This window comes from Streptomyces sp. NPDC059866 (genome assembly GCF_042731325.1).
In the GTDB taxonomy this organism is placed as follows: domain Bacteria; phylum Actinomycetota; class Actinomycetes; order Streptomycetales; family Streptomycetaceae; genus Streptomyces; species Streptomyces flavusporus.
Genome location: NZ_JBHWJT010000033.1, coordinates 1 through 54,661 on the forward strand (window position 1 = coordinate 1; position 54,661 = coordinate 54,661).

The 54,661-nt window shown below is 69.1% G+C and carries 51 protein-coding genes and 7 pseudogenes (1 of these 58 cut by a window edge); 22 read left to right on the forward strand and 36 right to left on the reverse strand.

Annotation, left to right across the window (positions count from 1 at the left end):
• The first annotated feature begins 199 nt into the window (after nt 1–199).
• A complete protein-coding gene (locus ACFV7R_RS36880) occupies nt 200–919 on the forward strand; it encodes an SDR family oxidoreductase (RefSeq protein WP_385271828.1) in 720 nt (239 codons plus the stop codon).
• Nucleotides 920–1,202: 283 nt separating this feature from the next.
• Here ACFV7R_RS36880 and ACFV7R_RS36885 read toward each other — a convergent pair whose 3' ends face one another.
• Together ACFV7R_RS36885 and ACFV7R_RS36890 are read right to left on the reverse strand one after the other, a co-directional pair.
• Nucleotides 1,203–1,793 (reverse strand): hypothetical protein, encoded by a 591-nt coding sequence (locus tag ACFV7R_RS36885; protein WP_385271831.1) that lies wholly within the window; start codon nt 1,791–1,793, stop codon nt 1,203–1,205.
• A gap of 278 nt (nt 1,794–2,071) precedes the next feature.
• Complete coding sequence (locus ACFV7R_RS36890; protein WP_385272027.1) at nt 2,072–2,629, reverse strand: TetR/AcrR family transcriptional regulator; 558 nt, start codon at nt 2,627–2,629, stop codon at nt 2,072–2,074.
• Between the two features lie 161 nt (nt 2,630–2,790).
• Between ACFV7R_RS36890 and ACFV7R_RS36895 the strand changes: the two genes are divergently transcribed.
• Both ACFV7R_RS36895 and ACFV7R_RS36900 read left to right on the forward strand, forming a co-directional pair.
• Complete coding sequence (locus ACFV7R_RS36895) at nt 2,791–3,819, forward strand: aldo/keto reductase (protein ID WP_385271834.1); 1,029 nt, start codon at nt 2,791–2,793, stop codon at nt 3,817–3,819.
• 182 nt (nt 3,820–4,001) lie between these two features.
• Nucleotides 4,002–4,265, forward strand: coding sequence for a WhiB family transcriptional regulator (locus tag ACFV7R_RS36900; protein WP_385271837.1), 264 nt, complete (start codon nt 4,002–4,004; stop codon nt 4,263–4,265).
• A 108-nt stretch (nt 4,266–4,373) separates the two neighbouring features.
• Here ACFV7R_RS36900 and ACFV7R_RS36905 read toward each other — a convergent pair whose 3' ends face one another.
• The 7 genes from ACFV7R_RS36905 to aceE all read right to left on the reverse strand — a co-directional run bounded on the left by ACFV7R_RS36905 (nt 4,374) and on the right by aceE (nt 12,904).
• Entirely contained in the window at nt 4,374–4,544 is a 171-nt protein-coding gene (locus tag ACFV7R_RS36905) for a hypothetical protein (protein ID WP_385271840.1), read from the reverse strand.
• Nucleotides 4,541–5,128: a YceI family protein gene (locus tag ACFV7R_RS36910; protein ID WP_385271842.1), complete on the reverse strand. Its 588-nt coding sequence runs from the start codon at nt 5,126–5,128 to the stop codon at nt 4,541–4,543. Before ACFV7R_RS36910 ends, ACFV7R_RS36905 begins: the two co-directional genes overlap by 4 nt.
• Nucleotides 5,129–5,292: 164 nt before the next feature.
• Nucleotides 5,293–6,039 carry an SDR family oxidoreductase gene (locus tag ACFV7R_RS36915; protein ID WP_385271845.1) on the reverse strand — a complete coding sequence of 249 codons (747 nt, stop codon included), beginning with the start codon at nt 6,037–6,039 and terminating at the stop codon, nt 5,293–5,295.
• A 119-nt stretch (nt 6,040–6,158) separates the two neighbouring features.
• Nucleotides 6,159–7,859 (reverse strand): L-aspartate oxidase, encoded by a 1,701-nt coding sequence (locus ACFV7R_RS36920; protein ID WP_385272030.1) that lies wholly within the window; start codon nt 7,857–7,859, stop codon nt 6,159–6,161.
• 126 nt (nt 7,860–7,985) lie between these two features.
• Complete coding sequence (locus ACFV7R_RS36925) at nt 7,986–9,221, reverse strand: NAD(P)/FAD-dependent oxidoreductase (RefSeq protein ID WP_385271848.1); 1,236 nt, start codon at nt 9,219–9,221, stop codon at nt 7,986–7,988.
• A 97-nt stretch (nt 9,222–9,318) separates the two neighbouring features.
• On the reverse strand, nt 9,319–10,092 hold the full coding sequence (locus ACFV7R_RS36930) for a sigma-70 family RNA polymerase sigma factor (protein ID WP_385271851.1): 774 nt from the start codon (nt 10,090–10,092) through the stop codon (nt 9,319–9,321).
• A 124-nt stretch (nt 10,093–10,216) separates the two neighbouring features.
• Nucleotides 10,217–12,904 carry a pyruvate dehydrogenase (acetyl-transferring), homodimeric type gene (gene aceE / locus ACFV7R_RS36935; RefSeq protein WP_385271854.1) on the reverse strand — a complete coding sequence of 896 codons (2,688 nt, stop codon included), beginning with the start codon at nt 12,902–12,904 and terminating at the stop codon, nt 10,217–10,219.
• A gap of 448 nt (nt 12,905–13,352) precedes the next feature.
• Here aceE and ACFV7R_RS36940 point away from each other — a divergent pair.
• Nucleotides 13,353–13,582 (forward strand): annotated as a pseudogene (locus tag ACFV7R_RS36940) (cupin domain-containing protein); the annotation flags it as partial.
• Between the two features lie 22 nt (nt 13,583–13,604).
• Here ACFV7R_RS36940 and ACFV7R_RS36945 read toward each other — a convergent pair.
• Together ACFV7R_RS36945 and ACFV7R_RS36950 are read right to left on the reverse strand one after the other, a co-directional pair.
• Entirely contained in the window at nt 13,605–14,369 is a 765-nt protein-coding gene (locus tag ACFV7R_RS36945; protein ID WP_385271857.1) for an SDR family NAD(P)-dependent oxidoreductase, read from the reverse strand.
• Nucleotides 14,370–14,508: 139 nt separating this feature from the next.
• Nucleotides 14,509–14,628, reverse strand: a pseudogene (locus tag ACFV7R_RS36950) (carboxymuconolactone decarboxylase family protein); the annotation flags it as partial.
• A 230-nt stretch (nt 14,629–14,858) separates the two neighbouring features.
• Between ACFV7R_RS36950 and ACFV7R_RS36955 the strand changes: the two are divergent.
• The gene (locus ACFV7R_RS36955; RefSeq protein WP_385271860.1) at nt 14,859–15,227 is read left to right on the forward strand and encodes an ArsR/SmtB family transcription factor; all 369 of its coding nucleotides are present in this window, start codon (nt 14,859–14,861) and stop codon (nt 15,225–15,227) included.
• Here the strand turns inward: ACFV7R_RS36955 and ACFV7R_RS36960 are convergent, their stop codons facing one another.
• Entirely contained in the window at nt 15,228–16,052 is an 825-nt protein-coding gene (locus tag ACFV7R_RS36960; RefSeq protein ID WP_385271862.1) for a helix-turn-helix transcriptional regulator, read from the reverse strand.
• Nucleotides 16,053–16,108: 56 nt separating this feature from the next.
• Nucleotides 16,109–16,570, reverse strand: a complete 462-nt coding sequence (locus tag ACFV7R_RS36965) for an RrF2 family transcriptional regulator (protein WP_385271865.1) — start codon at nt 16,568–16,570, stop codon at nt 16,109–16,111.
• A gap of 231 nt (nt 16,571–16,801) precedes the next feature.
• Here ACFV7R_RS36965 and ACFV7R_RS36970 point away from each other — a divergent pair, with 231 nt between their 5' ends.
• Nucleotides 16,802–18,007, forward strand: coding sequence for an NAD(P)/FAD-dependent oxidoreductase (locus ACFV7R_RS36970; RefSeq protein WP_385271868.1), 1,206 nt, complete (start codon nt 16,802–16,804; stop codon nt 18,005–18,007).
• 192 nt (nt 18,008–18,199) lie between these two features.
• Entirely contained in the window at nt 18,200–18,616 is a 417-nt protein-coding gene (locus ACFV7R_RS36975) for a hypothetical protein (RefSeq protein ID WP_385271871.1), read from the forward strand.
• Here ACFV7R_RS36975 and ACFV7R_RS36980 read toward each other — a convergent pair.
• Nucleotides 18,544–19,440, reverse strand: coding sequence for a hypothetical protein (locus tag ACFV7R_RS36980; protein WP_385271874.1), 897 nt, complete (start codon nt 19,438–19,440; stop codon nt 18,544–18,546). The genes ACFV7R_RS36975 and ACFV7R_RS36980 overlap by 73 nt on opposite strands.
• A 210-nt stretch (nt 19,441–19,650) precedes the next feature.
• Here ACFV7R_RS36980 and ACFV7R_RS36985 point away from each other — a divergent pair, with 210 nt between their 5' ends.
• Nucleotides 19,651–20,313, forward strand: a complete 663-nt coding sequence (locus ACFV7R_RS36985) for a dienelactone hydrolase family protein (protein WP_385271877.1) — start codon at nt 19,651–19,653, stop codon at nt 20,311–20,313.
• A gap of 83 nt (nt 20,314–20,396) precedes the next feature.
• Here the strand turns inward: ACFV7R_RS36985 and ACFV7R_RS36990 are convergent, their stop codons facing one another.
• Both ACFV7R_RS36990 and ACFV7R_RS36995 read right to left on the reverse strand, forming a co-directional pair.
• Nucleotides 20,397–21,983, reverse strand: a complete 1,587-nt coding sequence (locus tag ACFV7R_RS36990; protein WP_385271880.1) for a S8 family serine peptidase — start codon at nt 21,981–21,983, stop codon at nt 20,397–20,399.
• A 290-nt stretch (nt 21,984–22,273) separates the two neighbouring features.
• Entirely contained in the window at nt 22,274–22,747 is a 474-nt protein-coding gene (locus ACFV7R_RS36995; RefSeq protein ID WP_385271882.1) for a hypothetical protein, read from the reverse strand.
• A 297-nt stretch (nt 22,748–23,044) separates the two neighbouring features.
• Between ACFV7R_RS36995 and arsM the strand changes: the two genes are divergently transcribed.
• Nucleotides 23,045–23,851 (forward strand): arsenite methyltransferase, encoded by an 807-nt coding sequence (gene arsM, locus ACFV7R_RS37000; RefSeq protein WP_385271885.1) that lies wholly within the window; start codon nt 23,045–23,047, stop codon nt 23,849–23,851.
• Here arsM and ACFV7R_RS37005 read toward each other — a convergent pair.
• The gene (locus ACFV7R_RS37005) at nt 23,824–24,315 is read right to left on the reverse strand and encodes a cupin domain-containing protein (protein ID WP_385271888.1); all 492 of its coding nucleotides are present in this window, start codon (nt 24,313–24,315) and stop codon (nt 23,824–23,826) included. The genes arsM and ACFV7R_RS37005 overlap by 28 nt on opposite strands.
• A 151-nt stretch (nt 24,316–24,466) precedes the next feature.
• On the opposite strand from ACFV7R_RS37005, the gene ACFV7R_RS37010 reads away from it, so the two are divergent.
• Entirely contained in the window at nt 24,467–24,763 is a 297-nt protein-coding gene (locus ACFV7R_RS37010) for an antibiotic biosynthesis monooxygenase (RefSeq protein ID WP_129803006.1), read from the forward strand.
• Here ACFV7R_RS37010 and ACFV7R_RS37015 read toward each other — a convergent pair.
• A complete protein-coding gene (locus ACFV7R_RS37015) occupies nt 24,727–25,281 on the reverse strand; it encodes a hypothetical protein (RefSeq protein ID WP_206307106.1) in 555 nt (184 codons plus the stop codon). The genes ACFV7R_RS37010 and ACFV7R_RS37015 overlap by 37 nt on opposite strands.
• A gap of 355 nt (nt 25,282–25,636) precedes the next feature.
• Nucleotides 25,637–26,371, reverse strand: a pseudogene (locus ACFV7R_RS37020) (sugar phosphate isomerase/epimerase family protein); the annotation flags it as partial.
• 71 nt (nt 26,372–26,442) lie between these two features.
• Between ACFV7R_RS37020 and ACFV7R_RS37025 the strand changes: the two are divergent.
• Both ACFV7R_RS37025 and ACFV7R_RS37030 read left to right on the forward strand, forming a co-directional pair.
• Nucleotides 26,443–27,018 carry an IS607 family transposase gene (locus ACFV7R_RS37025; protein ID WP_385271893.1) on the forward strand — a complete coding sequence of 192 codons (576 nt, stop codon included), beginning with the start codon at nt 26,443–26,445 and terminating at the stop codon, nt 27,016–27,018.
• Nucleotides 27,011–28,654, forward strand: coding sequence for an IS200/IS605 family accessory protein TnpB-related protein (locus ACFV7R_RS37030; RefSeq protein ID WP_385271896.1), 1,644 nt, complete (start codon nt 27,011–27,013; stop codon nt 28,652–28,654). The genes ACFV7R_RS37025 and ACFV7R_RS37030 overlap by 8 nt, the downstream gene beginning before the upstream one ends.
• A 29-nt stretch (nt 28,655–28,683) precedes the next feature.
• On the opposite strand, the pseudogene ACFV7R_RS37035 reads toward ACFV7R_RS37030, so the two are convergent.
• Both ACFV7R_RS37035 and ACFV7R_RS37040 read right to left on the reverse strand, forming a co-directional pair.
• Nucleotides 28,684–28,815 (reverse strand): annotated as a pseudogene (locus ACFV7R_RS37035) (sugar phosphate isomerase/epimerase); the annotation flags it as partial.
• Nucleotides 28,812–29,090, reverse strand: a pseudogene (locus ACFV7R_RS37040) (Gfo/Idh/MocA family oxidoreductase); the annotation flags it as partial. The pseudogenes ACFV7R_RS37035 and ACFV7R_RS37040, both read right to left, overlap by 4 nt.
• On the opposite strand from ACFV7R_RS37040, the pseudogene ACFV7R_RS37045 reads away from it, so the two are divergent.
• Nucleotides 29,065–29,373, forward strand: a pseudogene (locus ACFV7R_RS37045) (substrate-binding domain-containing protein); the annotation flags it as partial. The pseudogenes ACFV7R_RS37040 and ACFV7R_RS37045 overlap by 26 nt on opposite strands.
• 76 nt (nt 29,374–29,449) lie before the next feature.
• Here ACFV7R_RS37045 and ACFV7R_RS37050 read toward each other — a convergent pair.
• Nucleotides 29,450–30,457 (reverse strand): FkbM family methyltransferase, encoded by a 1,008-nt coding sequence (locus ACFV7R_RS37050; RefSeq protein WP_385271899.1) that lies wholly within the window; start codon nt 30,455–30,457, stop codon nt 29,450–29,452.
• 175 nt (nt 30,458–30,632) lie between these two features.
• Entirely contained in the window at nt 30,633–31,196 is a 564-nt protein-coding gene (locus ACFV7R_RS37055) for an NAD(P)H-dependent oxidoreductase (RefSeq protein ID WP_385271902.1), read from the reverse strand.
• Between the two features lie 113 nt (nt 31,197–31,309).
• Between ACFV7R_RS37055 and ACFV7R_RS37060 the strand changes: the two genes are divergently transcribed.
• The 3 genes from ACFV7R_RS37060 (at nt 31,310) to ACFV7R_RS37070 (ending at nt 34,677) form a co-directional block, all read left to right on the forward strand.
• Nucleotides 31,310–31,972 (forward strand): TetR/AcrR family transcriptional regulator, encoded by a 663-nt coding sequence (locus tag ACFV7R_RS37060; RefSeq protein WP_385271905.1) that lies wholly within the window; start codon nt 31,310–31,312, stop codon nt 31,970–31,972.
• Between the two features lie 140 nt (nt 31,973–32,112).
• On the forward strand, nt 32,113–33,147 hold the full coding sequence (locus ACFV7R_RS37065) for a LacI family DNA-binding transcriptional regulator (protein WP_385271908.1): 1,035 nt from the start codon (nt 32,113–32,115) through the stop codon (nt 33,145–33,147).
• Between the two features lie 93 nt (nt 33,148–33,240).
• A complete protein-coding gene (locus ACFV7R_RS37070) occupies nt 33,241–34,677 on the forward strand; it encodes a benzaldehyde dehydrogenase (RefSeq protein ID WP_385271911.1) in 1,437 nt (478 codons plus the stop codon).
• A gap of 19 nt (nt 34,678–34,696) precedes the next feature.
• On the opposite strand, the gene trxA is transcribed toward ACFV7R_RS37070, so the two are convergent.
• A complete protein-coding gene (gene trxA / locus ACFV7R_RS37075) occupies nt 34,697–35,080 on the reverse strand; it encodes a thioredoxin (protein ID WP_385271914.1) in 384 nt (127 codons plus the stop codon).
• A gap of 146 nt (nt 35,081–35,226) precedes the next feature.
• Between trxA and ACFV7R_RS37080 the strand changes: the two genes are divergently transcribed.
• Entirely contained in the window at nt 35,227–36,660 is a 1,434-nt protein-coding gene (locus ACFV7R_RS37080; protein WP_385271916.1) for a dihydrolipoyl dehydrogenase family protein, read from the forward strand.
• Between the two features lie 39 nt (nt 36,661–36,699).
• On the opposite strand, the gene ACFV7R_RS37085 is transcribed toward ACFV7R_RS37080, so the two are convergent.
• Complete coding sequence (locus tag ACFV7R_RS37085; protein WP_385271918.1) at nt 36,700–37,347, reverse strand: peptide deformylase; 648 nt, start codon at nt 37,345–37,347, stop codon at nt 36,700–36,702.
• A gap of 132 nt (nt 37,348–37,479) precedes the next feature.
• Here ACFV7R_RS37085 and ACFV7R_RS37090 point away from each other — a divergent pair, with 132 nt between their 5' ends.
• On the forward strand, nt 37,480–38,898 hold the full coding sequence (locus ACFV7R_RS37090; RefSeq protein WP_385271920.1) for a PepSY-associated TM helix domain-containing protein: 1,419 nt from the start codon (nt 37,480–37,482) through the stop codon (nt 38,896–38,898).
• 179 nt (nt 38,899–39,077) lie between these two features.
• Here ACFV7R_RS37090 and ACFV7R_RS37095 read toward each other — a convergent pair whose 3' ends face one another.
• Nucleotides 39,078–39,518, reverse strand: a complete 441-nt coding sequence (locus tag ACFV7R_RS37095; protein ID WP_385271922.1) for a MarR family winged helix-turn-helix transcriptional regulator — start codon at nt 39,516–39,518, stop codon at nt 39,078–39,080.
• Nucleotides 39,515–40,009, reverse strand: a complete 495-nt coding sequence (locus ACFV7R_RS37100) for a MarR family winged helix-turn-helix transcriptional regulator (RefSeq protein ID WP_385271924.1) — start codon at nt 40,007–40,009, stop codon at nt 39,515–39,517. The genes ACFV7R_RS37095 and ACFV7R_RS37100 overlap by 4 nt, the downstream gene beginning before the upstream one ends.
• 132 nt (nt 40,010–40,141) lie before the next feature.
• Here ACFV7R_RS37100 and ACFV7R_RS37105 point away from each other — a divergent pair, with 132 nt between their 5' ends.
• Nucleotides 40,142–41,107: a pirin family protein gene (locus ACFV7R_RS37105; RefSeq protein WP_385271926.1), complete on the forward strand. Its 966-nt coding sequence runs from the start codon at nt 40,142–40,144 to the stop codon at nt 41,105–41,107.
• Nucleotides 41,108–41,544: 437 nt separating this feature from the next.
• Here the strand turns inward: ACFV7R_RS37105 and ACFV7R_RS37110 are convergent, their stop codons facing one another.
• Nucleotides 41,545–43,728 carry an MMPL family transporter gene (locus tag ACFV7R_RS37110; RefSeq protein ID WP_385271928.1) on the reverse strand — a complete coding sequence of 728 codons (2,184 nt, stop codon included), beginning with the start codon at nt 43,726–43,728 and terminating at the stop codon, nt 41,545–41,547.
• Nucleotides 43,729–43,858: 130 nt separating this feature from the next.
• The gene (locus ACFV7R_RS37115) at nt 43,859–44,470 is read right to left on the reverse strand and encodes a TetR/AcrR family transcriptional regulator (RefSeq protein WP_385271931.1); all 612 of its coding nucleotides are present in this window, start codon (nt 44,468–44,470) and stop codon (nt 43,859–43,861) included.
• 147 nt (nt 44,471–44,617) lie between these two features.
• On the opposite strand from ACFV7R_RS37115, the gene ACFV7R_RS37120 reads away from it, so the two are divergent.
• The gene (locus ACFV7R_RS37120; protein WP_385271934.1) at nt 44,618–45,253 is read left to right on the forward strand and encodes a TetR/AcrR family transcriptional regulator C-terminal ligand-binding domain-containing protein; all 636 of its coding nucleotides are present in this window, start codon (nt 44,618–44,620) and stop codon (nt 45,251–45,253) included.
• Nucleotides 45,254–45,568: 315 nt separating this feature from the next.
• Nucleotides 45,569–46,426 carry a peptidase dimerization domain-containing protein gene (locus tag ACFV7R_RS37125; protein ID WP_385271937.1) on the forward strand — a complete coding sequence of 286 codons (858 nt, stop codon included), beginning with the start codon at nt 45,569–45,571 and terminating at the stop codon, nt 46,424–46,426.
• Nucleotides 46,427–46,962: 536 nt separating this feature from the next.
• On the opposite strand, the gene ACFV7R_RS37130 is transcribed toward ACFV7R_RS37125, so the two are convergent.
• Both ACFV7R_RS37130 and ACFV7R_RS37135 read right to left on the reverse strand, forming a co-directional pair.
• Nucleotides 46,963–47,796, reverse strand: a complete 834-nt coding sequence (locus ACFV7R_RS37130; protein WP_385271940.1) for a PIG-L family deacetylase — start codon at nt 47,794–47,796, stop codon at nt 46,963–46,965.
• 413 nt (nt 47,797–48,209) lie between these two features.
• Nucleotides 48,210–48,566, reverse strand: a complete 357-nt coding sequence (locus ACFV7R_RS37135) for a hypothetical protein (protein WP_385271943.1) — start codon at nt 48,564–48,566, stop codon at nt 48,210–48,212.
• A 259-nt stretch (nt 48,567–48,825) separates the two neighbouring features.
• Between ACFV7R_RS37135 and ACFV7R_RS37140 the strand changes: the two genes are divergently transcribed.
• Nucleotides 48,826–49,536 (forward strand): hypothetical protein, encoded by a 711-nt coding sequence (locus ACFV7R_RS37140; protein WP_385271946.1) that lies wholly within the window; start codon nt 48,826–48,828, stop codon nt 49,534–49,536.
• Nucleotides 49,537–49,698: 162 nt separating this feature from the next.
• Here ACFV7R_RS37140 and ACFV7R_RS37145 read toward each other — a convergent pair.
• From ACFV7R_RS37145 to ACFV7R_RS37165, 5 genes and pseudogenes are all read right to left on the reverse strand, one after another.
• Nucleotides 49,699–49,990, reverse strand: a pseudogene (locus ACFV7R_RS37145) (PfkB family carbohydrate kinase); the annotation flags it as partial.
• Between the two features lie 264 nt (nt 49,991–50,254).
• On the reverse strand, nt 50,255–51,679 hold the full coding sequence (locus ACFV7R_RS37150) for a glycoside hydrolase family 32 protein (protein WP_385271949.1): 1,425 nt from the start codon (nt 51,677–51,679) through the stop codon (nt 50,255–50,257).
• Between the two features lie 107 nt (nt 51,680–51,786).
• Nucleotides 51,787–52,659 carry a carbohydrate ABC transporter permease gene (locus tag ACFV7R_RS37155; RefSeq protein ID WP_385271952.1) on the reverse strand — a complete coding sequence of 291 codons (873 nt, stop codon included), beginning with the start codon at nt 52,657–52,659 and terminating at the stop codon, nt 51,787–51,789.
• Between the two features lies 1 nt (nt 52,660).
• The gene (locus ACFV7R_RS37160) at nt 52,661–53,587 is read right to left on the reverse strand and encodes a carbohydrate ABC transporter permease (protein WP_385271955.1); all 927 of its coding nucleotides are present in this window, start codon (nt 53,585–53,587) and stop codon (nt 52,661–52,663) included.
• 85 nt (nt 53,588–53,672) lie between these two features.
• On the reverse strand, nt 53,673–54,661 hold the 3' portion of the coding sequence (locus ACFV7R_RS37165; RefSeq protein ID WP_385271958.1) for an extracellular solute-binding protein. Its footprint extends 316 nt past the window's final position; only the last 989 of its 1,305 coding nucleotides appear in the window; its start codon lies beyond the right edge, outside the window — the gene reads right to left on this strand; it ends in the stop codon at nt 53,673–53,675.

The window sequence follows — 54,661 nt, forward strand, 5'->3', positions numbered from 1 at the left end:
GGCAGAGCCGGTTTCGCCCTCCTCCGCAAACGCGTCCTCCTGGCCCAACGAAGTGACGTCCGGTCACCCCATCACGAAAATCTTGACTGAGCCTCAACACCGGCCACATCCGCTTCGAAGGAACTCCCGAGCGCGGACGAACGACCATCGAGGAGTTCGCCAAGGCCGGCCTCGCCCATACGGAGGCACCGCAGCGACCATGACCGTGAACGGCAAGAACGCACTCATCACCGGGGCAACCAGCGGTATCGGCGCCCTTACCGCGCGCCTGCTCCTCGAACGAGGCCACCGGGTTGCCGTCACCGGCCGCAACTCCGACAAACTGCAAGTCTTCCTGACGGAGGTGGGACGGCCCAAGGAACTGATGGGTGTGGTCGCCGACGCGGCCGACTGGGAGGCCACCCAGGCGGCCGTCGCCCGGACCGTGGAGCACTTCGGGGGCCTGGATGCCGCCATCGCCAACGCGGGCTTCACCTCCGCCGACTACTTCCGCACCGGTGGCGCGACGATCAGCCACGGTGACGGTGATCCCACCCTGTGGCCGGCGATGGTCCTCACCAATGTCCTGGGCCCTGCCCTGCTGGCCAGGGCGGCACTGCCCCATCTGCGGGAGAGCCAGGGGCGGTTGGTGCTCATCGGCAGCGTCGCCGGACTGAAGAACGCCCCGTCGAACCTGTACTCGGCCACCAAATGGGCCGTCACCGGGCTGGCGGAGAACATCCGCATGTACGCCACCACCGTCGGTGTGGGCGTCACCCTCATCGCGCCCGGCATGATCGACACCCCCTTCTGGACCGAGGGAGCCACGCCCGCCGCCGCCCTGCCGGCCCAGCCGGTGGCCGAGGCCATCGCCCTCGACCAGCCCTTCGGCGTCGACCTCAACACCCTCACCATCCGACCGATCGGACAGCCCGTCTGACCACCAGTCGTCGCATGTGCCGGAGGCCGCCCGGCCCGGTGATGACCGGGCCGGGCAGAGATAGCATGTCACACAGTGGCAAAGCTTTGATATGCTGATCACAGCGTTCTCGGGTGCCGTGGACACAACCCCCGTGACAGGTGTCCGGAACGCAACACCTGCGACTAGAGCCCGCAGGTGCAGCGCCCGGGCGCCACGCAATCCCCCGATGGGTGGCGCCCGGGCGCCCTCATGGCCCCGCTGCGGCATGCCGATGCGCCCCCGCGCCGGCCAGGGGGTACGCCTAGGAACGCTTGGCGCGGTACAGACCCCGGCCGGTGCGCTCGATGCGGGAGGCACCGACAAGACGGTCGAGTGTGCTGCGGACGCCGTTGATGCTTCCGCTGTCGGAGTCACGGTCGAGAGCCGAGGCAACATCACGGGCCCGGACGTCGACATCACCGACGTTGGCGAAGTACTCCATGATCTGTTCGGTGAGCTTGCCGTACTTCTTCTGCCCGACCGTGGCGGTGCCGGCGGCGACAGGACGTTCCGCAGCCTTGCCGCTCTCCGGCTTCCGAGGCTGGGGCGCGGACTTCGGTGTGGCGTCTGCGGACTCGGCGGAGGCACGGTCGGTCTGCGGTTCGCCGGGCGTCGCAGCCTGGCCCCGTTGCGCAGCTGCAGCGTCCGCCGTGCCCGTCGGGGCCGCAGCAGCCCGGTCGAGCATCAGGGTCTCGAGGGCGCTGAGGGCCCGCTGCACCGAGCCGAGATGCGCCACGACCGCAGCCAGCTCCCTTTCCAGCGCCTGCTTCTGGACCTGCAGGCGGGCCAGTTCCTCCTGCAGGCTCTCAGCGGTGACCTCAATGTTGTGCGCCGCGTGAGTTACAGAGACCATGTGTTCCTCTCATCTCAACCCCTCGTGCCGCGCCCGGCTCACGTGCGGTGCCGCTCGGACTGAACGCGGGAACGGGTCCCCCACCGACATCATATGCAGTGCCCCATTCCTGATGTAGGTGCACCGGACGGGCCTCGCGGGTCCCCAAAGGACTCACCCCACTGACGACAGGGCACGAAACAGGGCAGTCACCGTGGAGCCGGAGGGCATGGTTGCCACTGTTCGCGGAGAAGCTTTTTCGCTGACTGCACCTTGGGTGGAGAGTGTCGGGCCGTTACTCACCCGGACCCGTGGGTGCCGTAGCGGAGTCCGTCGACGAGCAGGGCGATCATGCGCTGCGTGTGGCCGCTGTCGTCCTCCTGGGCGGGCAGGGTCAGATTGCCCACGGCGCGCAGCAGGTCCTCGGGATCGATGTCGGAGCGGATCTGGCCGGCTTTCGCCGCGGTGTCGAGGAGCGCGCCGAGGACAGGCACGAAGCGCTGCTGGAAGTAGCAGGGCAGGCTGTCGTAGGCCGGGTCTCCCGAGTGCAGAGCGGCGCTGAGGCCGCGCTTCGTGGCGATGAAGGCCGCGAAACGCTGCAGCCACCGGGCGAGCGCGTCGACCGGCTCGTGCTGTGCCACAAGGGAGGCGGCGGCGTCGGCGCAGGCGTCGACTTCATGACGGAAGACCGCGGCGATGAGGTCCGAGCGCTGCGGGAAGTGCCGGTAGAGGGTGCCTGCTCCCACGCCCGCCTTGGCGGTGATCTGTCGCACGGGGGCGTCCACGCCGGAGGTGGTGAACACCTCGGCAGCCGCGGTGAGCAGCGTGTCGATGCTGCGCTGCGCGTCGGCGCGCATGCGCTGGCGGGGCCGCCCCCCGTCCGCCGGGCCGTCGCTCACGGTGTACTCCTCTTGCTAACCGGAACATCGTTCCGTATTGTCGCAGCGGAACGGAACACCGTTCCGCTTACGCAAGCGTATCGCGCTGCAGCGCACCGGCCAACGCACGAGGAGAACCAATGAGGTACCGCACGCTGGGCCGAACCGGCATCAAGGTCAGCCCGTACTGCCTGGGCGCGATGATGTTCGGCGCCATCGGCAACCCCGACCACGACGACTCCGTACGCATCATCCACAAGGCGCTGGACGCGGGCATCAACTTCGTCGACACCGCCGACGCCTACTCACGCGGCGAGTCCGAGGAGATCGTCGGAAAAGCCCTCAAGGGCCGCCGGGACAATGTCGTGCTGGCCACCAAGGCCCACCTCCCGATGGGGGACGACCCCAACCAGCAGGGCAACTCGCGGCGCTGGCTGGTCCGCGCGCTGGAGGACTCCCTGCGCCGCCTGGGCACCGACCACGTCGATCTGTTCCAGATCCACCGGCCCGCACCGGACACCGATGTGGAAGAGACCCTCTCAGCCCTCACCGACCTCGTGCGCGCGGGCAAGGTCCGGGCCGTCGGCAGCTCGACCTTTCCCGCCTCGGACATCGTCGAGGCGCAGTGGGTCGCCGAGCGGCGGGGCCTGGTGCGGTTCCGCACCGAGCAGCCGCCGTACTCGATCCTCAACCGCAGCATCGAGCGCGAGGTACTGCCCGTCTGCGAGCGGTACGGCATGGGCGCCATGGTCTGGAGCCCCCTCGCCGGGGGCCTGCTCACCGGCCGCTACCGCAAGGGCCGACAGGCCGACAGTCACCGGGCCCGCTTCGGTTTCCAGCACATGAGCGACGAGCGCCGGCTCGACGCCGTCGAACAGCTCATCCCCCTCGCCCAGAAGGCCGGGATGTCGCTGACGCACCTGGCGATGGCCTTCGCGATCTCCCATCCCGGCGTCACCTCCGCGATCATCGGACCGCGCACCATGGACCACCTCGACGACCTCCTCGCCGGCGCCGAGACCACCCTGACCGACGAAATCCTCGACCAGATCGACGCGATCGTGCCGCCCGGCACCGACATCGGGACGCTCGACACGGCCTACAACACACCCGCCATCCAGCAGACCGCGCTGCGCCGCCGCCGATCCGACGAGCGCTCCGCCACCTGACCGAACCTCACAGGCCGCTCCTCACCGCTGCTGCTCCTCGGCATCCAGTAGGCGACATCCACAGACATGGTCCCCTTCAGCGCCACACGGAACTCGGCTGCGTGTCACACGTACGCCGGTTACCCGGTCACAGCTGACAGCCCCCACAACTCTTTGTACAGCCGAGAAGGACCATGATTGAAATGTACTGGCGCGAACGGGCAGCATGCCTGCACGAAGACCCCGAGCTGTTCTTCCCCATAGGAAACACCGGTCCGACACTTGAGCAGATCGACGAAGCGAGGGCCGTGTGTCGCCGTTGCCCTGTGGTGGAGCAGTGCCTCGACTGGGCCCTGCAAGTGGGGCAGGTGGAAGGCATCTGGGGCGGCATGACGGACAGCGAACGCCGCGCGCTGAGGCGGCGTCAGGCCCGCCGGACCCAGGACACGGTCACAACGGCGGCGTGACGGTCGAAGTCCGAGCCTCGCACACCGGCGCACCCCAAAGGGCGGGGCGGCAAAGATGCCGCCCCGCCCGTTCGTCGTCACCTGCCACCGACCTCCGGTGAGCGCGCCTCACCTGGGGGAGAGCTGCTGCAGAACGTTGGAGATGGTTCTGATCCGTTCGTTGAGGTTCACGAGTTCCTGGTGAAGCTCGTTGACACGGGTCTGCAGCTCGATGGCTTCAGCGGCCAGCGACACGACTGTGGCCGCGATGTCGGTTCGGTTCTCAGTGGCTCGGGTCATTGTGTGCCCAGCTGTACAGCGGATATGTCGAGCATCAGCTTCACCTTGTCGCTGATCAGGACCCCACCTGTGGTCAGGACCGTGTTCCGGTCAAGTCCCCAGTCGGAGCGCTGCAGGGTGGCCGTACCCTCGAAGCCGATGCGGTTCTGGCCGTAGGAGTCCCGGCTTGCTCCACCGAACTCGAGGTCGATGTGAACGGGCAGCTCCACGTCCTTGATCCGGAGGTATCCCGCCATGCGGAACCGGTCGTCACCGGCATCGAGGATTCCGGTGGAGTGGAAGCTCATCAGAGGGAACGTCGCCGAGTCGAGGAAGTCGGGGCCGGTGACATGCGCGTCCCGCTCAGCAAAACCCGTGTCCACACTGCCGGTCTGGACACTGAGGTAGGCCTTGGACCGCGTGGGATGGGCTCCATCGAGCTTGAGGAGCCCTTCGAAGGCGGTGAACTTCCCTCGCACGTTGGTGATCATGGCATGCCGGACGGAGAATCCGATCGTGCTGTGGACCGGGTCAATGGAATAGACGCCGGTCAGCCCTTCATGGGGCGCGGCATCCGAAACAGTGGTTTCCTTGCGGATGAACATGGCGAGCCGGTTCCTTGGTGCATGGATCTCAGGCAGGAGCGAATTCCGACACACTGCGGCAAGGAATGCCGACGCAGTGGCCGTGTACGCGGTGGAGCGAACCTGCGGCCGGAATGCGGGGCCCCTGCCGGCCGGGCGCCGGCTGGCAGGGGCCCCGGCAGGACTTACTGCTGCTGCGCGAGCCAGTCGGCGAACTTGGTCTCGGCGATGTGCGCGTCCGGACCCGGCAGGAGCGTGGTCTCCTGCAGCTGGGCACCGGAGTACGGGGCGTGCGGGTCCGTGACGACCGTGCGGGGGTCGTTCTTGGCGGCGAGTGCCTCGCGGATCAGCTCGTCGAGCTGGAACACGTCGGGGCCCGCGACCTCCACCACGCCGTTGACCGGGGCGCCGACCGCGGTGCGGCCGACGGCCGCGGCCACGTCGTCGGAGTAGATGGGCTGGATCTTGGCAGAGGACAGACGCACGGTGTCGCCCTCGGTCGAGATGTCCGCGATCCCCCTGACGAACTCGAAGAACTGGGTGGCGTGGACGATGGAGTAGGGCATGCCGGACTCCTTGATCAGGTCTTCCTGGGCCTGCTTGGCCCGGAAGTACCCGCTCTCCAGGAGACGGTCGGTGCCGACCACGGACAGCGCCACGTGGTGCGTCACGCCGGCCTCGGCCTCCGCCTTGAGGAGGTTGGCCGTGGAGGTGCGGAAGAAGTTCATGACGGCCTCGTCCTCCCACGAGGGGGAGTTGGACACGTCGACCACGACCGACGCGCCCTTCAGGACCTCGGCCAGACCCTCGCCCGTCAGAGTGTTGACGCCGGTGTTGGGTGCGGCCGCGACCGCCTCGTGCCCGTGCTCATTGAGCTTTCCGACCAGCTTTGAGCCGATGAGCCCGGTTCCACCGATCACTACGACCTTCATAACGGCTTCCTCTCGGAGGGTTTCAATCCATCTGCACTAGAAGAGACCGGACAGCGGCGCTACTTGTGACAGGGGGCTCGCATGAATCGGGAAGATCTCCCCTCGTGGAGTGCCCGAGGTCATTCGACAAGCTTTCCATCCGTGGAGACCTCCTGCATCAGAGAGGAAATCTCGTCCGGGACGGCCGGAATGCTCTCGCGGGTGATTCCCGTCTCCGGGGACCACACGAGATTGACCTGCAGAGCGGGATCCAGGTCCGGGTAGTCGCTTCGGTTGTGACAGCCACGCGTCTCGCGACGCTCCAGTGCTGCTTCGAGGGTGGCCCGGGCTGCCAGGGCGGCGGACTTGAGATCGAAGGCGTGCGCGAGGTCCTGATAGCCGGCGATGTCCGGGTGGATGCCCACGCCCTCCATCCTCTTCTCGATCACCTTGAGTTCCGCCAGCCCGGCGCGCAGGCCCTCTTCGTCGCGTACGACTCCCGCATGCTCGGTCATGGTGTTGCGGATGGCGCGCTGCAGGGCGCGGACGTTCTCCGGTCCGTCGGCTGCGAGAAGATCGTCGATCTCCGCGCGGGCCTGCGCGATGGCCGACGCCGACCGAGGGTGCGCGGTCAGGGACTGCGAGTAGGCGGCGGCCGCCTGGCCTGTGATGCGGCCGAAGACCAGCAGCTCGATGAGACTGTTCCCACCGAGGCGGTTGGCGCCGTGCAACCCGCTCGACGCCTCACCGATGGCGTAGAGGCCACGCACGTCAGTGCTGTGGTCCTCGGGGCGCACCCACACCCCGCCCATCGAGTAGTGGGCAGTGGGCGCGATCTCGATCGGCTCGCGGGTGATGTCCAGCATCTGCAGGTCCAGCAGAGTCTGGTAGACACGGGGCAGCCGCGTCATGATCGTCTGCCGCGGCAGGTGCGAGACGTCGAGCCACACGCCTCCCTTCGAGGTTCCCCGCCCTTCCTTGATCTCCGTGTAGGAGGCCAGGGCCACGCGGTCGCGGGTGGACAGTTCCATTCGCTCAGGGTCGTAGCGGGCCATGAACCGTTCCCCGAGCGCGTTGCGCAGGATCCCGCCCTCACCGCGGGCGGCCTCGCTGACCAGGGTGCCGGCCGCGTTCTCCGGCTCGATGATCCCCGAAGGATGGAACTGCACCAGCTCGGGGTCGCGCAGACGGGCTCCGGCCTCCACGGCAAGGCGGAAGGAGTCACCCGTGTTCTCGTCACGCCGGGAGGACGTGCGCCGCCAGATACGGGTGTGGCCGCCCGCGGCAAGAATGACGGCGTCGGCGTGGATCAGGTAACGCTTTCCGTTCGTGAGGTCGAAGCCGTAGGCACCGAAGACGGCGCCGTCGTGCACCAGGAGCCGGGTGATGTAGACGCCGTCGAGCACGGGGATGTCGAGCTGCTCCGCGCGCCTGATGAGCGTGCGCTGGATCTCCAGACCGGTGTAGTCGCCGGCGAAGGCGGTCCGCCGGAACTTGTGTGCGCCGAAGAAGCGCTGGGAGATCCGGCCGTCCTCTTCCCTGGCGAAGGCCATTCCGTAGCGTTCCAGGTCGTCGATGCCTCGGGCGGCGCCCTGGGTGACGATCTGGGCGGTGCGGGGGTCGGCGAGCAGATAACTCTCCTTGAGAGTGTCGGCTGCGTGCTGCTGCCAGCTGTCCTCGGGATCCATGGTGGCCAGGGCCGCGTTGATTCCTCCAGCGGCAAGCGCCGTATGGGCGTCCTCCTTGGGACGCTTGCCGACCGCAAGGACGTCGACACCGGCCTCGGCCAGTTCGATCGCCGCTCGCAGCCCCGCACCACCGGTGCCGATCACCAGCACCATGGTGGAAAGACGTTGTTCGCTGATAGCCACTGTCTGCTCCGATCGCCTGGGTTGTCATTCACCACGACCAGGCCGCGCCGGGATCTGTGACACCCTTCCGTGCCCACTCCCGCCCGCGCCGGGGCGTCACGGCAGGATGCGGTCCAGGGGCACGTCCGGGTCGGAGAGGAGCGCGTCGTCGATGTCCGACCCGGAGGTGATGAGGGACCGGATCGGGGCCATGACGTCCCACACGTTGACACTCATGCCTGCCAGTACGCGGCTCCCCGCCATCCAGAACGCGATGAAGCGTCGCTCGGACGGCTCACCGCGGAAGACGACGCGGTCGTAGCCGCCTGGTTCCGTGTAACCCGTGTACTCCATTCCGAGGTCGTACTGGTCCGTGTAGAAGTACGGCAGCCGGTCGTAGACAGCGTCCTTGCCGAGCATGCTGAGCGCCGCCACATCCGGCTGATGCAGGGCATTGGCCCAGTGCTCGACCCGGAGGTGGCGGCCGAGCAGCGGGTGGTAGGCGTTGGCGACATCGCCTGCGGCGTAGATGTCGGCTCCTGAAGTCTGCAGATGCTCGTCGGTGACGATGCCGTTCTGCACGTCCAGGCCTGCCTCCTGGGCGAGTTGGACATTGGGGGTGATGCCGACGCCCACGACCACGGCGTCCGCGGCCAGGTGCCTGCCGTCAGCGAGCAGCACCCCGTCCACCCGGCCGTCTGTTCCGGTGAGGGACTCCACCTGCACATGAGGCAGCAGACTGACACCGTGATCAGTGTGGAGGGCAGCGAACACTTCAGCCGCTTCGCGCCCCAGCACCTTCAGCAGGGGAAGCTCCGAGTGCTCGAGCACCGTTACCTCGGCGCCGGCCGTCCGAGCTGCCGCGGCGGTTTCCAGACCGATCCATCCGGCACCGATCACGACGATCTTCGCCCCCGCCGTGAAGGCGGACTTGAGCCGTTCGCTGTCTCCCACACGACGCAGATACAGAACGTTGTCGAGATCCGCTCCCGGGACGGACAGACGACGTGGTGTCGAGCCAGTGGCCAGGAGCAGCTTGGTGTAGGAGACCTGACGGCCGTCGTCGAGTTCCACCGTCCGTGCCCGCCGGTCGACCGCGCGCGCACGCGTGTCCAGCAGCAGGTCGACATCGTGCTCCCGGTACCAGTCATCGGGATGCACGAAGATCGAATCGCGCTCCTCCTTGCCCAGCAGGTAACCCTTGGACAGCGGCGGCCGAATGTACGGCTTCTCACGCTCGTCGCCGATGATGACGAGCGGGCCGCTGTGGCCGTGTTCCCGCAGTGCCTCGGCCGCCTTGCCCGCGGCCAGACCACCACCGACGATCACGAAAGTATTCACAGGGTTCCTCATCTCGGATGTCGCATGCCGCGGGTGAAGGGGGGAGGGACACCCCTCAGACCGCGTGGCCCCTCGTCCTGTGACATCCCCGGCGGTGGCTCGGCGTGCATCAGTTGTTCGGTGAAGCCACGTAAGGAGCCAGTTCGGCCGGATTCACTAACCACATGATGCGTTCGATGCCTCGTGCCGACACATTCACGGACAGCAGAGCCACCGACTTTCCCCTCGGCGGAGAAAAGAACGGCCGGCCTGCCGTTGGCCTCGACCCGGCGAACGTCGTGAGAACATCCTCCAGCGCCGCCAGACTGCCGGTCTGCGCCGCGGCGAGGAACACCTCCAGCAGTCGCCGGTGAGCGTCCGGGCTGACCGGCTCCCGGCGTTCCGCTGACAGATGCTTCCGGGCGCGGCTCACCAACTGGCGTGTATTGGTTTCACTGGTCTCCAGGATGTCCGCGATCTGCTGGTACGGGTAGTCGAAGGCTTCCCTGAGAACGTAGGCAGCCCGTTCCACGGGGTTCAGCTTCTCCAGGAGCAGGAGAACCGCCAGGTCGACTGCCTCGGCTCGCTCCGCGCCCACCTGCGGATCCATGCCGGTGTCGACCGGCTCGGGAAGCCAGGGCCCGATGTAGGACTCATGCCGCATTCTGGCGGACTGGGCGAAGTTGATCGCCAGCCGAGCGGTGACCGTGGCCAGGAACGCCACCGGCTCGCGGATGTCGGCGCGATCGGTGTTCTGCCACCGCAACCACGCCTCCTGGACGATGTCCTCGGTTTCCACAGCACTGCCGAGCACCCGGTACGCGATGCCGAAGAGCTGGGGACGCGCTGCCATGAACTCCCTCGTTGCCTCGTCGAGGGCGCCTCCATCGTCCCTGGCGCGCATGGATGTCCTCCAGTTCTGGAGGACATCCATGCTACAAGCGGTCACAGCAGGGCGCGCGTCGTCATGTGCGGGCTGCCCCGCCTCTGCTCCGAGCGGGCACATCCGCTCGGGACGCCTGGCGTGCTCACCCCTGCCAGCCGTAGCGATCGCGCGCTTGGACCACCATCGCCGGGTGGACTGCGCCGGCCCGCGCCAACTGGTCCAGGGCGGCAACCACGATCGACTCGGCGTCCACTCGGAAATAGCGGCGTACGGCATCGCGGGTGTCCGACAGCCCGAAGCCGTCCGTTCCCAGCGACGAGTAGTCCTGCTCGACCCACTGGCTGATCTGATCGGGCACCTGCCGCATCCAGTCGCTGACCGCCAGGACCGGCCCATCGGCTCCCGACAGCGCGCGGGTCACATACGGGACACACTCCTCACCCCGCAGCCGTGCCCGGTCGGCATTCAACGCATCGCGGCGCAACTCCGTCCAGGACGTCACTGACCAGACGTCAGCCTGGACACCCCATTGGGACATGAGAAGTTCCTGGGCTTCCAGCGCCCAGTGGATGGCCGTGCCGGAGGCCAGCAACTGGATCCGTGGTCCTGCCTCGCCGGGCTCCGCCTGCCGGAACCGGTATATGCCCCGCAGGATCCCTTCCTCGACCGATGGCCCGGTGGGCATGGCCGGCTGCTGTTTGGGCTCGTTGTAGACCGTCAGGTAATAGAAGATGTCCTCGGACCGGTCGCCGTACATCCGGCGCAGGCCTTCCCTGACGATCACCGCGATCTCGTACGCGAAGGCCGGGTCGTAGCTGACGGCGGCCGGATTCGTGGATGCGAGCAGGTGGGAGTGCCCGTCGGCGTGCTGCAGTCCCTCGCCGGTCATCGTCGTACGGCCGGCCGTCGCCCCGACGACGAAGCCACGGCCCAACTGGTCGGCCAGGGCCCAGAACTGGTCGCCCGTGCGCTGGAACCCAAACATGGCATAGAAGATGTAGAAGGGGATCATGGGTTCGCCGTGTGTGGCATACGCCGTCGCCGCAGCGGTGAACTCGGCCAGTGACCCGGCTTCGGTGATGCCCTCGTCGATGAGCTGGCCGTCCTTGGCCTCCCTGTAGCGCAGTAGCTGATCGACATCGACCGGCTCGTAGGTCTGACCGTCCGGCGAGTAGATCCCGGCGGTCGGGAACAGGGATTCCATACCGAATGTACGTGCCTCATCGGGGATGATGGGCACCCAGCGCCGCCCCGTCTCCTCGACGCGCATCAGGTCCTTGACCAGCCGGACCAGCGCCATGGTGGTGGCCACCTCCTGTTTGCCGAAGCCCTTCTGGAGGGCTTCGAAGGGGCCGGACGGCGGCTGCTGCAGCGGCTTGGCCACCACCCTCCGTACGGGAACGGGGCCGGCCAGAGCCGAGCGCCGGTCACGCAGGTACTGCACCTCTTCAGAGTCTTCACCCGGGTGCCAGAACGGCACCACGTCCCCGCTCAGCGCGCTGTCCGGGATGGGCAGTTCCAGCGCATCGCGCATCTGACGGAACTGGGCCGTGGTCAGCTTCTTCATCTGATGGTTGGCGTTGCGGGACTCGAAGTCCGGACCCAGCGTGTGACCCTTCACCGTCTGAGCGAGGACGACGGTGGGCCCGCCCCTGTGCTCGACCGCGGCCCTGTAGGCGGCGTAGACCTTGAGCGGTTCATGTCCGCCCCGGGAGTTCTCGAACAGGTCGGTGAGCTGCGCGTCACTCAGACCTGCGGCAAGGCCGGACAGCGCATCGCCGGTGAAGAAATGCTTGCGTATGTAGGCGGCGTCCCGGGCGGCGTACGTCTGGAGCTGGGCATCGGGTACCTCGCCGAGGCGGCGGACGAGGGAGCCGTCGGTGTCCTGCTGCAGCACCGGGTCCCAGGCCTCGCCCCAGAGAGTCTTCACCACGTTCCAGCCGGCGCCGCGGAACCGGGCCTCGAGCTCCTGCACGATCTTGGAATTCGACCGCACCGGACCGTCCAGCCGCTGCAGGTTGCAGTTGACGACGAAGGTGAGGTTGTCGAGGCGCTCACGGGCGGCAAGTTCCAGCGCAGCCGTCGACTCGGGCTCGTCCACTTCCCCGTCCCCCAGGAAGGCCCATACATGCGACCCGGACGTGTCCTTGATGCCCCTGTTGTGCAGATAGCGGTTGAACCTGGCCTGGTATATGGCGGCAAGAGGGCCGAGCCCCATCGAGACGGTCGGAAACTCCCACAGCCACGGCAGACGCCGGGGGTGCGGGTAGGACGGCAGGCCGTGACCGTCGGCCTCCCGCCGGAAGCCGTCCAGCTGCTCCTCGCGCAGTCGCCCCTCCAGGAACACCCGCGCGTAGATGCCGGGCGAGGCATGCCCCTGCAGGTACAGCTGGTCCCCGGAACCGTCCCCGTCCTTGCCCTTGAAGAAGTGGTTGAACCCGATCTCATAGAGCCATGCCGCCGAAGCGTAGGTCGAGATATGACCGCCGAGACCCAGGCGGGAACCGCGGGTGACCATCGCGGCCGCGTTCCACCTGTTCAGCGCGGTGATACGGGACTCCATGGCGACGTCGCCCGGGAAGACCGGCTGGGAGGACGCCGGGATCGTGTTGATGTAGTCCGAGGACAGAAGCCCCGGGAGGGCCACTCCCGACCTGGCTGCGTACTCGTGCACGCGCCGCAGCAAGTACACGGCGCGTTCGGGCCCGGCATGCCTGATGACACCGTCGAGTGATGCCTGCCACTCCCTCGTTTCCTCGGCGTCACGGTCGGGAAGCTGGTCGAGCTCACTCGTCGAGGAGGACTCTGCGGGCCGGGTCGGATCACTCATTGCGGCCTTCCTGTCAGGACGTGGGGAGAAGAGGGCAGACGGTGTCGCGGGCACGAACGTGCCTTTGGCGGCCGTCGGGAAGAGGCGAGCGAAATCAGCCCCGTGCACTACATGAGACAGACCTGGCACCGCTGTTGTGACACTGAGCGGAAAAGTGTCACGAAGCGCCCACCTCGAGCGAGCTCCCGAACTACGACACCTGTCACAGAAGCACGGCGTACTCGGTCTTCACTTCGAGGCGGCCGCGTGAGCCGTCTGAAGTGCACGGACGCCGTTACCGTCGAGTGAGAGGTGTTGGTACACCACCATCGCCACCGGCGGCGGCTCACGGTCATCTGCCTGCCTGTCGGGGCAACAACCACAGAGGTGCAACACAGTGTCAAGCAAGGACTCAGCGGGCGAGACGAACGACAAGCCGGGTTACGGGGCGTGGAAGACCGCGGTGACGATGCTGCAGGACGCCAAGCCGCCCATGTCCCCGAGGGTGCCTCGGCCATGACCATCCTGGTCGAGTGGCCGCCTGGTGACCCTGGCACTCCTCCGCACCGCCACTCGGGCCCGGCGTTCGGGTACGTGCTCGAGGGTGAGGTGCGCTTTGAGCTGGAGGGTGAGCCGGAACGCGTGGTCAAGGCCGGTGAGACGTTCTGGGAGCCGGGCGGCGACGTGATCCACTACCGGATCCCCGCGGCTGCCCAGCAGCTCAGGCGAGTTCGAGTCCCCCGTCGATCGTCAGCACTTGACCGGTGATGTGTGCGCCCAGGGGATCGGCGATGCGCAGGATCCAGTCCGCGACGTCCTTCGGGTCGCCGAGACGGCCCGTCGGGATGCGGTCACGTTCATCGGCGCGCAGCTCGTCGATGGCGTCCTGGGGCAGACCCGCCGCGGCCAGGACATCCGTCTCGGTGGGGCCGGGGGCGATCGCGTTCACCCGCACCCCTTCCGACGCGAGCTCCAGCGCCCAGCTGCGCGTCAGTTGCTCCAAGGCGCTCTTGGTCGCGGCGTAGTGGGCTGCTCCGGCCAAGGGGCGATGACCGTAGGTGCTCGAGACGTTGACGATGGAGCCCGACGAGTCGCGCAGGTGCGGCAGGGCCGCATGGGCGAGCATGCTCGGCGCCGTCACGTTGAGGTCGAACAGGCCGGCAATCACTGCTCGGTCCGTCTCTGCCAGAGGCATCACGGCAGTGATGCCGGCGTTGTTCACGAGCAGGTCGAGTCGGCCCCACCCTTCCACGGCGGTGGCAACGACCTTGTCCGCAGCGCCCTCCTCGCAGATGTCGAGCGGCAGGACCGCGATGTTGGAGTGCGCGCGAGCGGTCTCCTCCAGGGCCTCCTTCCGGCGACCCACGCCGAGGACGCGTGCACCCGATTCGGCCAGAGCGATCGCAGTGGCACGACCGATGCCCGATCCTGCTCCTGTGACGATTGCGACACGGTCTGCGAAGTGCAGGGGTGGAGAGCTGGGCATTGCTTTCCCTCGTTCGATGTTCGTAGGACGTAGGACGTAGGACGTAGGACGTAGAACAACGTATCAGGTGTCTGCGTGTGGCATGGTGTGGAATGATGTGAAAGGTGTTACGGGAGCTGGTGGGACCGGTTGACGCCGGTCAGTCGAACTGGCCGGGCTGGTAGTCCCCGGCAGGCTGCTGGCCGATGACGTTGATGCGGTTGTAGGCGTTGATGATGGCGATGAGGGAGATCAGGGCGACCAGCTGCTCCTCGTCGAATCCGGCGCCACCTTGCCGGCCGAGCTGATGTGCTTCAGGACCTTCGCGGTGAGGGGGTTGCCGACGCAGTCGAGGCGCGATTCCACAGTGATCTCCTGGCCATGGTGCGGATACACACAACTGACCGGGATGGCCGGGCGAAATATGAAAGGAAGTCCGGTGTGGCGTGGTCCCACCTGCGGCGCAGCGCGTTCCCCTCCAAGAGCCCGACGTTCGTAAGGTGGCGAACAATGGGTAACCTGGCCCCCATGCCGGCCCCGTCGTCACCACCTTCCCAGAGCGAGATCATCTTGCCGCGCCTGCTTGGCGCACTCAGTGACCCGACGCGGCTGGGCATCGTCCGAGTGTTGTCCGACGGCGCCGAACGCGGGTGGGGGCAGTTGCGTGCCCCTGTGGCCAAGTCCACCCTGAGCCATCACCTCAAGGTGCTGCGTGAGGCGGGCGTCACGGAGACTCGCCAGGAAGGCACCCGTTGCTTCGTGACCCTGCGCCGCGAAAGCCTCGAGGCGCGCTTCCCCGGACTGCTGCCTGCCCTGCTGTCCGCAGTCATCGCCGACGGCGTCGGTGAACACGTGACAGAAAGCAACGAGGAGAAGTGACTAGCTACCGAGGGCGGACAGGAGCTGGAGGCTTGCGTGGCTCTCTGTGCCCGGTACCGCAGTGAACACCAGGAGCCGTTGTGACTGGGCGGGGTCGACCAGCGTCTGGCAGTGCAGCTCCAGGGCCCCGAGCTTCGGGTGCTGGAAGCGTTTGGGCGCGCAGTACGGTCCGAGTACCGGGTGCTCACGCCAGAGCGCGGCGAAATCGGGGCTGGCCGCCTGCAGTGCATCGACGAGGTCGGCGGTGCGCGAGTCACTGCCGTCCCGCACATACGCGCCGTAGAGATCCGCTACCAGCAGGCGGCTCTGTACGGGGCGGTCGCGCTCGGGAACCATCAGCCGGGCGGCGGGATCGGTGAACCACCGATAGTGCAGACTGCGGGCCCGTCCGGTGAAAGCGGTCTCGTCACCCAGCAGTGCGACCGCCATGCGCGTCTGTTTCAGCGTCTCACCCAGGTGGTTGACCACCTGCGCGGGAGTGTCTTCGAGCCGGTCGAGGATGCGCATCATCCCCGGGTTGATGTGATCGCCCTGTCGGACCCTTTGGGGAACGGCGTGGCCGGCGAGCTGAAACAGATGATCCCGTTCCTCGAGAGACAGATGCAGACCGCGGGCTATGGCGGCAAGCATCTGTTCCGAGGGATTGGGCCCTCGTGGTTGTTCGATCCTCGTGTAGTAGTCGACCGACATGTCGCACAGCGCCGCGACTTCCTCCCTGCGCAGCCCACCGGTCCGCCGACGCCGCCCACGGGGGAGTCCGACATCCTCTGGCTGCAGGGCCTCACGCCGTGCTCTGAGGAAGGCCGCCAACTCGGCTCTGTCCACTGTTGCTTGTCCTGTTCGTTCAAAGAGAATCTTTCGGCCCGGGGTGTTGTGCGCACTCAGTTCAGCGCTGAGCGCACTATCTGACGCACCGTCGGGGTGCGGTCCAACTCCGCCCTGATGTCGGCAAGACTCTGGGCGGCCAGCGCCTGGCGCCACGCCTGTTCCGCCCGGCGCATGGCCGCGTTGACAGCACATGCACCTGTCGGCGGCGGTGACAGCTCGCCGATCCTGCCGCAGCAACGGATCTCTGTGCACTGAAAGAGCTGGGTGCCTCCCTCGATGGCCTCCACCACATCCAGGAGGGTGATGGCCTCAAGGGGCCTGGCCAGCCGAAAACCTCCGCGCGGCCCGGGCACGGAGACCACGAGCCCGGCCCGGGCGAGCAGCTGCAGTTGCTTGTTGAGGTAGGAGGCCGAGAGGCCGTGAGCCTCGGCAAGCTGGCCGCTCCCCACCGGGCCGCCGCCGATCATGTCCAGGTTGAGCAGCGTGTGCAGAGCCCACTCGACACCTTTAGCCATTCGCATATTACGGACATTACATGTCCAGGATCGGACCGGGTAACCGGCCCCGATGCGGCTCCTCTCCCGTCCTGCCCGGAGCGGCACCGCGAAGAAATCTTGACACTCAATATCCAGGATATGTAGTGTCCAGAATAAGTGGTGCGGGCCCCGCGGGAGGCCACCGCAGCAGGGCGGCCCCTGCTCACGGAGCACCGGCTCATCGCTTCGGCTTCGAAAACGGAGAAGTTCATGAAGGACGTCCTGATCATCGGTGGCGGCTTCGCCGGCGTGTGGAGCGCGGCAGGAGTGGTTCGCGCCGCACGTGAGGCAGGCAGCGCCGGTGACGAACTACGGGTGACGCTCGTCAGCGGCGGCGATGACCTGGTCATCCGCCCCCGCCTGTACGAGGACGCCCCGGAAGGCATGCGGGTCGCACTGGACCGCGTCCTCGGCCCGATCGGCGTACGCCGCATAACGGCGACCGTCACGGGAATCGACACCGAGGCGCACACCGTACGTGCCGTCGGGCGCACCGGTGAGGAACTGGACCTGACCTACGACAAGTTGGTGCTGGCCGCCGGCAGCCAGCTCGTGCGCCCCGACTTCCCCGGCTCGCAGGAAGTCTTCGACGTGGACACGCTCCCCGCGGCGGCCGCACTCGACAACCACCTGCGGCGGCTGCCCGAGCAGGCCCCGTCCCAGGGCCGCTACACCGCCGTCGTGGTCGGTGCCGGCTTCGCCGGCCTGGAGATCGCCACCGCGCTGGGTGAACGACTCCGCGCGATCGCCGACGGCCAGGGCGCAGCCGAAGACGTCCGGGTCCTTCTCGTCGACCGCGCCGACGTCGTCGGCCCGGAACTCGGCCCGGGCCCGCGCCCGACCATCAACGACGCGATCGACGAGCTGAAGATCGAACGACGCCTGGGAGTCACCGTGGCATCCGCGACCCACCAGGACGTCACCCTCTCGGACGGTGAAGTGATTCCCGCGGCAACCGTCGTATGGACGGCCGGCATGGCCGCAAGCCCCCTCACGGTCCACATCCCGGGCGAACGCGACAGGCTGGGACGGCTGAGCGTGGACGCACACCTCCAGGTGATCGGAGTGCCTGACGTGTACGCAGCCGGCGACACCGCACTCGCCCCCGCAGAAGACGGGCACACCACGACACAGTCCTGCCAGCACGCCCTGCCGATGGGGAAGTTCGCCGGTCACAACGTGGCAGCCGAACTTCTGGGCAACCCCCTGCTGCCCTTCACCCCTGACCCCTACGTCACCTGCCTGGATCTCGGCCCCGCCGGCGCCGTCTTCACGGAGGGCTGGGACCGCAAGGTCGCGCTGACCGGGCAGGAAGCGAAGACTCTCAAGCAGAACATCAACGCCCTCTGGATCTACCCGCCGGTGGATGACCCGGAGCAGATCCTCGCCCAGGCGGGCCGCTTCTCCAACGGCTGACAGCGGGCCGCAGCCCGACAGTCCGGCCGGCCTCGCACTGCCGGACGACGACCACCACCGAACCGCCCGGTGTGCAGGGGCTCTTCCCCCTTGCGCTCCGGGCGGTTCTCATCCGGCGCCTGTCGGTGGCTGCGGCGGCGTGTCCGACCGGGCGGCCGTGACCTGGCGGGCACCTTCTGCCCCCAGCCCTGGGTGACCGCCGACGGTCGGCGGACCCGCCTCGACGACGCACTCGGGGACTCCCTCGCCGTCCTGGCCGGCGCGCCCCTTCCGCCCTCGGTGCGGGCCGTGGCGGAGGGCATCGGCGCACGGGCCGTCGCCACGGACAGCCTCGGCGACGACGGCACGCTCGCCGCGTGGCTGCGTGACGGCCGGGCGGACGCCGTGCTGCTGCGCCCCGACCGCATCGTCCTGGACACCGTCCCGGCCGGCGCCGCTTGCTTCACGGACATCGCCCCCTGGGCCCCGCTGCTGTGCACGGCCCGCCGTCCCGTCCCGGACGAACAGGCCGGCGAGGCCTGCCTGACGCAGCCGGCCTACGGCTCCTCCACGCGCAGCTGCTCGATGGCTTCGAGGACGCCCTTGCGGTGGGCATGTGTGCGCTCGTAGCCCTCGATCACCGTCAGATCCAGCTGGGAGAGTGTGCCCAGCCGCTGCTGGATCTGCTCGGTGCTGAGCTGGCTGAACCCGGGAATCGGCAGGTCCTCCTCCCGCTTGACCGATCCCAGGACCTCTTCGGCAATGGGGCTGGGCTCGGCCATCTCCCGCCCCGCACCCCAGGGCCGTCGGCCACTGCGCTGGGCGACGTACAGCGCCTGGTCGAAAGCGGTCCGCATCGTATGGGCCGCCGTGTCGGCCAGAGCGGCGATGCGGTTCTCGCCCGGGCCCGAGCCGTTGGTGGACGCCGCCACGGCGCGGGCGTGCTCGGCGAGGCTTGCCTCCAGTTCCTGCAGCAGTTCCTCGTCCTGGCGGCGCAGCGAGCCGAGCAGCTCGGCGGTGGACCGGGCGTCCACTTGTTCGGCGAGGACCTCCCCGGCCCGGCACGCCGCGAGCGCCCGCGCCGCTACCGCGTACTCGTCCTCCGCGTTCCTCAGCAGCCGCCGCGCATCGGCCGGGCCCCCGCCGGGCAGCAACCCCCGCACGATCGACGCCCCGATCGTCAGCGGCAGCATCACCGCGCGCACCGCGCCCCGCGAGACGGACCGGCTCAGACCGACCGCGGTGCCCATCAACCCCCTGGGCTGCAGATCGCGTACCTGGCGTTGAATGCGCTGGAGGCTGTAGTGGACCTCGACGCTCTGGCGTTCGAGCATCTCCCGGTGCGGGCCCGGCGGCGTGACGGTCACATCCGCCCGGAACCGGTCCAGTACTGCGGCATGCGCCTGGCGCGTATCCTCCAGCGCCGGTACAAGTTCCTCCGTTACCACTGCCATGCCGGGCTCCTGAGTGAGGAAGGGGCGGCAGTCCGCCGCACACGGGAAGCGGCTGCCCTCAGCGCCCCACGGCCGGGCAACCGGCACCATCCTGCGGGACCCACGTCAAGATCGCCTGTCGAGGCGGGACCGGTCATGCGCGTACCGATTCCGTCCTCGGGTACCCGGGCATCACAGGAGCCCAACGAGCATCACGTTGGGAGGCAGCGGATGATCTCCGACTTGGTGTTGGTGCCCGCAGGCGAGGCGCCGCTCGCAGGCGATCTGGTCGTCCCCGGCCCGGTACGGTCGGTGGTGGTCATCGCCGAGGGCGGCAGCAGCTCCCGGGGCAGTACACGCGACCGTGCGCTCGCCGACGCGTTTCACCGGGCAGGCATGGGCACGCTCCTCCTCGATCTCCTCACCGAACTGGAGAAGCGGGAGGACGCGCGCTCGGCCCGGCATCGCTTCGACGTCCAGTTCCTGGCCCGGCGGCTGGTGGCTGCCATCGACTGGCTGGAGCAGCGGCCGGAGACCGTCGACGTCCCGGTCGGTCTGTTCGGCGCCGATACGGCCGCGTCGGCGGCTCTGCTGGCAGCTGCGGAGCGGCCCCGACGAGTCCTGGCCGTGGTCACCCGAGGTGGGCGTCCGGACCTGCCGTACGAGGCGCTGCAGCGCGTCCGGGCCTCGGTGCTGTTCCTCGTCGGCGGCGAGGACGAGACCGATCTGGGGCTCAACCAGGAAGCGGCGGGAATGCTCAGCGCGCCCAGCGAGATCCGTGTCGTGCGCGGCGCAACCCATCTGTTCCATGAGCCCGGGACCCTTGAGGAGGTAGTCACTGCGGCTCGGCACTGGTTCGTCTCCCATTTGGAGAACGGACGTCGTTCAGCCTGATTCCAGTGCCACGCCCGGCCGTGCGGCATGGTCGAGCCGCACGGCCGGGCGGGTGATTCCGGTGATCTTGTTGTGGGGTGGGCCTAACCGGCCAGGGTGGGGACGTAAGGGGACAGGGCCGGAGCGAGTTGCACTCCGGGGGCCAGGCCGAGGGCGGTGAGCGCGTCGGGCAGGCCGTGTCCGAGGCGGGATGCCTCCAGGGTGCCCGGGGCGGCCAGTGGGCGGCAGCTGGCGGCGATGATCTCGAACAGGCGCCGCACCCGGCCAGGTCCGCGGGGCAGCAGTTGGCCGTGGAAGTCCTCGTGGTGGGCGAGAACGAGGGCGGCGAGACCGACGACGTGGGCCGAGGCCGTGCCGGTGCCGTCGAGGGCCGTGTATCCGCCCTGCGGCGAGCATGACAGGACGGCCACACCGGGTGCGGCCGCGTCGACCCCGGGTCCGTGGCAGCTGAACGGCGCGGCGAACAATCCGTCCGGCGTCAACTGGGGGCCCACATGGGTGGCTTGGGAGGTGTCCGGCGGGAAGGTCCCGAAGGCTCCGAGCGCACCCACGGTGAACACGGTGGGCAGTGAGCCGGGGAAGCAGACCGGTCCGCCCGAGTCGCCCGCCGGGGCGACGCAGGCGATGCCCACCGCGTTGGCGTCGGCCAGTTTGCGTGAGACGAGCGCCGACGCGTACGGCGTTGCCACGGCGATGTGCGCGACGTCGACCTCGCGTTCGATGCAGTGGTCGAGAGCGGCGATCAGGTCACTGAAGCAGCCGCCGGGCAGCACCTGACAGACCTCGATCTCGGCATCGACCGCGGTACCGATGACGCCCTTGCCGGTGTCCGCCCCGGCGATGACGCCGGCCGCATGGGTACCGGTGCCCGCCGTGTCGTGGGCCCAGCCCTCCTCGGTTCCGCGGACGAGATCGATCCCGGTGCGCACCCGCTGCTTCAGATCGGGATGCTCGGCGGCGACGCCCGACCCGATGACCCCGACCTTGATCCCGAAAGCGCGGAACGTGGGAGGCAGCCGGTCCACCCGCATGGCCTGCTGGCCCCAGCCGTACTGTTGCCTGTCCTCCAGCCCTGGGTACACCTTGGCCAGCGGTGTGAGGGTGACCAGGTTCTCCCCGGTCACCGACAGGTCCGGACGACTGATCCAGCGGTCGGTGTAGCCGCCCACGGGCCGGACGTACAGCGCCTGGACGGACTGCACCGTCTCCGTGGGCAGCGTGACGGTGACCGTACCGTCGGACCCGGTGACACCCTGGCCGGGCCATGACGACCCGATCAGGAACACGCCCGCGCCGGTCAGCGGTTCTCCGTCCGGGCCGCAGATGCGCAGCGAGATCTCCACCGGTTGTTCCAGCGGCATGACCAGTCCTGGATCACGCAGCGCGATCCCCACGGCCGGCGCGGCGGCGGGTACGGCTGCGGACAGCGGCAGGTCCGGCTCGATGTGTACGTGCAGCGTCCGCATCGCCGGCAGCTGAGCCCCGGGTGCCTCGACGACCGCGATCTCCGGGCAGGCGGGGGGCAGCCCGGCCGATCGCAGCTTCTCCGACGGCCGGAGTCTGCGGGTCACCTTGACGTCGGGCATGCGCCCCAACTGGTCACACACCGCATCCATACTGAGTTCGGGCACTCCCGGTGGGAGCAGTTGCTGCGGCAGCGGTGTCACCATGTACCGCTCCCGGCGCGGCTGTACGGGGAGGGACTGCGCGCCTTTCCCGGCCGGCTCCGTCTGCTTGCCCTCCGGTCCTTCTCCAGCAGCCCCCGCACCACCCCCTGGCCCGCTGGCCCCGCTGTTTCCGGGCCTTTCCTTGACCATCACGTCCACCTTCACCACGCTTACGTCGTAACTCGTGCTCCTGATTCGGCCATTGGGGCAGCTCCCGCTTCCACGTGACCGCTTCCACGGTGACGCGGTGCGCCCGGAACCAGTCCGGGCACACCGCGTGCGCTGCCCAGGTGTCAGCTCATACCGAACGGCTGACCCATCTGGCCGAAGCCGAAGCCGGGCTGCTGCTGGTACTGCGGGTACTGCTGGCCGAACCCACCGCCCCACTGCTGGCCCTGCTGGCCCTGCATGCCCTGCTGAGCCTGCATGCCCGGCTGGCTCTGCTGGAGCAGGCTCACGATCGCGTTCGGCAGCGCCTGCTGCACGGACTGCTCCACGGCGTGGCGGATGGCCCCGGCCAGCGAGCGGTGCAGCGTGAGGGCCAGGTACGGGTGTGCCTGCTGGGCCAGGTCCGGCCGCTGCTGCAGCTGCTGCTGGATCTGCTGGATCTGCTGGAACGTCTGCTGCACCTGCTGCGCGACCTGCTGGGCCGTCTGCTGACACGCCTGCTGGATGGACTGCTGGACCACCTGGGCGATCTGCTGCGGACCGCCCAGCTGCTGACCGCCGAGCTGCTGGAGGGGTTGAGTACCGGTCATCACCGACATGAATGCTCCTTGCGGGTGCCACTGAGGGAAAGTCGACATAGGTGTTATGTCGGCTTTGTCGGAATAATCCGACGACCTGAACCTAGGGGCGTGTCGACCGGGCCGCAAGCCGAGGAGCCGGCCCGGCTGCTTCAACTCGTGCCGTCCAGCCGGAACATGAATCGATGCGGATTGGGAGGGGTGGCCGGTGCGATCCGCGACCCGACCGACTTGATTCGACGTATCTCTATGTTGACGTCTGTCGATTCAAGGTGCAGTCTTGTTTCTATGGATGTCGATCCAGTGAGGAGTGCTGCCATGACCGAGCAGACGCCCGAAGAGGTACGGGAAGCCGTCCGCGTGGGCTATGCCGCTGCCGCCGTGAAGGTGCTCGAGGGCGGTGCCGCGTCGTGCGGGCCGCGGAGCGGCGGCGACTGCTGCGGTCCGCAGGCGGTCGAGATCGACGAGGGCTTCGGGGCCGGCCGCTACGGAGCCGAGGACCGCGACGGACTCCCGGCCGAGGCGGTCGCGGCCTCCCTGGGCTGCGGCAACCCACTCGCGGTGGCGGAACTGCGCGAGGGAGAACGCGTGCTGGACCTCGGCTCCGGCGGCGGCATCGACGTGCTGCTGTCCGCGCGCCGGGTCGGGCCGCGCGGCAGGGCGTACGGGCTGGACATGACCGACGAGATGCTCGCCCTCGCCCGGGCGAACGCACAGAAGGCCCGCGCGACGAACGTGGAGTTCCTCAAGGGCACCATCGAGTCCGTGCCGCTGCCCGCGAACAGCGTCGACGTCGTCATCTCCAACTGCGTGATCAACCTGTCGGTGGACAAGCCCGCCGTCTTCGCCGAGATGTTCCGCGTTCTGGGCCCCGGCGGGCGCGTCGGCGTGACGGACGTCGTGGCCGAGGATCACCTCACCCCCGAGCAGCGCGCCGAGCGCGGCGCATACGTCGGCTGCATCGCCGGCGCCCTGTCCTTCGCCGAGTACCGGCAGGGGCTTGAGGATGCAGGGTTCACCGACGTCGAGATCACGTCGACGCATCAGGTCGCGGACGGAATGCACTCGGCGATCGTCCGTGCCGTCAAGAGTTGCCGCTATTCGCCGACGACTCGCAGGTTGTAAGTGGCTTTGAGGTCGGGAATCCAGTCGTCGAAGAAACGGATTCCGTGCGGCTCGCCGAGGTGATTCAGTTCGTCGAGGCCGACCGGCCCCTGTCGCAACCGTTCTTCGAAGTCGATGAAGAAAAGCTCGAATCCACCTGGCGTGTACAGTTCGACAATCCGCGCCGGCTCGGGCCCCGCGTTCCACATGGTGTGGGGGATTCGGCGAGGCTTCAGCACCCAGCACCCGTCTGTCGCCCTGACAACCTCGTCGTCGACCCGGACATGCATTTCCCCTTCGAGTACGTAGAGCCAGACATCGTTCTCGTGAACGTGCGGCGGGAGAAGAAGTCCGGGCTCGAACGGCTGCTCTATGATCGAGATGGCCCCGTTGGTCTCCTCGCCATAAAGCTTGATGACCACACCATCGGTGCTGTCACCCTCATCCCTGGCGATCAGCATCCTGCCCTTGATTCGTCCATGCATAGCGCACCTCGCCATTCGCGCACCGTTTCTCTTTTCATGGTCCTCCACCGGCCGCACGACCGGAAACGTCCGCAGGCACGCGCGGTGCTTTGCACCTACGGTGGTCCGAGAGGGGCCGGTGAGCCGAACCGGTCATGTGGAGGAGGCTGTGATGGAGGAGCACTTCGTCTGGGTGACGACGCGCCGCGTCCGGCCGGGCACCCTGGAGGAGTTCGAGCGGGCATGGCGCCCGCCCTCCTCCCCGCAGGGGCTGCGCCGCGCCTTCGCGTACTGGTCCGAGGACGGACAGGAGATCACCGGGGTGTCGTTCTGGGACTCCAAGGAGGCGTGCGACGCCTGGCGGGCCTCCGAGCCGGAGAAGCAGCGGCGAGAGGCCATGGCCCCCTACGTCGTCGGGGAGCGGGAAGGCTTCTACCGCGGCCGCGAACTGGCCATCCCCCAGCGGTAGTCAACAGGAACGGCCTGCGTGTCGACGCTCCGGTGGGGGAGTTCGTGCCTGTGGTGCCGGACGCCGTGGGAGCGGACCACTTCGTCCATGGCTCGGAACAGGACGAGTTCCATGGCCTCGGGCGCAGTCAGGGTGCCGCTGCCGTCGGGCGGGCGGAGCCAGCGGAGGTCTCCCCACCGGCAGTGCGGGGCAGGGGCGGCGATCCAGCCGCCTCGTGCGACATAGCGCGTGCCCTGGCCGACCCAGGTGGACACGGGGTCGGGTGGCAGAAGGAAACCGACCTGCTGTCGCCTTTCGTCCAGGAGAACAGGGCCGGGGACGAGGCGAGGAATGCCCTCGAGGCAGTCGGCGGCGCGCAGCCCGAGGCAGGCGGGGACGATCAGCACGTCCCAGAAGCGTCCGGCGGCCAGAAGGTGGACTCCGGTGCTGCCGTGCTGCCAGTCCTTCTTGCAGGCCCGGGGGTCCTGTGCGGCTGCGGCCAGCCATTCCATCGCGTTCGTCCACTGTGCCAGTGCCATGAACAAACCTCCTGCGTGGTGTCGGGCCTTGGTGCCCGGCAGACCAAAGGTTGTCTGTGTTGTCGTTGGCGCCTTGCTTCCGTAGGTGGGTGGTTCGTGTCCCTAAGTGCTACGGGGCGTACGACGGTACGGCCATATGGCTGGGGCCCTGTTCACCGGATATGGCGAGCGCCAGCGCACCGAGGGCGCAGATATATGCAGACGAGCGCCCTTGTGTGCTTCGGTGCGGCGGTTGATCACCGGGCGCGCTGCAATCCGTGCCTGTGCAGCAGGCACGCCGTGCACCGGCTCCCGTCGAGGAGCCGGTGCACGGCGTCGGTGTGTGATGGTCAGCCGTGGCGTCGAGCGCAGCGGCTCATGCCGCGAGTTCTTTGCGGATGCGGTCCAGCATGAACGCCGAGGATTCGCGGGCCCGTTCCTCCCAGGCGAAGACACAGGCCGTGGCGACGCCGTCGAAGTCCAGTTCGCGCAGGGTGCCGAAGAAGGCGTCCCAGTCCACCTCGCCCTGACCGATGTCGAGGTGCTGATGGATGCGGGCGGTGGTGCCCGGCGGGTTGAGAATGTAGCGCAGTCCGGAGGATCCCTTGTGGTTGAAGGAGTCCGCGATGTGCACGTGCTGGAGCTTGTCGCCCGCGTAGCGCATCATCGCCGCGATGTCCGCCTTCGGGTCTGCCCCGGACAGGTGAAAGGAGTGCGGGGCACAGTAGAGGTAGTTCACCCACGGCTTGTCGATGGCGCGGACCAGGTCGACCGCGGGGGAGTTCTCCTCGCAGAAGTCGTCCGGGTGCGCCTCCAGGTTGAGGGCGATGCCCTCCCGCTCGAAGACGGGCAGGAGCTCCTCCATCGAGCGCCAGAACGCCGCCTCGCTCTCGGCGGCGCGCTCGGGGCGGCCGTTGAACTCCGAGTTCATCAGCGGGCATTCGAGCTCGGTCGTGATCTCGATCATCCGCTTCCAGTAGCGGACGGCGGCCTGCCGCTCGGTCTCGTCCGGCGAGGACCACTTGTACAGGGGCAGTACGGAGGAGAGTTGCGCGCCGTGCGTGCGCAGGGAGTTCTTCAGTTGCGCGACGCGTGCGTCGTCCGCCCGGGGGCCGGAGCCGCTGGCAGTTGAGTCAACTCTAGTGCGTATTACAGCCTTTGAGTGGGCGTTATGATCACTGGATGAACCTCAAGGAATGGGCGATAGTGAACGGTGTGCACCCGCATACCGCCTATCGCTGGTTCCGTGAGGGCACTCTGCCGGTCCCCGCTGAGCGGGTCGGGCCGCGCACGATCCTGGTGAACATTGAGGCGAACTCCTCACGGTCTGTGACGGGCGGGGTGGGTTTGTACGCCCGTGTGTCGTCGCAAGATCAGAAGTCCGATCTGGAACGGCAGGTCGCCCGGTTGTCCCAGTGGGCGGCCAGGGCTGGTCATCGGGTGGTGCGGATCGAGTCCGAGATCGCCTCCGGGATGAACGGCGGGCGTACGAAGGCCAAGCGGATGCTCGCCGATCCGGACGTGACCACCGTGGTGGTGGAGCACAAGGACCGCCTCGGCCGAATGAATGTTGAGTTGATCGAGGCCGCGTTGTCTGCGACCGGGCGTCGTCTGGTCGTCCTGGATGACGGCGAAGTTGATGACGATCTCGGGCGCGACATGATCGAGATACTGACCTCGTTCTGCGCCCGCCTGTACGGCCGCCGGTCGGCGAAGAACCGTGCCCGCAAGGCGCTGGAGGCCGCCGAACATGGCTGACCTGCGCCCGATCGACACGCCGTTCGTCGCCCTCGGCCCCTCCGGTGTGGCGATACGCGACCGCCTCAAGGGCCTGACGCCCGAGGATGAGAAGGTGCTGCGCCTGGTCGGCGCGCACCTTGGATCGATCGCTTCCCGTGACCTCAAAGCGCGCTGCCGGGATGGGCTGGAGCACTCCACGGACACGTGGGCGGCCCGCAAGCGTGAGCTGACCGCCGAGTCGTCGTCCCGCTGGGCCGGGTCGATCACGAAGTCCACCCACGATCAATGGGCGCTTGCCCGGCGCGGGCAGGCAGCGCACGTCCAGTCTCTTGAGGCCGGTATCCGCACGATCGCGCATCGCCTGTCCCTGCCGGTCGGTGAGAAGGGCTCGAAGAAGACGCCCGGCGGCTACCGCTCGCACCACGAGTGGTTTCAGAAAACACGCCGCCTGCATGCACTCGAAGACCGGCTCGCCGCTGTGCGCGCCGACCGCGAGAACGGTGTCGTGCGCGTAGTGCGCGGCGGTAAGCGTCTGCTCAACACCCGCCACAACCTCGGGCAAACCCAGCTCACCGAGGCCGAGTGGCGCCAGCGGTGGGAGGCTGAGCGCTGGTTCCTCCAGGCGGACGGGGAGTCGGGGAAGCGGTACGGGAACGAGACGATCCGCGTCAGCCCCGAGGGCGAGGTGAGCATCAAGCTGCCCGCGCCGCTCGCTGAGCTGGCCAACGCCAGGCACGGCCGGTACGTCCTCGCCGCCAAGGTGTGGTTCCCGCACCGGGGCACCGAGTGGGCCGACCGCGTGGAAGCCAACCGGGCCATCGCCTACCGCATCCACTACGACACGGTGTGCGGGCGCTGGTACCTGACCGCGTCGTGGCAGATCCCGCCCGCCAAGACGATTCCGCTCCAAGCCGCGCTCGCCGACGGTGTGATCGGGGTGGACACCAACGCCGATCACCTCGCTGCATGGCGCCTGGACACCCACGGCAACCCGACCGGCCAGCCCCGCCGCTTCTCCTACGACCTGTCCGGCACCACGCAGCACCGTGACGCACAAGTACGGCATGCCCTGTCCCGGCTGCTGAATTGGGCCAAGACCTGCGGCGTCAAGGCCATCGCGGTCGAAGACCTCGACTTCCAGGCCGAGAAGACCCGCGAGAAGCACGGACGCAAGCGCCGCTTCCGCCAGTTGATCTCCGGCCTGCCCACCGGCAGGCTCCGCGGCCGGCTCACCTCGATGGCCGACCAGACCGGCATCAGCATCATCGCGGTCGACCCGGCCTACACCTCGAAGTGGGGCGTGCAGCACTGGCAGAAGCCCCTCGCCTCGAAGAACCGCACAACCACCCGTCACGATGCCGCGAGCATCGCGATCGGCAGGCGCGCCCAAGGGCACCCGATCCGGCTGGGGGTACCTCCCAGGCCCTTAAGGCACGGGGGGAGGACGGCACCGCCCCCTGCTCACCGGAGTGATGAACAGGGGCATCGGACCATCCAGGCCGACCGGTGTGCCCCTGGGCGTGAGGGAACCCGCCGCCTCGTCACGGACCGTGGCCAGGAGCCACGCGCCCGGACAGGAAGACCCCAAGGAACGCGGGCGACCAGCGCAGCCAAAACCGTTCGGGATGCGCGCAGTGCCGGGCAGTGGGTCTAAGACTCACTCCTGCTCACTGATTAGGAACGGTGCAGGAAGAACGGCATGAAGTCGTCGCGCGGTGACAACCCGATGTACTCGTAGCCGAGTTCGGCGACCGTGCGCACCATGTCGTCCATGGGAAGTGCGCGGAACATGTACGGGTCGAGGGCGATCTTCATGCCGTGCCTCCGTAGAGCGCGGGCCGGGGTTTCATGTCGACGGTGACGACCTGGCCGTCCGTCTCCAGGGAGCGCACGGCTGCGTCGGTGACGACGGTGGCGGCGTAGCCGTCCCAGGCCGACGGGCCCGTGGGCTCGGTGCCGGCCTCGACCGAGGCGATCCACTCGCGGAACTCCGTGTCGAAGGCGTCCACCAACCGGCCCTTCCAGTCCTGGGGTACGGCGGTGCTGTGCCGCCCTGTGGTACGGATGCCGACGGCGGTCCTCGCGGGCAACGACCGTTGCGCGATGGGCCTGTTGTTGGCCCTGACGCGGGCGGGTGTCGAGGTGCCGCGCGACATGTCCGTCGTCGGCTACGACGACAGCCACCTCTCCCACCTGATGCCGATCGGCCTGACCACGGTGCGTCAGGACGCGGTCCTCATGGCGGAGCACGCGGTGCGTTTTGCCGTGGAGCGCCTGGACGACGAGGAGCTGGAGCCGCGCGAGGCGGTGCTGGAGCCGAAGCTGGTGGTACGGGGGACCAGCGGGCCGGCGCCCGAGGCGGCGGCCGGCTGAGCGGTCGACGGGGCAGGTGGGCTGCCAGGTACGGCAGCCCGTCCCGGGCCCCGGCCCGTCGCGCGCACGGGCGGGGTCAGTCGGTGGCAGGGGCCGCCTTCGCGCGCATCATCACGCAGTCGAACTCGACCACCCGCCCCGTGGCCGCCTCGCGGGTCACCGGATACATGCCGGTGATCTCGAAACCCTCGGCCTCGTACGCGGCGACCGCCTCGCTCATCGGCGGGCTGCCCTCGTACAGCCGCAGCACGGCGACCTCCGACTGCAGGCCCACGAAGTCGGCGATGCGAGTGCCGGCGCCGGCGAAGACCTCCAGGTCGTAGCCCTGGGTGTCCATCTTCAGGTAGGGGCGCGGCTCCTCGATGCCGGCGAGGGCCTGCTCCATCACGCCGTCCAGCCGCCGGATCTCGATCTCTTCCGTACGGGTCGTGGCGAACCGGCGGTAGCGGTCGCGGCCGTAATCGCTGGGCGGGAGCAGCGAGTTCATGGTCTTCCAGCCGGTGTGGATGGACGTGACGGTGTCCTCGCGGCCGAGACCGCAGTGGTGGACCTGCCAGTCGGGGTCGTCCCGGGCGGCCTTGCTGAGTTTGGCGAAGGCGTCCGCGGTGGGCTCGAAGGAGACGATGCGCCCGGTGTAGCCGAGCCGGCGCAGGCGGCGGGCGTACTGCCCGGTGTTGGCGCCGACGTCGAAGACGCAGTTCACGCCGTACAGTTCGAGCATCGCGGCCACGTGCTGGGCGCACAGGTACTCGGCCGCCGCCAGCTGGATCCTGCGCTCGTCCGCGTCGGCCTGCCGGTCGAGAAGGAGCCGCGCGCCGGTGTCGCCGAGGGGGACGCCGGTCCATTCCGGGGCGGGACCGGCTGCCGTACGGGCCTTGCCGCCCAGCACGAGCCAGGTGTCCTTGCCGGCGTCCGACACCGAGTACCGGCCGTCGTCCCTGACCAGCAGATCCGCCCCCGGGCCGAGCGGGATCCGGGCCCGCCGCCCGCGCCGGGACACCACTGCGGTCCCCGGTCCGAGGTCGGTCACCTGTACGCCCAGCCGGGGCATCAACCTGAGCAGTCGTCGGTAAAGGGTCTGCATCCGCCCACCCTGGCAGAGTTGTCGTCAGGGCGTCGTGTGGTTGAACGTTTTTCGTCTTCCCGGAAGCCGGCGAGTGTCCCGAGCCGCGTCGCCGGGCCTCGTCGGACGGCCTGGGTGAGCGGCCGGCCGGCGGGAGGTGGCGGCGAGGGGGCCGGTTTCCGGCCCCCTCGGCGGGTCAGGCCGCGGCCTGCTCGCTGCCGTGGCCGTGCAGCCGGGCGATGACCTCGGTGAGCTGGGCGGCGACCTCGGTGTCGTCGGCCGGGTGGGTCTCGGCGAAGCGGGTCACGGAACCGGGGATGGAGAGCTTGACGTCCTCCAGCACCTTGCCGCCGGCGATGCCCACGGCCTTGCGGGCCTCGTCCTGCGCCCACACACCGCCGTACTGGCCGAAGGCGGTGCCGACCACGGCGACCGGCTTGCCGGTGATCGCGCCGGTGCCGTACGGGCGGGACAGCCAGTCGATGGCGTTCTTCAGGACGGCCGGGATGGTGCCGTTGTACTCGGGGGTGAAGAACAGCAGCGCATCGGCGGTGGCGGCGGCCTCGCGCAGGCGGGCGGCGGGCGCCGGGACGCTGCCCTCCACGTCGATGTCCTCGTTGTAGAAGGGGATGTCGGCCAGGCCCTCGAAGAGCTGGACGTCGGCGCCCTCGGGAGCGACCTTGACGGCCGCCTCGGCGAGCTGGCGGTTGTGCGAACCGGCGCGGAGGCTGCCGACGAGCGCGAGGATGCGTACGGACATGGGGGGCTCCAGAGGTGAATCGCGACTGAGGTATCCGGACCGAGGTCCGGTTCTGTTGTAACACCATAACCGGACCGTGGTCCAGTTTCTTCCCGGTGCTTTACCCTGTCTTCATGTCCGCCTCCCTCCCGCCCATCCCGGAGCAACAGGAACCCATCGACGCACCGCAGTTGCTCGAACTCGGCACGCCCGAAGAGGAGCCGTGCCTGCGGGCCGACGCCGCGCGCAACCGCGCACGGCTGCTGGAGGCGGCCGGCCGGCTGATCGCCGAGCACGGCGCATCCGCGGTGACGATGGAGGCGGTGGCCGCGGCCGCCGCGGTGGGAAAGGGGACGGTCTTCCGCCGCTTCGGGGACCGCGTCGGCCTGCTCACGGCACTGCTCGACCACTCCGAGAAGAAGTTCCAGGCCGCCTTCCTCAGCGGGCCCCCGCCTCTGGGGCCCGGCGCGTCGCCGGTCGAGCGGCTGCGCGCGTTCGGCTGCGCCGCGCTGCGCCGGGCGGTGGAAGAGCTGGACCTCCAGCTCGCGGCCGAACGCGGCCCCGACCGCCGGTTCACCCACCCGGCGCGGCGTCTGCTGCACGGGCACGTCGTTCTGCTGCTGCGGCAGGCGGTCCCGGACGCGGACTGCGAACTGCTCGCGCAGATCCTCATGGGATACCTCGATCCCGCGGTGATCCATCACCTGACGAAGCAGTGCGGGATGCCGTTGGAGCGGCTCGAGGCCGGGTGGATCGATCTGGTCGCCCGGCTGACGCGGACCGAACCGCCCGGCTGAGGTGCAGGGGCTGTCTGGCGGATCATGCCGCAGCCGCCGGGGGCCGGCACCCCGCCTCTGCGGCTGCAAGTTCGTTCAATGAGAGACGACGTCCCCCCGCCCGAGGCCCCGGTTGCCGCCTCTGCCAAGATGCGTTCGCAATGGTGCAGATACCGAACACTCCCGCGTCCGCGCTGCCCGCCCAGCGCTCCGTGCCCACGAGCGCCGACGTGGCCCGGCTGGCCGGCGTCTCGCGCGCGACCGTCTCCTACGTCCTGAACAACACCAGCGCCGTGCGGATCAGCGAGCCCACGCGCCGTCGCGTGCACGCGGCCGCCAAGGAACTCGGATACGTACCGCACGCGGCGGCCCGCAGTCTGCGCGCCGGGCACAGCCGGATGGTCCTCATGCCGTCCCCGGCCATCCCCGTCGGCCCGCTGTACAGCCAGTTCATCAACGAACTCCAGTGGGCCCTCAGCCGGCTCGACTACACGGTCGTCCAGCACGGCACCCTGGGCCTGCACGGCGACGACGCCGCCCGCGCCTGGGCCGAGCTGCGGCCGGTCGCCGTCCTGGTACCCGGCTCGAGCCTCGGTCCACAGGGCGTGGCGGTGCTCAAGCGCTCCGGCGCTCGCGCCGTGGTGACCCTCGGCCCCGAGGCCGTCGAGGGCGCACACGCCCTGCTCATGGACCACGCGGCCGTCGGCCAGGCCGCCGCCGCCCATCTGTACGCCGGCGGCCGGCGCCGTATCGGCGTCGTCGTCCCCGAGGAGCCCGGTCTCGAGATCTACTCGAGGCCCCGCCTCGAGGGAGCACGCCGGGCCCTGCACGGCACGGACGCCGTCCTGACCGAACTGCCCCTCGCCCACGAGGAGGAGGCCGCCGCCCGCCTCGCCGCGCGCTGGCACACCCTGGGCCTCGACGCGGTCTTCGCCTACAACGACGAATACGCGATGCTGCTGATGCGCGCCCTGCAGGACGAGGGCGTGCGCATCCCCGAGGACACGGCGGTGATCGGCGCCGACGACCTGATGCTCGGCCGGCTGCTGCGGCCCCGGCTGAGCACGGTCCACATCGAGCTGCCGTCCGGCCGGGAACTCGCCGAGCTGGTCGACCGCGCGGTACGCAACCCGGGCGCCGAGCCCGAGCGGCGCGAGGTGCTGGGGGCCGCGGTGGTGCACCGCGACTCCAGCTGACGGTTACGTACGGCCGGGCGTGTCCCGTACGGGATGACTAGCATGGTGCAGGCTCAGCCGCACGGGGCGCCGGTGACCGAACGGAGAGCCGTCATGCCGTTGCTCGACCCCGGGACCTGGCAGTTCCGCACCCTGTCGGGACCCGAGTACACCGTCGTCGAGCCGGCCACCGGCGAGCCGCTCGGCACCCTCGCCCTGGCAACCGCGCAGGACGTCTCAGCCGCCGCCGAGGCTGCCCACGACGCCCAGCGGGAGTGGGGGCGCCTTCCGTATCTCGTGCGCGCCGGAGTGCTCCGCCGGGCCGGTGACCTGTTCACCGAGCACGCCGGCGAACTGCGCGAGTGGATCGTCCGCGAGTCCGGTTCCATCCCCGGCAAGGCCGACTTCGAACTCCACGTCGCCGCCCAGGAGTGCTACGAGGCCGCCGCGCTCGCCTCCCGCCCGGCCGGTCAGGTCCTGCCCAGCGGGGCGCCCCGGCTGTCCTACACCCGGCGGGTCCCGGTGGGCGTCGTGGGCGTGATCGCCCCGTTCAACGCGCCGCTGATCCTGGCCGTCCGCTCCGTCGCACCGGCCCTCGCGCTCGGCAACGCCGTCGTCCTGAAACCGGACCCGCGCACCGCCGTGTGCGGCGGAGTCGCCCTCGCCGCGGTCCTTGCCGAGGCGGGCCTGCCCGAGGGACTGCTGCAGGTGCTGCCGGGTGGCCCGGACGCGGGACGGGCCCTGGTCGCCGATCCGCGGGTGCCGGTCATCTCCTTCACCGGCTCGACCGAGGCGGGCCGGGCGGTCGGCGAGGCCGCCGGACGCCACCTCAAGCGCGCCCACCTGGAACTGGGCGGCAACTCCGCCCTCATCGTGCTCGACGACGCCGACCTCGACACGGTGATCTCCACGGCCGCATGGGGCTCGTTCTTCCACCAGGGCCAGATCTGCATGACGACCGGCCGCCACCTGGTGCACCAGTCGCTGTACGAGGAGTACGTCGAGCGCCTCGCCGCCAGGGCGGACTCACTCGCGGTCGGCGATCCGCTCCGCGAGCAGGTGCAGCTCGGCCCGGTCATCGACGCCACCCAGCTGGCCAAGGTGCACGGCCTGGTCGAGTCGAGCACCGCCGACGGAGCCCGGCTGGCCGCGGGCGGCACGTACGAGCACCTCTTCTACCGGCCGACCGTCCTCGCCGGCGTCCACGACGACACCCCCGCCTACACGGAGGAGGTGTTCGGCCCGGTCGCGCCCGTGCGGTCCTTCAGGACCGCCGAGGAGGCGGCCGCCCTCGCCGGGCGCAGCCCGTACGGACTCTGCCTCGGCATCGTCACCCGCGACGCGGCCCGCGGCCTCGAACTGGCCGAGCGGATCCCGACCGGCATCGTCCACATCAACGACCAGACCGTGAACGACGAGGCCGTGGCGCCCTTCGGCGGGGTCGCCGCGTCCGGCACCGGCGCCCGCTTCGGCGGCGAGGCCAACCTGGAGGCCTTCACCGACGTGCGCTGGACGACGGTGCGCGGTGACGTGCCGGCGTACCCCTTCTAGGCATGACGGGATGCGTGCCCTACTGGCCGCCGCCCTGCTGCGCCTGCTGCTCGGCCACGGCCTTGCGGACCTGGTCCATGTCGAGCTTGCGGGCCTGGCCGATGACGTCGGTCAGGGCCGCCTCGGGAAGCGCACCCGGCTGCGCGAAGACCGCGACCTGGTCCCGGACGATCATCAGCGTCGGGATGGACTGGATACCGAACGCGGCGGCCAGTTCCGGCTGCGCCTCGGTGTCCACTTTGCCGAAGACCAGGTCGGGGTTGTCCTCCGCCGCCTTCTCGTAGACCGGGGCGAACTGCCGGCACGGCCCGCACCAGGACGCCCAGAAATCGATCAGGACGAATTCGTTGTCCGTGACCGTCTGGTCGAAGTTCTCCTTGGTGAGCTCCACGGTGTGGCTCATGGCGTGAATCCCTCTTCCTGGGGTGGGGGCAAAGCCGTCGGCACAACACGGCCGGACCATGACGTATTCCGTACGTACCCGCCGGGCACGTACCGGCGTGCGTACCCATGTGGTCTCACGCCACACCCACCCACCAGACTGAGCCCATGACGGAAACGGAATCCATCGCTTATGACGTCGTGGTGCTCGGTGCCGGGCCCGTGGGGGAGAACGTCGCCGACCGCACCCGCGCGGCCGGGCTGTCCACCGCGGTCGTGGAGGGCGAACTCGTCGGCGGCGAATGCTCGTACTGGGCCTGCATGCCCAGCAAGGCGCTGCTGCGCCCGGTTCTCGCCCGCGCGGACGCCCGCCGCATCCCGGGCCTGCAACAGGCGGTCCAGGGCCCCCTCGACGCGCCCGCGGTGCTCGCACACCGGGACTACTTCACCTCTCACTGGAAGGACGACGGCCAGGTCGGATGGCTCGACGGCATCGGGGCCGACCTCTACCGCGGGCACGGGCGGCTCGCCGGGCCGCGCACGGTCGTGGTGACCGGCACCGACGGGGTGCGGCACACCCTCACCGCCCGGCACGCCGTCGCCGTCTGCACCGGCAGCCGCGCCCAGCTGCCCGGGCTGCCGGGCCTCGCCGATGTCGGACCGTGGACCAGCCGGGAGGCGACGAGCTCCCAGTTCGTCCCCGGCCGGCTGATCGTCGTCGGCGGAGGTGTCGTCGCCACCGAGATGGCCACCGTCTGGCAGGCCCTCGGCTCCCAGGTGACCGTCCTGGTCCGTGGCAAGGGCCTGCTGCCCCGCATGGAGCCGTTCGCCGGTGAACTCGTCGCCGAGGCGCTCACCGAGGCGGGCGCCGACGTCCGCACCGGCACCTCCGTCACGTCGGTGACCCGCGAGAACGGCACGGTCGTCGCCGTCACCGACAGGGGCGACCGCATCGAGGCCGACGAGATCCTCTTCGCCACCGGCCGCGCCCCGCGCACCGACGACATCGGTCTCGACACGGTCGGCCTGGAACCCGGCTCCTGGCTGCCGGTCGACGACAGTCTCCGGGTGACCGGCACGGACTGGCTGTACGCGGTCGGCGACGTCAACCACCGGGCCCTCCTCACCCACCAGGGCAAGTACCAGGCCCGCATAGCGGGCGCAGCCATCGCCGCCCGCGCCTCCGGCGTGTCCGCCCTGGAAACCGAACCCTGGGGCGCGCACACCGCCACCGCCGACCACGGCGCCGTCCCGCAGGTCGTGTTCACCGACCCGGAGGCCGCGTCCGTCGGACTCTCGCTGGCGGAGGCGGAACAGGCCGGCCACCGCGTCCGCGCCGTCGACGTCGAGTTCTCCTCGGTCGCCGGAGCGGGCCTGTACGGCGACGGCTACCGCGGCCGCGCCCGGATGGTGGTCGACCTGGAGCGCGAGATCCTCCGCGGTGTCACCTTCGTCGGCCCCGGCGTCGGCGAACTCATCCACTCGGCGAGCATCGCGGTCGCCGGAGAGGTACCGGTGAGCAGGCTCTGGCATGCGGTGCCGTCGTACCCGACGGTCAGCGAGGTGTGGCTGCGGCTGCTGGAGGCATACCGGGACAACTGACGTGCTGCGGTGGCGGGAGCGTGTGACGAACGCCCGGGTTCACTCCGGGAGTTCGAAACCCAGCTCCCGCGCCGCGTCGTCCGGTGTCGGCCGCGCCCAGCGCTCCGCCACCGTCGTGTTCGACGACAGCGAGCGCAGCTCGGCCCGGTCGAGGTACAGCACGCCGTCCAGATGGTCCGTCTCGTGCTGCACGATCCGCGCGGGCCAGCCCTCGAACAGCTCGTCCACCGCGCGGCCGTGCTCGTCCGCGCCCGTCAGCCGCACCTGAGCGTGCCGGGCCACCACCGCCTGCCAGCCCGGCACGCTCAGACAGCCCTCGAAGAACGCGGCCCGCCCGGCGCCGACGGGCTCGTACGACGGATTCACCAGCACCCGGAACGGCTGTGGCACCCGCCCCCGCGCCAGCCGCACCTCCTCCGGCACCGGCGCCGGGTCCTCGATCACCGCGATCCGCAGCGGCACGCCCACCTGCGGCGCCGCGAGGCCGACACCCGGAGCGGCGTGCATCGTACGGCGCAGGGCCTCGACGAACCGGGCCAGCAGCGCGGGTTCCAGCTGGCCGTCGAACAGCTCGGCGCCACGCCGCAGTACGGGATCGCCGGCCATGACGATGGGCAACGGACCGTCCACGGCGAGGAGTTGCTCGACCTGCTCGGCGAGTGGCAGGCGATCACGGGGGGCAGCCATGCTGCCAGCATGCCATGACGCCCCGTCATGTGACGCAGGCCACTTGATCCTCCGGGAACTCGACGGCTCCGCAGCCCGACTCATGCACCACCTGGCTGAAAATCGTCCCCACTCCCCGGAGAACACCCACCGATGACCATCATCTCCTCGTCCGACACGGACGAGGCTCCGCAGTCGGCCGAGTCGGCGCCGTCCCCCGGCAGATGGGCGCCCCTGCGCCCGCTGATCCTGCGACTGCACTTCTACGCCGGTCTGTTCGTCGCGCCGTTCCTCCTCGTCGCGGCCACCACCGGCTTCCTGTACGCCGGCTCCTTCCAGGCCGAGAAGATCCTGTACGCCGACGAGATGACCGTCCCCGACGTCGGCGACACCAGGCTTCCGATATCCGAGCAGGTCGAGGCCGCGCGTGCGGCCCACCCCGAGGGCACGGTCTCGGCGGTGCGGCCCTCTCCGGAGGCCGACGTGACCACGCGCGTCCTGCTGTCCGGCGTGCCGGGTGTCCACGCGGACCACACACTCGCCGTGTTCGTCGACCCGTACACCGCCGAGGTGCGCGGGTCCCTGGAGCAGTACGGCTCCACGGGGGCGCTGCCGCTGCGCACCTGGATCGACGAGTTCCACCGCGACCTCCACCTGGGCGAGACCGGCCGCCTGTACAGCGAGCTCGCCGCGAGCTGGCTGTGGGTGATCGCGGCCGGCGGCCTGGTGCTGTGGTTCTCCCGCCGCCGCGCCCTGCGCAAGGTGCGCGGCACCAGTGGGCGGCGCCGCACACTGGGCCTGCACGGCACCGTCGGCGTCTGGGCCGCCGTCGGGTTCTTCTTCCTGTCGGCGACCGGCCTGACCTGGTCGCAGTACGCCGGAGCGAACATCGACGAACTGCGCACCTCCCTCGGCCACGCCACCCCGTCGGTCTCGGCGACGTCGGGCGGCGACCACGGGGGTCATGGCGCGGCGGCGGGCTCCGGGGGGACCGCCGAACACGGTGTCGGCCTCGACAAGGTGCTGGCCGCCGCCCGGGCCGAGGGCCTGGGCGACCCGGTGGAGATCGTCCCGCCCGCCGACGCGAGCTCGGCGTACGTGGTCAAGCAGGTGCAGCGCAGCTGGCCCGAGAAGCAGGACTCGGTCGCCATCGACCCGGCCACCGGTGAGGTCACCGACGTGCTGCGGTTCGCCGACTACCCGGTGCTCGCGAAGCTGACCCGCTGGGGCATCGACCTGCACACCGGCGTGCTGTTCGGACTCGTCAACCAGATCGCCCTGATGCTCCTGGCGCTGTCCCTGATCCTGCTGATCGTGCTGGGCTACCGCATGTGGTGGCAGCGCGGCCGCGGTTCCGCCTTCGGCCGGCCCATCCCGCGGGGCGCCTGGGCCCAGGTGCCGCCGCAGATCCTCGTCCCGCTGCTGGCCGTGGTCGCCGTCGTCGGCTACTTCGTTCCGCTGCTCGGTATCCCGCTGGCCGCGTTCCTCGTCGTGGACGTGATCCTCGGCGAGATCGCACACCGGCGGGGGCGGCGGACGTACGGCAGCCGCAGCGGGACCGCCGCCCGGTAGGCCCGCGCCGGGACGGACGGCGGGCCCGGCCTCTCTCGGGGGGAGGCCGGGCCCGCATCGATGTGGGCCTCGGCGCGGCGCGGTCGGACCGAGTGGGAGCAGGCGCGCGCCGGCAGCAGCCGCGGTCCGGTCTGCTCCGGCACCTCCTCGGTCCACTGCTTGCTTTCTGGGATGCCTGCCTACTTCGTCATGGCGGCCAGCTCCGCGTCGGCCCGCTCCGTGACCAGGGCCAGCACCCGGCCGGCCACCGCCAGGTCCTCCGCCGGGATCCCGGCGTAGATTCGGGCGGAGATCTCCCCGGTCTCGGCGGCGGTCGTTTCGTACACCTTCCGTCCCGCGTCCGTGATCCGCAGCTGGGTCGCCGCCGGTTCGAGCAGCCCCTTGGCGATGAGTTCGTCGACGACGCCGTGCACGTCGGCCGGGTCGGCCTTCAGTGACCCGACGACCTGGGCGACCAGGGCGTCGCGCTCGACCGGGGCCTCGGCGACAGCGACCAGCCGGAGGGTCACCGACTGCTGGAAGGTGGCGCCGTGGCGGGCGAGCACGGTCTCGAGGACGGCGCGACCGGCGTAGTGGGCCAGGCCTATGACTCGGCCGTTGACGGTGGGTGTGGTGGTCATGACTGCTCCTGCTGGTGCTCGTCGTGGTCGATGGACGGATCAAGCGGTGCGTCGAGCAAGGTGGCGAGATCGCGCGTGAACTCCCGGGCGCGTGGGCCGTCGAGACCGCCGAGCGGTTCCAGAAGCTGTCCCAACAGTCGGTGTACGACGGTGATGGCCCGGCGTGTGACGTCCTGGCCCTGGTCGGTGAGCGCCAACTGGACGGCGCGCGGGTCCCGCGGATCGCGGGTGCGCTCCAGCAGGCCGGCGGTCTCCAGGGCGCGGGCGAGCTTCGACACGTAGAGCGGTTCGAGCCCGGTGTGGTCGGCGAGGCGTCGCTGGCTGGGTCGCAGTCCGGAGTGCTGCATGCCGTACAGCGACGCGACCAGCGAGTACTGCGCATGGGTCAGCCCGAGCGGCGCGACTGCCCGGTCGACCGCCACGCGCCACTTCATGGACAGCCGCCAGACCAGGAAACCGGGCGTCGGGCCGCCCTCGGGTGCCTCACTCATGACAGATACAGTACATGGCTACTATGTCCATGGCTACTATTTTCTCGCGTTGAGGTGAAGCCACCGACGCCGCCCGGCGGACGGCGCCGTAACCGACTGACGGGAGGTCCCCGGCGGGACTAGGTTGTCGCCATGAGCAATCTTGATCGCGAGGCGGTTCCCGCCGTGTGCGGCGGCCGTGGATTCGTGGTGGCCGAGCCCGTACGCGAACTCCTCAGCCCCCGCCGCGTCAAGCTCGGCGAGTCCAGCGCAGTCCGCCGACTGCTGCCCAACCTGGGCCGCCGCATGGTCGGCGCCTGGTGCTTCGTCGACCACTACGGCCCCGACGACATCGCGGACGAGCCCGGCATGCAGGTGCCGCCCCATCCGCACATGGGACTGCAGACGGTGAGCTGGCTGCACGAGGGCGAGGTGCTGCACCGCGACTCCACCGGCAGCCTCCGGACGATCCGCCCGCGCGAACTGGGGCTCATGACCTCCGGCCGGGCGATCAGCCACTCCGAGGAGAGTCCGAAGTCCCACGCCCGCTTCCTGCACGGCGCCCAGCTCTGGGTCGCGCTGCCGGACGGCCACCGCCACACCGACCCCCGCTTCGAGCACCACGCCGACCTGCCGGTCGTCACGGCACCGGGCCTGCAGGCCACCCTCATCCTCGGCGACCTCGACGGCGCCACCTCACCCGGCACGACGTACACCCCCATCGTCGGCGCCGACCTCGCCCTGGCCCGCGGCACGGACGTACGCCTGCCGCTGGAGCCGGACTTCGAGTACGCCGTCCTGTCCATGTCCGGCGAGGCCCACGTGGACGGGGTGCCGGTGCTGCCGGGCTCGATGCTCTACCTCGGCTGCGGACGCAGCGAACTGCCTCTGCGCGCCGAGTCGGACGCGGGGCTGATGCTCCTGGGCGGTGAGCCGTTCGAGGAGGAGCTCATCATGTTCTGGAACTGGATCGGGCGGACGCAGGAAGAGATCGTGCAGGCCCGTCGGGACTGGATGGAAGGGACACGGTTCGGGGAGGTGAAGGGGTACGACGGCGCTCCGCTGCCGGCTCCCGAGCTGCCGCCGACACCGCTGAAGCCACGGGGAAGGGTCCGCTGACTTGCGAAAACGGCTGATTGGTCGGTGACATTAGGCAACTCGCTGTTGTGCGTTGCCTCCCGCATTTCCATCGCGTGTGCGAGGGCGGCTGGGTGTGCTGCAAGCCCGATGCGCGGTGCTGTGCCATTCCACCTGGCCGGCGAGCTCAGCCGAGCGATGACCAGCGAGGAGCCGGTCCGCCGGACGTCACCTCGCCGCGGGGCACACCTGGGACACGGCGGCGCATCGGTACGTGGCCTCCACCGCTCCTTGCCAACCGGTGACCACTCTGCCGTTCGCCGGGTCGGCGATCGGCCCGGCAGTGGTCGGTCGCTCGTGTCGACCACTGCCGGGCTTCTCTTGCGTGCCGGGCCCGTCCCCACGGTCCGGCGCACGGCCGGGGATGTCCTTCACTCCGCTCTCGTCGGCATCCCCGGGTTCCTGTGACTTGGGACGCGTCAGACGCGTACCAGTTCTGGCTCTTCCGGTGCGTCGGTGCGGTGCCTGGTCAGGCCCTCGCCTTCGACGTCCACGTTGGGCAGTGCCTTGTCGAGCCACTTCGGGAGCCACCAGGCGCGGTCGCCGAGCAGGGCGAGCACGGCCGGGACGATGGTCATGCGGACGATGAAGGCGTCGAAGAAGACGGCGATGGCGAGGCCGAAGCCGATCATCTTGACCATCGCTTCGTTTGAGCCGATGAAGCCGGCGAAGACGCTGATCATGATGACGGCGGCGGCGGTGACGACCCGGGCTCCGTGCCGGAACCCGGTGACGACGGCCTGGCGCGGGCTTTCGCCGTGGACGTGGGCCTCGCGCATGCGGGTGACCAGGAAGACCTCGTAGTCCATGGCCAGGCCGAAGACGACGCCCACCATGAAGATCGGCATCATGCTCATGATCGGGCTGGTCTGCTCGACACCGAGCAGGTCGGCGGCCCAGCCCCACTGGAAGACGGCGACGACGGCGCCGAGTGCGGCCAGGACCGACAGCAGGAAGCCGAGCGCGGCCTTGAGCGGCACGAGGACGGAGCGGAAGACCAGGATCAGCAGCAGGAAGGCGAGTCCGACGACGAGCCCGAGGTAGGGGGCGAGCGCGTCGTTGAGCTTCTCGGACACGTCGACCTTCATGGCGGTCAGGCCGGTGACCATGACGTTGTCGCCGGTGTGGTCGCGGATGTCGGCGAGCAGGTCCTCGGTCTTGGTGCTGTCGGGTGCGGTGGTCGGGAGGACCGTCAGGATGGCGGTCCGGCCTGCCTCGTCGTACGTGGCGGGGGCGACGACCGCGACGTTCTTCAGGCCGGTGATGGTCTTGCTCACCTGGGCGGCCTCGGTCTTGACGTTGCCGCCGTCGGCCGTGGCGTCGACGGTCACCAGCAGGGGGCCGTTGATGCCGGGGCCGAAGCTCTCGGCGAGCATGTCGTAGGCCTTGCGCTGGGTGGTGCTGGTGGGCTGGTCGCCGTCGCCGGGCAGGCCCACCTTCAGGCTGCCCACGGGGATCGCGGCCAGACCGAGGGCGACCACGGCGGTGAGCAGGACCGCGACGGGCCGACGCAGGACGAAGTGGGCCCATCGGGTACCCATGTTCGGCTTGTCGGGGGCAGCGGTGGCACGCCGGGTGCCGCCTCGGGCCTTGCGGCCGAGGACGCGCTTGCCGGCGAAGCCGAGCAGGGCCGGGATGAGGGTGAGCGCGATGACGACCGCGATGGTGACGGTGCCGGCGGCGGCGAGACCCATCTTGGTGAGCATCGGGATGTTGACGACGGCGAGTCCGGCCAGCGCGATGACGACGGTCAGGCCGGCGAAGACCACCGCGGAGCCGGCCGTGCCGACCGCGAGGCCGGCCGCCTCCTCCCGGTCGCGGCCTTCGGCGAGTTCGGCGCGGTAGCGGGAGACGATGAACAGGGCGTAGTCGATGCCGACCGCGAGACCGATCATCGAGGCGAGCGTCGGTGTGGTGCTGGACAGGTCGAAGACCTCGGTGAGCGCCATGATCGAGGCGACCCCGATGCCGACGCCGATGACCGCCGTGAGCAGGGGCAGCCCTGCGGCGACGAGCGAACCGAAGGTCATCACCAGGACCAGGGCGGCCAGGGCGATGCCGATGATCTCGGCGGTGCCGGTATGAGGCAGCTCGGCCATGGCGGTGCCGCCGGCCTCTACGGTCAGTCCGGCGTGCCGGCCCTCGTCGAGGACATGGTCGAGCGTGTCCTTGGAGGTGTCGGACATCTCGTTGAACTGCACGTCATAGGCGACGGCGATGTAGGCCGTGGTGCCGTCCTGGCTGACGGCACCGGCCTTGAACGGGTCGATGACACCGGCGACTTGCTTGTTGCCGTCTCCGAGTTCGGCCACGGCCGCCTCGACGGCTGCCTTGTTGTCGGCAGCGGTGATCTTTTCGCCGGACGGGGCCCGGAAGACGATGTTCGCCTGGGCGCCGTCCGCACTCAGCGTCGGGAAACGCTCGTCCAGCAGGTCGAAGGCCTTCTGCGCCTCCGTGCCGGGGATGGAGACGTCGTTGCTGCCGGTGGCGTTGGCGGAGGCCGCACCGATACCGACGGCGGCCAGCAGAGCCACCCAGAACAGAGCGACGAGCCTGCGCCGACGGAAGGACAACCGTCCGAGTTTGTAGAGGAATGTGGCCACGAGAGGCTGCTCCGGATCAGGTCGTTGGGTTGCGAAAGGGCATGGGGAGCCAGCCCGACGACGAGAGCGGCGCACGTCAGGTGGGTCGAAAGGGGACTGGTTCGGGGCCGCACGACGCTGTGCGGCGGGTTCAGAGGCCGAGGGCGGGGACGACCACGGCGTCGATGTAGTTGCGCAGGAACACCGCGTCGGCCGGCTTGTCCTCGAGCAGCGGCCGGGCGACAAGGGCGCCGATCAGCATGTGCGAGACGTAGGCCGTGGCAGGCCGGTCCGCGGCGATCTCGCCCCGCTCGACCGCACGGGCCAGCAGTGCGTTGAAGCCGGTCAGTTCGGGGTCGATGAGCACGTCCCGCAGTGCCTGCAGGAGTTCGGGGTGGGTGTGGACGGCGTGGATGAGGGCCCGCATCAACGCGGTGTCCTTCTCCACCTGCCGGTCGTCGATCTGGGCCACCAGCGCGTGGAGGTCACCGCGCAGGGAGCCCGTGTCGATGCCGTCCAAGGTGGCGGGCTTCTCATGGCGCAGCGCCTGGGCGACCAGTTCGGGCTTGCCCGTCCACTGGCGGTAGAGGGTGGCCTTGCTGCACCGCGTGCGGGCGGCGATGCCATCCATGGTCAGGGATTCGTAGCCGACCTCCCGCAGCAGATCGAGCACGGCGGCGTACAACTCCGACTCGCGCTCCGGTGAGAGGCGGGTGCGGCGCTCGCGGGGTGCGTCGCCCTGTGGCGCGGCCACCGATGCCATGGCACGGCTCCTTGTCCGAACGGAACTGTTTCGTACGCGTGCAGGTTATCCGGGGCACGCAGGAATACGAAACCGTTTCGGTAGTGAAATGGGCCACGGTCAGGCTCCTGCGAAACTGAAACGGCAGCCGAGTCGAAAGGGGCACACATGGCCAGCACGTCACCGGTGACGGCGAAGCCGGGGCGTCCGCGGGATCCCGGGGCCGACGAACGCATCCTGCGGGCCGTCGTGGACGAGCTGGCCGAGACCGGAATCGCCGGCTTCCGGATCAACTCGGTCGCCGCGCGGGCCAGGGTCGCCAAGCGGACCCTCTACTCGCGCTGGCCCGAGCGCGACGACCTGATCCTGGCCGGCCTGTCCACTCTCTCCGGACAACTGCACCCGCCCCGGACGGGCAGCCTCGACGAAGACATGCGACTGCTCTACGACGCCCTCGCCGAGACCCTCGACAGCCCGCGCTGGCTGATCGCGGCCCGCTGCACCTTCGAGCTCCCCGACTATCCCGACCTGTATGCGCCGTTCCAGCGCGACTGCATCGACCAGCCGCTGGCCGTCATCGAGGACGTTCTCTTCGACGCCCAGAAGCGCGGCGAACTGCGCCCCGGCATCGACCGAGCCGTGGCCGCGGAGACCTTCGCGGCGTCGCTCGCCAACTTCAGCACGCACATCGCCCGCCTCCGCGGCGTCAACGCGCACGGAGTACGGGACCGATTCCTCGACCTGTTCCTGCACGGACTGGGCGCCGGGGAGAGGGCCAGCGGGCGTCGCCACCAAGCCGGCTGAACGGCCGGTGCGGCTGCCGCACCTTCCGTGCCGACCGTGCCCCTACTGACCGCGCCCTGTGAGGTAGCGAGGTGGTGGTGCCGACAGCAGGGCTGGTAAAGCTGGAAATGCGGGCGGTAGGGCCGGAAACGGCCGTCCATCGTCCGTGTCCGCCCGCGCCGGGACGGCTGGGGAAGACATGCGCCGGTTCGACGACCTCTTCGCGAGCGGCTGAGCGCGAGGCGGATCTGTTCCGTCGGGAGTGGCGTGGACGGCGAAGTAGACGCACAGGTAGCCGGCTCATTCGCCGCTCCGCGAGATCAGACGTCAAACTTGATGGCCGGGGCGCCGCGGGGCTGCCCACGCCCCGCGTCGTCGTCATGGCCGGACGGCGTCACCGAGGCGATCGGCGAGGTCGGCGGCTTCTCTCACACCCTGGACAACGGGGCCCGCGCCTATCTCGTCATGACGGTCGAGAAGAGCAAGCGGTGGTTGAAAATCCGTACCCGCGGAGTGGCCGGTCACGGCTCCATGCTGGCCGAGGACAACCCGATCGGCCGACTGGGCGAAGCGCTCGCCACACTGACCAAGCATCGGTTCCCTCTCACCCTCACCCCGACGGTGCGCCAATTCCTGGAAGGGATCAGCGAGGCCGGCGGATGGAATTTCACCGAGGACACACAGGCCGAGGACATCGTGGATCGCCTCGGTGGACTCGGGCGGATCATCGGGGCGACGATCCGCGACACAGCCAACGTCACGGTCGTCAGCGCCGGCTACAAGTCGAACGTGGTCCCGGCGATCGCGGAGGCCGAGGTCGACTGCCGTGTACTGCCCGGCCGCCGAGAGGCATTCGACGCCGAACTGGCCCAGTTGCTCGGCCCCGGCATCGAGCTGGAGTGGCACGAACAGGAGAGCCTTGCCGCGACGTTCGACGGCGACATCGTCGACGCCATGGTCGGCGCACTGCTCAACCACGATCCGAACGCGATCGTGCTGCCGTACATGATGTCGGGTGGGACCGACGCGAAACGCTTCGCACGACTCGGTATCCGGAACTTCGGCTTCTCCCCTCTTCCACTGCCTCCCGACCTGGACTTCGCGGCACTCTTCCACGGCGTGGACGAGCGCGCGCCCGTGAATGCCATCCGCTTCGGGGTAGGGGTTCTCGACGAATTCCTGCGCACTGCCTGACAGTTCGCATGTGGCTTCGTCGAGTGCCAGGTCTTCGACCGCCGCTACCTGTCGGAAGCCTCCATAGCCGAGCTCTTCGCCACCAAGCCAACCGAACCCGAACCGCATATCGCTCCACAACCGGAACCGAAACAGCTGCCGTGACTACACCACCCCGCGGGGCATGACCTCGGCGGCCCCGCGGTGGCGAGTGCCTCCATCCCGCACTCGCGCCAAGCACGCCGCCAGCGTTCCACCGACCGCTCACTCACCCGCAGATCCTTCGCGATCATCGGAGCAGACCGCCGGGCTTGTGACCTGGGCTGTCGCGCACCTTCCGAGTCAGCAGCCCGCAGGTCTCCCATCTGTGCGGTTGCCAGGTGGTCTGGGGACGAGCGCGGCGTCGGGTCGGAAGTGCGGGCACGCGTCGACGCCGTCGGCGAGGGCCTGGACGCGGGCTGCCGGAGCGGAACTCGCGTGGACAAGCCTCCGGGTATGTGACCCGCTCGATCGCGCCGTGCGGTCGATGCGCTTTCCCAGTCGGTCGGACGGGCGGATCAGCGCAGTCCGGCGAAGAGATCGTCCTCGGGTATGGCCGCGCCGGTGGCGTCCTGGACACGTACGAAGGTCTCCATGCCCATCAACTCGCCGAACCTCTCCTTGCCCATCTTGAGGAAGAAGATGTTCTCGCCCTGACTGGCGTGCGCGGCCAACGCGTCGAACTTCTGACCGCTGAACGCGGTGGTGTCCACCCACGTGGTGATCTCATCGTCGGGGAGGCCGATCTCGGCCATCGCGGCGGCCTCGGCAGGATCCGGCTCCGGCATGTCCTCATGAAACTCGCGCATGATCTCGCCGAACCGCTGCATCATCGAGCGGGGCATCGTGGTCCAGTACACCTTCGGTGTCAGCGCGGTCATCTCCAGCGCCGCCATCGTGATGCGGTGGGCCTGGATGTGGTCGGGGTGGCCGTAGAAGCCGTTCTCGTCGTAGGTGACGACCACATCAGGTCGGTAGTGCCGCATGAGTTCCGCGAGTCGGGCCGCGCCTTCCCGCACGGGGGTCTGCCAGAAGGATCCGGGGGCGTCGTTGCTCGGCCAGCCCATCATCCCGGAGTCGGCATAGTCCAGCAGCTCCAGATCGCTGACCTTCAGGACGTCACAGCTCGCTTCAAGTTCTTGACGGCGCATCAAGGCGACCGCCGCCGGATCGTGCCCGGGATCGCCCGGCTTGACACCCCCCGGTCCGTCACCGCAACCACCGTCGGTACACGTCACGAGCACCGTGCGGATGCCCTCCGCCGCGTACCGCGCGAGGACCCCTCCGGTTCCGGTGGCCTCGTCGTCAGGGTGGGCGTGTACTGCCATGAGCGTCAAGGGCCGGTCAGTCATGAAACAGTCCTCCTGCAGAAATACGTCTTGGTCCGAGTGCGCGGTGGGCGTACCGCGATCCTGGGGCCCGGATCCTGGTGGGGCGGACGACCTTGTGGTCTCCGTGTTCCCCGCCCGTGCGGCGCCGGTCCCTCGGTCGATGCAACCGTGCCGGCCGGACCGGCTGTTCCCGGAGCGGCCGCTTGGCCTTCCAGGCGTCGGCGTTTCAACGCGAACGAGGTGCAGGCGCGACCTGCTGTCCCGTCGAATTGGGCTTGTCTGTGGATCTCGTGCTGAGCTGCGGCGTTGCCAGGTCGGATGAGAACTCCCGGCTCGGGTTTCTCGGTGCATCTGGCTTCTGCGGAATCCCGAGTGGTTGCGAGCCGACCGCCCCAGAAAAGAGACGAGCCGGCCCTGAATGAAGAGCTCCGGCTTCAAGGGCGCAGCGACCGTTGAGCGGTGGCCAGGGTTACCTCGATGTCGTCGCTCCACGAGCAGACCTCCAGCCACGAGAGGTAGCCGCCCTGTGCGAAGGCCAGGACCTCGCCGGGGCACTCTCCGTCACCCGTGAAGATCTGAGCCTCGGCCGCCACCACGATGCCCGGCCCGGACGGTGCCGGCTCCACCGCTTCTGTATCGAGATCGAAGTACGCGGTGCCGCACCCACAGGTGCAGCGTTCTCGCACGCGGATGTGCGGCACCTGCCGGCGAAGTGCAACGTGAACCGGATCATCCTCGCCGAGAATGGCCTCCAGTACGAGGGCCACATCAGCGGGCAGTGTCTCCGTCACGTCGTCACCGTATCCCCTCCCCAGACACGTCCATGTGCGACCCCGGTTGCTGATAGTGCCGAGCCGGATGTCCCGTCCGATTCGAGTTGGCAGCTGGTGGGTCGCTGACCTGTGAGGTTGCCAGGTGGTTTGAGAATGACGCCGGGCGCTGTTCTCAGACGAGTCGGCTCTCGTGGAAGGGGGCGCGCTGCGGGCCGCCTCCCCGGAACGCCGGATACTCGTTCGGTCGCTTGTCAGTGAGGGCATGCAGAATGCGTCCATGAGTCGCGACTACCGGCCCGGTGACGTGCTGTTGCTGGAGTGCCCGTTCACTGAGACCGCCGTCACCGGGGTCACCCGTTACTACGTGTCCGTGCGGTGGCCGTGGTTGGAGGTGGATTCGCAGGCCGAGAACATCAGGTGGAACGGCCAGAGGGCGCTTCCGATGCCGGCGGCCCGCGAGTGGGAGCTCTTCCGAACGGAACCGACGGAGACCGCACTGAAGCCAGGCGATACCTGCCTGGTGGGAATCCCCGCGACCGTGGTGCACGTCCAGGCGGTCCATCGCTTCGATCCGCCCCTGGTCACCGGCATGCTGCCGCGGCCCGCGTCCTACGTCGAGGTCCTGCGGCAGGGTGAGACCCATGATCCTGACCTTGAGGACCAGGGCTACGCGATCGATCCGGCCGGCGGTGAACCGATACGCATCGAGCTGTTCTTCCGTCCGTACGCCTTCCTCGAACCGGGTGATGAGGTTGCCGACCGGAACGGGCGCGCCTGGCGGTTCGATGCGGCCTGGGACTGGCACCCCTTCGACGGTGAGCAGTCGGGCACTCCGGCCTGGCCGCTGGCGCTGCTCTCCCGCCATGGTGAGCCGACACCGAAGGAAGCCGTAGCGGTCGCCCGGGCGACCGCGGTCGGCAGCCACGCGGACGAACTGGAGCGGTGGAGCGGACTCACTCTCGCGCGACCAGCCGCCCCTCAGCAGTAGCCTCGCGAGACCGAACGAGATCAGGTGGTAAGCGCTGCCAGCAGTCAAGATCACCCGGATAACGTTCACTTCACTTGGCGTGCGAAATGGTGAGAATCCGACAACACGGATGAGACCGAGTGAGAATCCGCCAACTGCACTGCGACAGGACACCTGCATGTCTCAGCGCCATATCGGATCCGACTTCCACACGGCACCAGCCGTGAGATTCCGACACGAAATTTGAGACCCTGATATGTAGAGCGTTTTGTCAAGAGAGCAGGGGTTTGCGAGGTGTTCCGCACTGGGCGGGTTCGCGCCGGAGACGCAGCAGGTCAGGGCGGCGACGCGGGCGGCGAACGAGCAGACGTCGGCGACGTCTTCGGGGCTCAGCCGATCGGAGTCGTCCGCCGAGGTGTCCAAGGGCGGCGAGGCGGTGAAGCAGGCCCGCGGTAAAGGAGTCCCCGGTGCCGACGGCGAGAGCGCTGGGCTCGGGGGCGCTCACGCTGCCGGTCAGGTCGACACCAGAGGCGTTGAGGCGGGTCCGGAAGAGGGTGCCGAAGACATCGTTGGAGAACCGCCCATGGTGACTGGCTGCCTTTCTCAGGAAGGACGTGGGGCTGCCGCTCCCTTGCGTGGGTCCGGCTGTTCCGAGGCCAACGGGTGGTCGACGACGCCGCCGTCCTCATCCGCTTCGGGTGAGGACGGCGGCTCAAGGGCACGGAGGACAGGCGGCGCGTTATGTGTTCTGCCCTTGGCTCGCCAGCAGGGGTTCCTGACGGATTCCGCCCGGGGTCAGGTTCCATGCCTCGACGGTGAAGTCGCTGCGGCCGGTGCCTGTCGTGCGGGCTTGCATTCGCCAGGGTCCGTCGGCGAGCGGATAGAACCTGAGGGTGAGGACCTGGCCGTCGGCGAGATAGATCTCCGCGATCGAACGATCCACGATTACGCGTAGCTCGACGGGGGTGCCGGCCCTTGCGGCTGGGCATGGGACGGCATACGAGCCTCCCCGCGCTCGCGCGTCCGGTGACGCGTGGCTGCGGTCCACGGTGAGATGGCCGGTGGCGGGATCGAGGCTGATGTCGAGGTACTCGGTGCTGTCCGCGGAGGTGACCAGGCGCAGGCCGCTCGTGCCGGTGGTGTCGGGGGTCAGGACGGCGGTGAGGTCGAAGGTGCGGCTGACCTGTCCGAGTTCGGCCGACTCGGACTGTGTGACGTGTCCGGTGCGGTGCAGTACGCGTTCGCCACGCAGGGCGAGGAGTTCGCGGGCGGGGCGTTGGACGACCGTGCCGTCGGCGGTGAGGGTCACCTCGCGGGGGAGGGTGAGGACACCTGCCCAGCCCGCTTCATGCGCCCAGGCGTCGTCGCGGGCCTCCCAGGCCCAGCCCCACAGCAGCCACCGGTCTTCCCCGGGGGCCTTCAGCAGGGCGGGGGCGTAGAAGTCCGGACCGTGGTCCAGCGGCGCCGGGCAGGCGGTTGGCGTGAAGCGCCCGTGCTGCTCGCGGCCGGTGTGGACGGTGGTGTGGCTGGGGCCACCCTGCGGGGTCCAGTCGCTGAGGATCAGCACGCTGCGGTCGCCGAAGGTCGCGTACTGGGGGCACTCCCATCCGACGGGGCCGGTGCCGGCTGTGGCATCGCTGGTGTGGAAGGGGCCGCGGTACTCCCAGTGTTCCAGGTCGTCGGACTCGTACAGCTGGGCGGCGGCGCGGCCGTCGGCGAGGGCCGAGCCGACCAGCATCCGCCAGCGGTCGTCCTGCTGCCAGACGTAGGGGTCCCGGTACATGGTGGTGTCGGCGGGCGGCTCGGGGATGAGCAGCTCCGGGCGCTTGGCCCAGGTGATTCCGCTGTCGTACGACTCGGCGGTGGTGACCGGCTGCCACCAGCGGTCGGTGCGGTGGGCCGAGTAGAACGCCACCATGCGGTCATCGGCGGACACCGCGTTTCCGGAGAAGCAGCCGTCGGCGTCGTGGCCGCCGGGGGTCGGGGCGAGGGCCACCGGGAGGGGTTCCCAGTTGATCAGGTCGGGGCTGCGGTAGTGGCCCCAGTGCACGTTCGAATGCCGCGGGCCGTACGGGTTGTACTGGAAGAAGACGTGGTAGTGGCCGTCGTGGAACACCAGCCCGTTGGGGTCGTTGATCCAGTTGCGCGGGGGGCGCAGATGCACGGCCGGGAGGTGGGGGTCAGTAGGCGGCGTGGACACACGGGGCCTTTCTCGGGGTGCGCGAAGCACACGTGGTCGGCAGGAGAAGGGGTGGCGCGGGCGCGCGAGCGTCAGCCCTTGACGCCGGTCGAGGCGATGCTGTTGACGAACGACCGCTGGAAGGCCACGAAGAGGGCGAGGATCGGCACGGTGATCATGGAGGAGTACGCCATGATCTGGCCCCAGCCCACGTTCAGTTGGAAGAAGTAGGAGATGCCCACCATCACCGGCCGCAGCTCCTCGCTCTGTACGACCATCAGCGGCCACAGGTAGGAGTTCCAGGCGGGCAGGAAGGTCAGGATGGCGACAGTGGCGATGGCCGGACCGGACAGCGGCATGACGATCCGGCGGTAGATGGTGAACCAGCCGGCGCCGTCCACGATGGCCGCCTCGTCGACTTCCTTGGGGATGCTCTGGAAGTACTGGTGGAAGAAGAAGATCGAGAAGGCGTTGGCGACGAACGGCACGATCTGCACCTGGTACGTGTCCATCCAGCCGGTGGTCCACTCCAGGTGGAAGCCGTTGACACGGAGTAGCGGCAGTTGGTTGACCCACCACACCAGCGGTAGGGCGAAGGTCTCGAACGGCACGATGAGGGTGGCGATGACCGCGGTCAGGACGGCCTTGCGGCCGGGCCAGCGCATCCGTGACAGGGCGAAGGCGGCCAGACTGTTGACGATGATGCCGAGCACCACGGTGACCGAGGAGATGACGACCGAGTTCAGCAGGAACCGTGCCGCCGGGACGCGCTCGAACACGCCCGTGTAGTTGTCCAGGGACAGGGCGCCGACCGGGAGGAAGGCGCGCAGGGAGCCCAGGTCGCTGAAGATCTGGTCGTCCGGCTTGAACGACGAGACCAGCATGAAGACGAGCGGGAGCGCGAAGACCAGGGCGAGGACGACACGGCCGGCGTGACCGCCGAGGTGCTTGAGGAAGGAGGTCATGTCAGTCCTTCTCCCGGGTCAGGAATCGCTGGACGAGGGACACGGTCAGCACGAGCACGAAGAAGACGAGCGAGATCGCCGCCGCGTACGCGGTCTGCTGCTGGTCGTAGCCGGTGTGCACCGCCTGGTGGACGACGGTGGTGGTGGAGTCGAGCGGGCCTCCTTGCGTCATCACCCTGATCTGGGTGAAGAGGCTGAACGCCGCGATGGTGATGGTGACGAGCACGAACGTGCGGGTGGCGCGCAGTCCGGGCCAGGTGACGTGGCGGAAGCGGTGCCAGCGGGTGGCTCCGTCGAGGTCGGCGGCCTCGTACAGCTCGGCGGGAATGGTCTGCAGTCCGGCCAGCCAGATGATCATGTGGAAACCGACGCCCTGCCACACCGACATCAGGATGATGGCGGGCATGGCGGTGGCCGGGTCGCCCAGCCAGTCCGGGCCGTCGACGTGCCCGAGGGTGAGTGCCGAGATGACGTGGTTGACCAGGCCGTCCTTCCGGTAGAGGAAGGTCCACAGCAGAGACACGACGACCATCGAGGTGACGACCGGCAGGAAGTAGACGGTGCGGAAGAAGTTGACGCCGCGCACCTTCGCGTTGACCAGCAGCGCCAGCACCAGGGCGAGCCCGGCCTGGAGCGGGACGACGACAGCGGCGAAGTACGCCGTGTTGCGCAGGGACTTGTAGAAGACCGGGTCCTGGAAGAGCAGGGTGAAGTTCCTCAGGCCCACGAAGCGGGCCGGGGTGGGCGAGATGAGCCGTGCGTCGGTGAACGCCAGGGCGAAGGCGAGGACGACCGGTACGACGAGGAAGACGACCAGCAGCACGATGGCCGGGGTGGCCATGCCGAGGGCGGTGAGGCTCTCACGGCGACGGGCGTGCGTCGTTCGGGTTCGCCGGACCGGACGCAGCCGCTCGAGGGCTGCGATCATGGTGGTCACGGTAGCTCCAGAGGGAGCCGGTCCGGCTCGGGCGGCGCGAGGAGGCGCGGTCGAGGCCCGAACCGGACCGGGCGGGTCAGCCGGCGTAGTAGTTGTTCGTCTTCAGGTTGTTGTCGATGTCCTTCGCGGCCTGGCCGAGCGCGTTCTTCGGGTCGGCGCCGGACAGGATGTCCTGGGCCGCCTTCTCGAACTCGGTGGAGATGTAGGGGTAGGCCGGGGTGACCGGGCGCACGACCGCGTACTTGCGCGCGAACTGGACGAGCACGTTGAACCTGCCGCCCGGCTGGTAGCCGTCGACCTGCTGCGCGGCGGCCTCGGTGCCGGGGAGGGTGCCGGTGGCCTTGGCGTAGTCGACGAAGTACTTGGTCTGGCGGGAGAACTTCAGCCACGCCTGCGCGCCGGCCTTGTTGGAGCAGGTGGAGCTCATCGCCCACTGCCAGGAGGCGCCGCCGATCCTGGGCCCGTTCCCGAAGTCGACCGGCGGGATGATCGCCAGGTCGTCACCGAGCTTCTCGGCGTTCTTGGCCGCGTTCCAGCTGCCGTCCCACTGGATGGCGCTCTTGCCGGCCAGGAAGTCCTTGTTGGGGTCGGCACCGGACTTCTTCGACATGTAGCCCTTGGACACCAGCGAGCCGAACCAGGTCGCCCACTCCACGGAGCCCTTGCCGTCCAGGGTGCCCGAAGCGGTCTTGTAACCGTCACGGTCGATCAGGTCGCCACCGAAGCTCTGCAACTGCGGGGAGTAGGCATACGACCACCACTCACCGCTGCCGCCGGTACCCATCTCCAGCGGGTACTCGAACTTCCCGCTCTTCTTCAGCTTGGCCAGCGCGGCGTCGAACTCGGCCTTCGTCCAGGGCTTGTCCATGGTCGGGATGCGGATGTCGTACTCGTTCAGCACCGACTTGCGGGCGAAGAAGGCCAGGGAGACGTCGTAGAAGCCGAACCCGTAGACTTTGTCCTTGTAGCGGCCGACGGTGCTGGCCAGCTGGTCGGACAGCGGCACCTCGCTGCCGGAGACGTCGATCGGGGCGAGATAGCCGCCCCAGGCCCAGTTCGCCACGT

Bases quoted from the DNA above. Each gene is read 5' to 3' on its own strand.
- ACFV7R_RS36880 (WP_385271828.1), top strand. From the start codon at position 200: ATGACCGTGAACGGCAAGAACGCACTCATCACCGGGGCAACCAGCGGT.
- ACFV7R_RS36885 (WP_385271831.1), bottom strand. From the start codon at position 1,793: ATGGTCTCTGTAACTCACGCGGCGCACAACATTGAGGTCACCGCTGAG.
- ACFV7R_RS36890 (WP_385272027.1), bottom strand. From the start codon at position 2,629: ATGCGCGCCGACGCGCAGCGCAGCATCGACACGCTGCTCACCGCGGCT.
- ACFV7R_RS36895 (WP_385271834.1), top strand. From the start codon at position 2,791: ATGAGGTACCGCACGCTGGGCCGAACCGGCATCAAGGTCAGCCCGTAC.
- ACFV7R_RS36900 (WP_385271837.1), top strand. From the start codon at position 4,002: ATGTACTGGCGCGAACGGGCAGCATGCCTGCACGAAGACCCCGAGCTG.
- ACFV7R_RS36905 (WP_385271840.1), bottom strand. From the start codon at position 4,544: ATGACCCGAGCCACTGAGAACCGAACCGACATCGCGGCCACAGTCGTG.
- ACFV7R_RS36910 (WP_385271842.1), bottom strand. From the start codon at position 5,128: ATGTTCATCCGCAAGGAAACCACTGTTTCGGATGCCGCGCCCCATGAA.
- ACFV7R_RS36915 (WP_385271845.1), bottom strand. From the start codon at position 6,039: ATGAAGGTCGTAGTGATCGGTGGAACCGGGCTCATCGGCTCAAAGCTG.
- ACFV7R_RS36920 (WP_385272030.1), bottom strand. From the start codon at position 7,859: ATGGTGCTGGTGATCGGCACCGGTGGTGCGGGGCTGCGAGCGGCGATC.
- ACFV7R_RS36925 (WP_385271848.1), bottom strand. From the start codon at position 9,221: ATGAGGAACCCTGTGAATACTTTCGTGATCGTCGGTGGTGGTCTGGCC.
- ACFV7R_RS36930 (WP_385271851.1), bottom strand. From the start codon at position 10,092: ATGCGCGCCAGGGACGATGGAGGCGCCCTCGACGAGGCAACGAGGGAG.
- aceE (WP_385271854.1), bottom strand. From the start codon at position 12,904: ATGAGTGATCCGACCCGGCCCGCAGAGTCCTCCTCGACGAGTGAGCTC.
- ACFV7R_RS36945 (WP_385271857.1), bottom strand. From the start codon at position 14,369: ATGCCCAGCTCTCCACCCCTGCACTTCGCAGACCGTGTCGCAATCGTC.
- ACFV7R_RS36955 (WP_385271860.1), top strand. From the start codon at position 14,859: ATGGGTAACCTGGCCCCCATGCCGGCCCCGTCGTCACCACCTTCCCAG.
- ACFV7R_RS36965 (WP_385271865.1), bottom strand. From the start codon at position 16,570: ATGGCTAAAGGTGTCGAGTGGGCTCTGCACACGCTGCTCAACCTGGAC.
- ACFV7R_RS36970 (WP_385271868.1), top strand. From the start codon at position 16,802: ATGAAGGACGTCCTGATCATCGGTGGCGGCTTCGCCGGCGTGTGGAGC.
- ACFV7R_RS36980 (WP_385271874.1), bottom strand. From the start codon at position 19,440: ATGGCAGTGGTAACGGAGGAACTTGTACCGGCGCTGGAGGATACGCGC.
- ACFV7R_RS36985 (WP_385271877.1), top strand. From the start codon at position 19,651: ATGATCTCCGACTTGGTGTTGGTGCCCGCAGGCGAGGCGCCGCTCGCA.
- ACFV7R_RS36990 (WP_385271880.1), bottom strand. From the start codon at position 21,983: ATGGTGACACCGCTGCCGCAGCAACTGCTCCCACCGGGAGTGCCCGAA.
- ACFV7R_RS36995 (WP_385271882.1), bottom strand. From the start codon at position 22,747: ATGTCGGTGATGACCGGTACTCAACCCCTCCAGCAGCTCGGCGGTCAG.
- arsM (WP_385271885.1), top strand. From the start codon at position 23,045: ATGACCGAGCAGACGCCCGAAGAGGTACGGGAAGCCGTCCGCGTGGGC.
- ACFV7R_RS37005 (WP_385271888.1), bottom strand. From the start codon at position 24,315: ATGCATGGACGAATCAAGGGCAGGATGCTGATCGCCAGGGATGAGGGT.
- ACFV7R_RS37010 (WP_129803006.1), top strand. From the start codon at position 24,467: ATGGAGGAGCACTTCGTCTGGGTGACGACGCGCCGCGTCCGGCCGGGC.
- ACFV7R_RS37015 (WP_206307106.1), bottom strand. From the start codon at position 25,281: ATGGCACTGGCACAGTGGACGAACGCGATGGAATGGCTGGCCGCAGCC.
- ACFV7R_RS37025 (WP_385271893.1), top strand. From the start codon at position 26,443: ATGAACCTCAAGGAATGGGCGATAGTGAACGGTGTGCACCCGCATACC.
- ACFV7R_RS37030 (WP_385271896.1), top strand. From the start codon at position 27,011: ATGGCTGACCTGCGCCCGATCGACACGCCGTTCGTCGCCCTCGGCCCC.
- ACFV7R_RS37050 (WP_385271899.1), bottom strand. From the start codon at position 30,457: ATGCAGACCCTTTACCGACGACTGCTCAGGTTGATGCCCCGGCTGGGC.
- ACFV7R_RS37055 (WP_385271902.1), bottom strand. From the start codon at position 31,196: ATGTCCGTACGCATCCTCGCGCTCGTCGGCAGCCTCCGCGCCGGTTCG.
- ACFV7R_RS37060 (WP_385271905.1), top strand. From the start codon at position 31,310: ATGTCCGCCTCCCTCCCGCCCATCCCGGAGCAACAGGAACCCATCGAC.
- ACFV7R_RS37065 (WP_385271908.1), top strand. From the start codon at position 32,113: ATGGTGCAGATACCGAACACTCCCGCGTCCGCGCTGCCCGCCCAGCGC.
- ACFV7R_RS37070 (WP_385271911.1), top strand. From the start codon at position 33,241: ATGCCGTTGCTCGACCCCGGGACCTGGCAGTTCCGCACCCTGTCGGGA.
- trxA (WP_385271914.1), bottom strand. From the start codon at position 35,080: ATGAGCCACACCGTGGAGCTCACCAAGGAGAACTTCGACCAGACGGTC.
- ACFV7R_RS37080 (WP_385271916.1), top strand. From the start codon at position 35,227: ATGACGGAAACGGAATCCATCGCTTATGACGTCGTGGTGCTCGGTGCC.
- ACFV7R_RS37085 (WP_385271918.1), bottom strand. From the start codon at position 37,347: ATGGCTGCCCCCCGTGATCGCCTGCCACTCGCCGAGCAGGTCGAGCAA.
- ACFV7R_RS37090 (WP_385271920.1), top strand. From the start codon at position 37,480: ATGACCATCATCTCCTCGTCCGACACGGACGAGGCTCCGCAGTCGGCC.
- ACFV7R_RS37095 (WP_385271922.1), bottom strand. From the start codon at position 39,518: ATGACCACCACACCCACCGTCAACGGCCGAGTCATAGGCCTGGCCCAC.
- ACFV7R_RS37100 (WP_385271924.1), bottom strand. From the start codon at position 40,009: ATGAGTGAGGCACCCGAGGGCGGCCCGACGCCCGGTTTCCTGGTCTGG.
- ACFV7R_RS37105 (WP_385271926.1), top strand. From the start codon at position 40,142: ATGAGCAATCTTGATCGCGAGGCGGTTCCCGCCGTGTGCGGCGGCCGT.
- ACFV7R_RS37115 (WP_385271931.1), bottom strand. From the start codon at position 44,470: ATGGCATCGGTGGCCGCGCCACAGGGCGACGCACCCCGCGAGCGCCGC.
- ACFV7R_RS37120 (WP_385271934.1), top strand. From the start codon at position 44,618: ATGGCCAGCACGTCACCGGTGACGGCGAAGCCGGGGCGTCCGCGGGAT.
- ACFV7R_RS37125 (WP_385271937.1), top strand. From the start codon at position 45,569: ATGGCCGGGGCGCCGCGGGGCTGCCCACGCCCCGCGTCGTCGTCATGG.
- ACFV7R_RS37130 (WP_385271940.1), bottom strand. From the start codon at position 47,796: ATGACTGACCGGCCCTTGACGCTCATGGCAGTACACGCCCACCCTGAC.
- ACFV7R_RS37140 (WP_385271946.1), top strand. From the start codon at position 48,826: ATGAGTCGCGACTACCGGCCCGGTGACGTGCTGTTGCTGGAGTGCCCG.
- ACFV7R_RS37155 (WP_385271952.1), bottom strand. From the start codon at position 52,659: ATGACCTCCTTCCTCAAGCACCTCGGCGGTCACGCCGGCCGTGTCGTC.
- ACFV7R_RS37160 (WP_385271955.1), bottom strand. From the start codon at position 53,587: ATGATCGCAGCCCTCGAGCGGCTGCGTCCGGTCCGGCGAACCCGAACG.